The organism is Halomonas sp. GD1P12 (genome assembly GCF_025725645.1).
Classification (GTDB): Bacteria; Pseudomonadota; Gammaproteobacteria; order Pseudomonadales; family Halomonadaceae; genus Vreelandella.
Genome location: NZ_CP107007.1, coordinates 3,236,997 through 3,294,667 on the forward strand (window position 1 = coordinate 3,236,997; position 57,671 = coordinate 3,294,667).

Sequence of the window (57,671 nt, forward strand, 5' to 3'; positions counted from 1 at the left end):
TTAGAAGCTGCCCGTGTCGAGCAGCATTTGTCTGAGGGAACAATTTTTCAGCCTGTATTTAATGCGACTTATTAAAACCCTGCGCTAAACCACTCACTCATTTGCTCATAACCATATACAAAGGCCAGTTTTCGTGCGCGCGTAAGGCTGACATACACCAAAGCCCGCTCTTCGTTCTCTCGCTGGCGGCGGGTAACAGCATCTGCGGCAGCGCTCATTACAAAATCGAGCGGAAGTAGTCCACGATTAACCGAGGCGATGAATACAGCATCAAACTCAAGGCCTTTTACTCGGTGCATAGTGGCAAGGTTAAGCGCACCATCTGGCGTGCGCGTGCTACGACCGTCCAATAAATGACATCGCTGTTGACGACTTTCCAACGCATGCTTTAGTTCTGTGACCTCTTTACGCGTTCGCGCAATCACACAGCAGGTCTCTGGCGCTAACGTGTTGCCCTCCATAGACGCTAATATCGCCTCAGCTTGCTCGTCCATGCTATCGAAGCAGCGTATTTCTGGCGCAGGGCCGTGCATCAAAGAGTGATAAAACGCCTGAGTATCTTCACCGCCATCTAAGTCATCAACAGCCACGCCTTCCAACACGCTCACCGCCAGTTGACGCGTCTCATCGGTGGTGCGGTAATTCACTTTTAACCGCGCACTGCGGCCGCGAATATTAATACCGCACTGGCCCAGTACAACTTTGTTTTTACCGTAAATACGCTGATGCCCGTCACCTACCATAAACAGGTCGTTTTTTCCTTCAGGCACTAAAGCCCTCAGTAGCATAAACGCCTGAGTGCCCATATCCTGCGCCTCATCAACAATGACGGAGCTGATGGATGGCCGCAGGTCAGGGTTCGCTTCCAAGAGCTTGCGAGCATCACGATAAGCGTCATCTGCTTCTTTAAGATGATTACTGGCCAATAGATGACGATAGCGCTCAAAGACAGGCCAAATTTCCACGCGTTGCTGGCGGTTTAAGCGCGTACCACGCCCTAGGCGCGACGCTTTTTTATAGGCATCAAGCGTCGTGACAGACTGGGGCTGAACCACTCTAGACCACTCTTCTTTAAAAAATGCCAGCGTCAGATCAGAGCTGGCAGGCTTCTCGGAATAAGCGTCATTCCACAGTCTGTTTTCTTCTTTAGCGTCCATCAGCAAACCGTAGTCGTAGCCTAGCTTTTTGAGAAAGCTCACCACCCAGGCATCAAGATTGACGACTTCAACGCGCTTCAATACGTCCTGAGAGCATATTTTATTTAGGTTCTGCTGAATATCAGTCGCTAAATTGCGGGTAAACGTGGTGAATAGCACATGGCTTTCACTGGCTTCCGACTGCTCCACAAGCCGTTCTGCTAACCACTTAGCACGGTGCATCGCCACCACCGTTTTGCCAGTACCCGCCCCACCTAACACACGTACAGGGCCATTTTTATCGCCATTCGCTAAGCGACGCTGGGCGGGATGTAAAAAGACGCGCCATTTCTCCAGCGACTGGTTAAGCACTTCTTGCAGCGCCTGCTCATTCTCTGCCACTGCAAAGTGCGCCCGAGACTCAGGACGTGCTAGCGCAGCACTAAAGTCGTCCGTATCCACGCTGTCAGGTGCTGCAGGCACGGTTTCTTGATACGCCTCTTCAAAACTCGCTCCGGCCATTAACATAAACAGCCCCTCATAAGCATCGGGCGGAAGCTGATCGTTAACGCGGGCAGTCTCAAGGTCTGCTTCAATTTTCATGCTACGTATTAGCGGGATTGTTTCTTCCGGCACACCTAGCTGCATTAATTGCCGGTCACGGATAGCATCAAATAAGCCAGCCGCCACCGGCGCTGCAGGCTGATGAGCAGGCGGCTCTAATACCCCCTCCTCCACCGTAAACATCTGCAAGCTACCAGTATTGGGGTTCACTTCTACCTTGCGCTTTGACGCCCACGTATACGCCGGTTCGTGGTGGTCTACATACAGCATCAGATAAAGGTTTTCTTTTTCAGCAGCAGCCAAAATTATGCGTACATCTTGATTGGCACGTATGGAACGCAGCTTGTTATCTTTAAAAGCGGTCAGGCGTTCATAATGCAACCCACCATGCTGAGGGTCTTGCTGAAACAGCATCACTGCTTTGTTTGCCTGGCTCTGCTCGTTAGGTGTGAGCTTTAGCAAGCTTTCAAAATACTTTTCAGAGAAGGCTACGCTGACCATTTCAAGCTCCTGAGTCCAATTCAAGTAAGGTGGCTGCCAACGCATCGGCAGACGTGCAAATATGCCAACCCTCCGCTTCCAAGTAAGGCCTTGCAGCGGCTTGATCTTCTAGTTCTTCTAACAGCAGTGCGACCTTGTAAACGTCAAATTGCAACTCTACCTCCCCCACTACCTCATCGAACTCTCCGGCTGTTAGCTCCTCTGCGACTCTCGCCTGCGCTGGCCATACGATATTGTGGCTTTTGAGGGCGGTTGCGAGGGGCTCATCTAGCAGCGTGAACCATTCAGGGTACTGGCAGGAAGAAGCATCCGCTGAAGATAGCTGCTGTGGTGGCCAAAGTAGGCCCGCAGCGATACCACTGTTTTTTGATTCTGGCATCCATGCGTAGAACACTGGCAAGAACTGCAGAAAATTAAACGCTGTCCACAATCGCTGCCACTGATACCGGGCAGCCTCTTCACTGCTGTTGTGCATATCATAACCAAGCGTCACCAAGGCACTGGCTACATCTGCTGACGTTAACAGTGTTTTCGCTGCCACCACCTCCAGCGTTAGCGTGGCTGGGCCGGACTGATCTAACAGCGTTACACTGCCTGCTAGCGCGACTGGCTCAGGTGTTAAATCAGTAAACGAAGCAGGTAGCCCACTTAGGTTATCTTGTACCTGCTGTTTAATAGCAGGGTCAGCCAGGGATTTACCAGGCAAACACTGGAATAGAAACAGTAATGCCTGCTTCGCTAGGGCATCCATATTCTGTTCACAAAGGAAATGCAGCAGTAGCTCGAAAGTCGTTTGACTCAAATGTTCAGCAGCATTGCTAACCCCCGCCACCTTGGCCAGCCCCGCTATCGCTTGATGATTATGCTCAGGAGAGGTCATTCCTGCCGGTAGGGGTACATCCATCGCTTTATCGCCCAGAACGCTATTGATGTCGTACCAATTTAGCGACCACACCACAAAACCAGCATGAATCAGCGCTTGGCGTTTAAGCAGGTCATTGCTAACAGCGTGAACATGGTATTGGTAGCCATCCAGGAAAATAGCCACCGGCGCGAGCTCGCTACGCACGGGCCACATCACAAAATCTGGGCGGCTAGCAAACTGAACGCCTTCCGCAGCCCCCAGATCTACCTGCGGTTCCAGCTCATAGCCCACCTCGCCAATGGTTAACCGATAACCATGCTTACCACGCACCACATCCTGAGATACTCGCACCTTGCGCTCAGCTACGCAGGGCGCACCGGAAAAACGCGCCAGAGCTTCTGGGAAACGCGCTTCTAGTTCACTATCTATCCATGGGTTGCCACCCAAAGCACTCAAAGACTCTTCGTTTTTAACCCACTGATGGCCGCCTTTCACAATATCCTTTAGCATTTCCAGCGCCAGCGCTTTACTGGTACTTTCCATGCCATAGGCATTGCGATACTCCAGCAAACAGCGGTAACAGCCATCCATCGTGTTGTCGTAACAGTCACAGCGCTCCATGACTTCATAAGCCATCTGAAACACCGCCTGCATGTTGTCCGCTCGGCTTAGCAGCTCATGTAAATAGCCCGTACCGCCAGGCACTGAGTCATACAGCACAATAAAGTGCCGACGCTCATCAGTTTCCCCTATCGGCTCGCTTTGGTACGCCACCCGCAAGTGGTCAACTTTGCCTCCAAAACGACGTTTTAAACCCAGCTGTAGCGCCGCCACAAAGGAGTTCACCTGCTCCTCTGTTCCTCCTGTTGCCAACCTGGGAAGCAAAATACGCAAACCTTCCGAGGTAAAACGCCGGTAAAGATATAAGCAATTTTCGATACCGCTATCTTCTTTACCGCTCGCTAATTTTTTAGGGCCACGGGAATAACGGCACGATTTTAGATGCTCAGCCTCTTTTTTACCGGCCGCTGCCGCTTTGGTTTGTACCGAGCCGCACTCTCGGCAAATTGGAAAACCAGCCCGCTGGATATGCTCACCAGCCACATCAAAATACATCTCCTCGCCTTCTCGTCGGCCAAAATTCACCTCCAAGAAGTTAGCCGCCCGGATGAACTCAAAACCAAAGGGCTTATCTTTATCATCCAACACCCAAGTAATCGCAATATCTGACGGTGCAAAGTCAATTAACATCTGTTTATTGAAAAACACCGGCTCGCGATCATCAGAACGGTCATCCAACTGGGCATCTTTAGCATTGGTGAACGCATATACCTGAGTCATTTTCAGCATTTTGGTACGAGCGCTTTGGTCACCCCACTGAGTAGTGTGGCAACGGGGACAGGTTTTACTGTTAAACCCTGCACTAGGATCATCCGCCGGGGCGGAGTAGTGGCAGCGGGGGCAGAAACGCCAATCTTGAATATTACGCCCCTTAGCCGTTTCTACGCGGCTTACCGTAACTCGGCGGTTACCCGCATAAAATACCGACTCAGGCGCCAGCTCTGTGAGTGCCGCCTGGGCAGGTCGCTGGTACTCATATTCACGCTTGATGAACTCACGCTCGGCGCCGCTGGCGGCGACAGCTTTATCAGAGCGAAAAATCACCGAGTGAAGCGTTGCACCCTCCTCAGGAAACGCATAATTCGGCAACAAGCCTTCATCGGTAAAGAAATTCAGCGTTTCGCGCTTATTCATACGGATACGCATACCCCGGTAGCCGGCTGCTTCCCGCTCTAACTCCACTATTTCTGCTTGGGTATGCTCGTCTTGGGGCTGCTTACGCAGTTTTTCCAACTGCTTATCCAACTCTTTAATGGTATCGGCCATTCGCTGGCGCTCATCAGCGACGACTCTGAGCCGATTCAACACATAGAGCCGCAGGTGGTCTTCACTATGCTGCGGGCCACCAAACAAGTATTGGCGCAAGAGTTCTTGGTCTTCATCGCTTAATTCAGTTGCCACATGCCTGACAAAACCATCCCACACCTCCTGCATGTTGTGCTCAATAAAGTTCAACAGTGTGTACGGGAAACGATCTTGCTGTGTCTTCTCGACGGCATCCAAGACTGGCTGCATCCCCGAAGGCACGACATTTTCCCCTTTTGCCCCGCGCGTCCAGCAGTCCATCGCGTAAGCTAACAGCTGGCGGCGCAAAACATGGCGCGCTTTTAAGAAAACCGCAGGGGGTTCAACAGGAGTATCCAACATTCGGCTTGGGTCGGCATAAAACACCAAGTCGTGAGGGCGGCCATTCGCCACGGTCAATACAAATGAATTGCCATCCCGGCGTCCCCCACGGCCTACCCGCTGCAAATAATTGGCTTGCGCAGGCGGCACTGAACACAGCAAAACGCTGGAAAGATCGCCAATATCAATCCCCATTTCAAGCGTTGGCGTCGCGGAAAGCAGGTTATATTCCCAGGGCTTATCGCCTTTGATAAAGCTGTTTTCTACCCGAGTGCGGTCACTGCTGGCCAGCAGGCCGGTATGCTCATGGGCAATTACCCGATGAATTTCACCATGCCGGAAAAGCGTGCGATAGAGCGAATCACGCAGCGGCCGCGTATGCTCGTATACACGCCGCGGGTCAGACGCATTAAGCAGTGGCAACCCTAACCAAAGAGCCGCATGATCTGCGGGCACATGCAAAAGCCGGTACCCTGGGCATTCGACTGCTTGGATATTGCATGTAATTGCCAGCTGCTCGGGGTTTAATGCCCATAGCGTCACACCACGCTCATTGTGCTCTTGCTGCACAAGCCCCGTCGCGCAGAGCGAATCCAACGCAGCCACTATCACTTGCTCACGCTGTTTTTTGTCAACAAGTGCATCGGGGTTTAAGCATGCTAACCAACGCTCGTACCATGAAGGCACGTTTGTGCTATGGGAGAGCGGCTCGTACCCTTCACCGTTCGCAGTAGCTGGATATTGAGGCCTTGGCGAGCCAGGCCCCAAAGGAGGCACATAGTTCAAAAACTTGAGCAAATACGCCGTGCCCGACTTTTCACGGTAATAGCGTAAATCCTCCAAGCCGACAGCCCCCAGCGCCACCAGGTGCTGCATCAAGCCCATCATTAAACCCACCGCCGCCGCACGGTCGATTCGATAGCCCAAGGTATTATCAGCCACTTCAGCCCAGTGAGCAGCCGCTTGCTCAATCGGTGCTAACGGCCAATCTAGCGCCGCGATACCGAGCCGATTAAGCGACCGCCCCACCTGAGCGCGCCAAGCCAAATCTTCCAATAGCTGCCACAACATACGCTGACGAATTAGCGGTAGCAGACGCTCTGGCGACTTCACCTCACCGGTTTGCTCGAAGTGCTCAAAATCAGCGCTAAAGCGCTGATCGGGGGGCATAAACTCGCGTAGATAATAAGGCAGTGTTAGCCGCCCTTGTTGCTCAGCATGGTTCAGCCAGAACGCTTCAAACTGCTCTGGCAGCTGCAAAATAGGTAACGGCTCAGGTTGGCTTTCCAGCAATTGGGTAAGCGCCATTCGCACATTATTTTGCCAGGTACGCGCCGCGAAGAACCCTGCGCGATGGGTGGCATCCTGCACCGAATCGCTGAACGTTAGCAGCTTACGGTCATCATTATCACGGCTGCTGAACAACTGATGAATCGCCACCGCGCTAAGGCTAGCCGCCCGTGCCCCAAACACAACCAGCGACGACTTGGCCGCACAGTAGGGGCAGTCGTGCTCATGAACCACACGATTGACCGTGCCACGGGTGACCTCCTTCAGCTGATGAGGTTTGCTCACCCGCACTAACGCTTCATTACCTGCCTGGCACCCTTTACATGCACCGGCACAGCCCGCCGCTGCTGTTTTGCCGCATTGGCGGCACACCTTAAAATCATGCAGCACCTTGCCTGCAGGTGACTGCTTTTCACCTTGCTGCCACGGCAGCAGCAACGTGGTTTCTGCATGGTGGCTAAAGAAGCTGGAATAAATGGCCTGAAGCGCCGTTTCCACCACATCGTCTGTTACAGCGCCTCCCTCCATTCGGGTTAACCACGCAGTACCATGACACTCGCGGCACTGCACCAACGGCAAGCGCACCTGAGGTTGATCTTTAGGCGGCTGGTCGTCACCAAACGATAACAGTGGCGGGTATTCCGACACCTGTTCATATTTTTCAGGCGCCTCCCTTTCTGAAATGGAGGTAGCAGCCGCCACCTCAGGCTCACGCAGCGTACCCACAATCCGCCGTAGCTCCCGCGACCACAGCTGCATACGCAGTTGCACAAAGGGCCGCCCAACCTGATCTCTCGCATGGGCCACTAACGATAGCAGCGCCAACAATGCCTGTGCAGGCTGTCGGGCAAAACGCTGCGGTACTTGAGCTGCCAACTTGCTTACCAGCTCATGAAAGGCAGGGGTACCGGTGCCCAGCTTTATTTGACGCAGCAAGTTGGCAAGCTGACCATGCTGTTTTAATTCACTCCCTAATATTCTGCGCCCTAACTCGGCAGATAATGCCTCTTCAGGCGCTTTACTGAAAAACAGTTGATACGCAGTATGCAAATACGCATCCAGCCCCTCTTGCAGGGCCGCCTGCAGCTCTTCCGGGCCAATGTCGGGGTTCAGGTTCAAAAACGCGATGTTCTCCAAAAACTCGGTATCGCTCATACGCTGCTCCGCAATCACCGAGTCACGCCCAAACGGGCTGGAGAAGATATCCCCCGCGTAAGAGAGCAGGCCTTTCGCACTATCACCACCACCTAGCGTGGCGGATGTACCCACACAAATGAGCTGCTCGGGCTGCATACCGAAGCGAGCACGTAAACGGCGGATCAACAAAGAGAGGTCTGTCCCTTGGGCGCCATCAAAGGTATGTAACTCATCCACCACTAAATAGCGCAGCGTATCAGGCCCATTGTGTGCCCATAACGCCTGATCTTTGGGACGCATCAGCAGGTAGTCCAACATTTTATAGTTGGTAAGCAGGACATCAGGCGGGCTGTTGCGCAGGGTGTCTTTATCCGTAATCACCTGCTCTGGCCCCATTACCTTGCTGCCCTGCCCATCGCCGCCTACAAACAACCCTACCCGTAGGCCTTTCAGCGCTGCTTGTTGGTGAACTTCTTTGGCAAACCGCTTGGCTTGATCGGTGGCCAACGCATTCATCGGATAAATGACGATGGCCTTGACACCATCGCCCCGCCCCCGGTGGCAGTGATCCAGCACCGGGTACATAAAACATTCAGTTTTACCGGAGCCCGTACCAGTCGCAACCAGAGTGTTGGCCGCTTGCCTGTCGGAGGTCAACCGCTGCCACGCCTGCTCTTGGTGGGCATAAGGAGGAAACTCGGTTTCAAACCCCTTAAAAAAATTCCGGCCCGCTGAGCCAGTTAAGAACGGCAAACCCATCGAAATATACGGGCCTTTAATAAACGCCTCGCCGCCCTGCTGCTCTTCTACTAGACGCTGAAATTCACCTTTAAATGGGGCGGTTTCGGTCTCAAAGCCAGTAACAATAAATTCACATAGCGCGGCAGCGACTTCACTGGCTAATAGGCCGGGAATCATAGCAGTCTCTTTGTTTTATAAAGGATGCGACCGTTCGGCGCGTCATGTGCTCAGTCATGGAAGCGTAATCAACGGGTATCGCGGATGATCAACTTACAACTTCTGCTTTTCATTTTCCCTCCTGACCATAGTTAGAAGATCTAGATGTTTGAATAATTCGGCCCAGTCAGGCAACTTTCCGGTGTCGAGCAAGGTGACGTATGCAGACTTGAAGACTGCATTTAGGCCATAGCCAAAACCGGCAGTGATGGCACTTGCAACACCAGCATTAACTACCTGCCCCAGAACAGGTATGAGCTTGGTAAGGCTTGCTGCCAATTGACGGCCCAGCAGCGCCAATATTTGGGTTTTCAGCAATGCCATAGCACCAGCATCGAGAGCGTTAAAGCCATAAATATTGGCTAGACGGGCTGCAAGGGCTAGCTGGATGGGCAATAGGGCGACAGAGTCTGACATTGGTATCGGATTTAGTCCTGCAGCGCCTGCAGCCGAAGCTGCCGCCATTAGAATGGCGTGTCTGGCTTGTTTCTCTTTCAGTGGGATATTGCTTTTTTGCGCGCCTACAAAGGCATCTTTCAATTTATCTGCTGGCAGGCTTTCCGCACTCCAATCCAGAAGCGCCCCCAGGTCCAGATCATCTTCGATTGATGTGGATGTCTCAAAGACTGGACTATCAAAACCCGCATCTTTGAGCTCTTTCTTGAACGCTGCAGCAACCTTACCCTGATCATTTTCGTCAAGCTCGTCGCCATCACATTGCGTTAATACAATAGCAACCTTCGCATCCCTCTGGACGAGCTGCTTCAAATTCATTAGATCATATTCAGTGATTCGATGACTATTGATCGAAATGCAGTACCAGAAAAGGTGTATTTGATTCGACAGGCTAAGCTTGGCAAGACGATCAATCTCTGCCAAGACAACTGATTTAAAGTTATCGTTGTTGATAGCGCCATCAACAATTTCATAACCTTCGCTGTCATAAACGACAACAGGCAAGTTATCTTTCTCGAACCGTTGGCACCCCCTGGTAACTGGCCTTCCTGCCCCGACCGCGGCAAGCTCTTCGCCTAATACCCGGTTAATTAAGCTGCTTTTCCCAACGCCAGTACCGCCCACCAGCATCAGATTAACCTTGGCTATATCATTGAGTTGACTATCAAATTCGGCTTGCAAAGATTCTTCCTGGGTCATACAGACCTCCTAGAGTCCATAAATGATATTACTTGGTGTGCTGCAGCGCGCTGAGCATCAAGCTCTTTTTGCGCAACATCCAAGACAATAGCCATCTCACCTTTCATGAAAGATTGAAAACCTACCATACGTTTTCCAACTGCGGCCACGACAGTCCAGAAATCCTCGCTGTCGAGTGCATTAACTTCTTCATTAACTTTTTCTTTTAAAGCTAAATTTGCCTTAGCCATCGCCCGGTCAACACTACTCCGGATATGTGTTACAAGTTCGTTTGTGGTAATTTTGGCACGCGATTTGGTTCCTAAAGCACGTAGGAAACTATCGATGGATTCATTAAGCTGCTCAAACGGCTCAGACTCGTTACCCAACATCCCACTAACATCAAAGTCAGGAAATTCGGCTAAAGCGATATCATCTCTGCTCTGAAAAAAGCGCATTATGATGTCGAATAAGCTCTGATCCAGCGCTTGAATCGCACTTACATGCTTTCTTTCCATTTCTTTTATCTCTGCCTGCAAACGATCACATACGGCCTCTATCAACGTCCCAGCTAATTCGGTATCAAGTCCGCTAACAAGCTCATCAAGTGTCGCTTCTCGGCCGAATCTATCGCTCATTCCAGAGCGCTTCCTCACAGCAACAGAACAGACTTCGGTCACCCTCGTGCCAGGAAAATTGCGCTCCAGATAAGATTTCATGTCCTGAATTTCTTCAGGCTTCGCTTTGTCACACATAGTAAGCACTATTTGCACCGGAAGCTTCGCAGATCTGAGCTTTCTTATCAGCCTGAGCTCTACGCCTTCGATACGTGCCGCCGCCGCATTAAGCACATAAATAGCTGAATGCATCCAATTTTGAGGCATCGTCTTAGATGAGGGGGCTCTTTCAGCCAGAAACTCGTTGAGACGCTCTTCCCACTTGGCCAAGTTATTTGCCTCGATACCTACGGTGTCGAATAGATTCAGCACAAACTCTTCGTAAGGTGCGGAACTGGAGAGAAAGTGCTCGTCCCAGCCTGTAACCGGTCGGCCATTCCCGGTCGCAAACACGTGATCGCCAAAAATGTAATTACAGAAAGAGCTTTTTCCAGCGCCGGACTTACCTACTACCAGAATATTGATAATCGCGTCGCTCATGCATATCCCTTGTTCATTAATATCAACTTAGGTTTTATTTTAAGGCCTTGAACAGTGGCTCAATTGTGCATTTCATAACCTGCCTATCTGTTCGAAAATCTCCCACGCCACACGGTAATCTTCTTCCCTATCTGGCCGGAAGAATGGGGCTGTGTATTCCACCGTGCGCTCTGAAGGGCCCCCCGGCAGAGTATCGTCTAAGTAAGTTTTTCTTATCGTGCCTTCGGTCAGGTGTTGGATATCTTCCCATCCCAGTGCGACATTGTGTGTCGTAAGTTGCGAGCTGCTGGCGCTGTAAGTGGTACCTTCTTTTAGCTCTGCAGGTTTGGCTTTGCGGGGCAGTCCTACACCGACCAGGCCCTTGCTGGGGGTGAAGACGATGCGGCCGGTTTGGTCGTAGAAGGTTTCGGCTTCGTTCTGGCGCATCACGGGGAACTGGACGCGGTAGATGGTGAGCAGTTCTTCCAACGTGAGGCCGAGGGCCTGGGCGACGAGGACGTCGATTTCTACTAGGGCCTGGCGGCGGGCGTAGTCAGTGCGCAGGGCGTTATGGCGATGCCACTCAGGGGTGAGTTTGGCGAAGAAGCCATTCGGCAGCGCGGCGATGGGTTCGCGGGTGGCCCAGGGTTGTTGGCGGAAGCTGTCTTGCCAGTTGGATTGCCAGAAGTCGGCGTAGTGGTTGGTGATGCTCACCAATGCCAGCGCACGAACATGCAGCGCATTACGTACCCGGTCGTCCGTTAGCACCGGCAGCTGGTTAATCAGGGAGGTGTTCGCGTGCCCCATACCGGTACTTTTTACGCGGTAATCCAATACCACCGATAGCGTCATGCTGAAGTAATCCAGCATGGTTTGCTCGGATTTGAATGCGGAACACAGGCAGGTGTTAATGTGCGCCGCACCCTTGGGAATAATCGTGGTGATAAGTGTCCGCTCAGATGATGGGCCAATCATTTCCCGGTTAACCAACCGATAATACTCCGTCACCAACCGCGCCCGATGCTCGCCCTCTTCCATCCAGGGCACGCGCGGGGTGCGGTCGCGGTAGGTAGCGGGATCGCAGGCGGGGATGTAGTTGGTGCGCGGCAGGTAGTCGTCCGGCAGGGCTTGCAGGTCGAGGTTGTCGTAATCCTTGTTACTTTTGCATCCCGGCCGAGGATTTTTGAAAAATGGGTTGCCGACGAAGAAATGGGGGCCGGAGAGTATCCATTGCTCCGGCGTTTCCGGGAACTCAGTTTCTCTACTGATGGTGCCATCCTGCTGGGCGTTCACTTCGTTCCAATGCTGCGTGGAGTAGTACTGCCCTTTCAAGTCTCCCAGCCGTCGGGGCTGGGCAGCGAATTTATCCAGTACCGCCATTAACTGGCGGGCGTGTAACGCCGGCAGGCGGGCTTCCAGAGCGTCGGTGCCGGCTTCGTCGTAGAGCTGGGCGAACAGGGCCAGTTCATGCTGGCCGACTTCGATGATGCGGTCGCGGTGGCCGTCAAATCCCCATTTCACTTTAACTCGTCCATCCGGAAGCTCGACTTCTTCCTTGATGCCCGGAACCGGCCCCTGCCCGTCATGACTAAATGAATAGTCGATCGTCTGCGGCACGAACAGGTTGGATATGTTGTAAAACTTAGCCTCTCCGACCGGCCCATAAATGTTCTGGCTGTAGCGTGTGTGGTTATCCACCTCAGCGAACAGCTTCACTTCATTAGCGTACTGGAAATGTGCCCGCAAACGCCGATACACCTCCTGCCGGAACGCCCCACCCTTGGGATCGTCATAAATCCCTTCCGGATGCAAAAAGCCACTCACGCCCTGCCCGTTCACATTGGCCCAGGCACGGGGAAGGAAGCATTTGTACAGGTTGGCCTTTTGCCCGGCGAGCTGTGGGTAGTTCTGGGTGGCGTTCAAAAACGCTTGCGAACCTTCCGCTTCCGCCAGCTCCGCAAACCATGCCTGCTGCAGTTGTGGGCTGCGTTCGAATGCCGCTTCCCGCTCGTCGGTCAGTTGCTTGGCGCTGAGTTTGTGCAGCACAAAGGCGGGGTTGTGGTCGCCGAGGATGCCGCCTTCCTGCCATTCCACTTTGCGCCAGGGCGGGTTACCCAGGGTGATGTCGAAACCGCCGCGGTTGGCGAAGATGTCGGCGAAGGCCAGTTCCCAGTGGAAGAAGCGGTACTGTTCGCCCAGCTCGTTGGCCAGTTTGAGGGTGGCGAAGAAGGGGTTTTTGAACAGTTTTTCCAGGTTGAGTTCACCGCGCTGGTTGCTGACTTCCCGGGCGGCTTTTGTTTCAGGACGGCTTTCGGCACGCAGGCTTTGCTGGGGTTCGTCGGCGGCGAACAGGTCGTCTACCGGTTTGGCGAACAGGTCTTCAGGGGTAGCCGTGTTCTCCAGCAGGTTTTCCTGGGCCGGGGCGAAATCAAAGGTGCCGGCGCTGTTGAGGATGGTGTTCAGGTCGAACAGCCATTTCTGCCGGTCTGGCAGTTGGTCGACGTTATCCAGCGGCCAGAACCAGAGGGCGCACCAGTAGTCCATGGCCAGTTTCAGGCGGCGGTAAGGCGAGGCGATGCGGGCGTTGGTATTGAAAATGCCCCGGGTGCGAATGTCGTCTTTTTCCCTTGTGCTGGTGTGGTATTCGTCGCCACCCTGCTGGCCCCATAGGGAGTAGCTGTCGGTGGTGCGTTTGCGGTCTTTGGCCAGCATTTGGGTGTGTTCCCGCCATAGGCGGTCGACCGCGTCGCTAAGTAGCTGAAGGGTTTTAATTTCTTGCTCGTCTAGCGGGGCGCAAAACGCTTTTTGCCACGCTTTAATTTTCTTGAAAGCCTCTGGCCGCAGCTGTTTGGCAGTTTTATCGCTGTAACCCACCATGCCGGGGTCGGGCAACAGGAAGTGATAAATTTCATTTGTTTTGCGCCCGCTTACGGCGCCTTCGCCGGTGGTTGCTGTAGATGTAGATGCTGGTGCTAGCAGGCTTTTCGGCGCTAGGCGGCGCGGGGCGGTGTTGTACCACAGGCCATCTTTGTGCTGCTTTTTCAGCGCACTGGCGGGGTAAACCTCGCGGCGGGCACCAATCAGGCTGTTGCCGGTAAACAGCTGGTAGCCAAACCAGGGCACGTTGTGGCCGCCGCTCAGGGCGTTCAGCCACAGGGAGACTTCCGCTAGCTCCACCGCGATGGGGTTGAGGTCGACTCCGTAGACGTTGTGGTCGGCCATGTGCATTTTTACCCGCTGCAGTTCGCGCTGGTACTCTTCATGGGGAATGCGCTCTCCCAGCTCCTGCTGTTTGCGGGTTAAATAGGCTTCCGCTAGCTGGTTAACGGCTTCATTCAAGAACGCGGCGCTGCCCATGGCGGGTTCGCAAACCGTCAGTTTGAGAATCTGGTCGGCGGTAATGTGCCGGGTTAGGCGCTCTTTTAGGGTGTACTTCACCAAGCTTTTGGTGAGCACTTCCGGGGTGTAGTAACTAGCGGATTTTTCCCGGTCTCGCCCGGCCATGCGATAGATAAACTTGCCCTTGGGGTGGGTGCGCAGGCTGAGTTTGCCGTCTACCTTGTCGTACACGCGCTCTTTGTCATCGAACTCTTCTAGCTGCTCACGGGTGACGAAGTAGCCGGTATCAAGTTCGTCGGGGTTGATGTTTTGGCCTTTTGGGGCGACTTCGAACAGGTCTTGGGTGGCGAAGAAGCCGCGATAGCTGAGCAGTGCTTCGTACACCGCGCCTAGTTGGTTGATGCCGAGCTGGGTGTAGCTGACGCGGCCACGGCGTTTTCTTCCGCTGGTGGGCCGGGTCAGCGACATGCTCTGAATCACCTGCTGCAGGGTTTCATTGCTGAAAGTAACGCGGTTAAGCAGCGAGGTTTTGGCGGGGTCGAATAGGTGGCTATCCAGCCCTTGCAGCGTAAAGGCGTTGGCGGTGCTTTCGTGCAGGCTGCCTTGGCGGTTAATGGTGTAGCCTTCGTAAATGAGCCGGAACATGCGCTGCAGGCTTTCATGGAAGTAGCTGCCACGGCGGCTCTCTTCGGTGGTTAGGCGCACGCTTTCCAGCTCGCGCAGGCTTTCCAGGCTGTAACCCATGCGCCAGGTTTCATCATTACTGGGCAGGTAGCCGAGTTCTGGCCGCGCTTCGATGTAGAACAGAAACAGAATGCGGTACATGGTGCGCAGGCACTCTTTGGAGAGCTGGTCGGGGTCTAGGGCATTTTCGCCGCTGTAGATACCTTCCTTGCGCTCGCGGGCCTGCTCGATGAGCTGCGCGGCGGCTTCGTTGCCGAGCAATTCAATGGCATGACGCAGGGCGTATTTGAGGTCGTCGGAGACCGCAAAGGCGTGCTTGTGGCTGTTTTCGTCCAGGCTGTCTAGCCGGCACTGGCCTTGCTTTCCACCGTTTTCAGGGGGCGCTAGGCTTTCCCGGTGCAGCAGCACGGCGGTGGCTTTTAGGGTTTTGTCGTCTCGGCGGCCTAGGATCTCTTCCCAATCAAAGCGCAGCATGCGGTTTTGCGACCACTTGTAGCGGTCAATCAAAATGCCTTGGCGATCACTCAACAAGAGCACCCAGCGCGGCGGGTTTTCGTTACAAGGTGCCGACTGCCGGAACACCGCGTCGTTGAGGATGCTGTACCAACTGGTGTTCTTCAGCTTGTCGTGGTGCGGGCCGGGGCCGAAGAACTGGTTACTGTGCAGCTCCAGGGAGAGCGGGTCTTCGCCTTCGTTGTTGGCATCAAGCGCCCCTAGCACCCAGAGCTGGTCGCCCAGCACGCTGAGCACGGGTAGCTCGGCATTGGGGGCAATTTCGCGGTTTTCTGGCTGATAGGGTATGCCTAGCACGCTCATCAGCGCTTGAAAGAACTCCCGCTGCAGGCGGATACGTTCGGCGGCGCTGCGCTCGCTCTTGAGCCTGTGACGCAAGGCAAAGTAGCGCTGGTTTAGGTTACGCAAGCCACGGTGGGGGCTTGGGTCTTCCCTGCCTGCTTGTTTGGCGGTGTCTTCGCGGCTGTTCCACTCTTCAATGGTGTTGGCAAAGTCGCCCTGGAATACTTCTGCCAGGTAGTGCGCGCTGAAGAATTCGTTGTCGTTGGTTAAGCCTACGAACGTGGCGACGGTTTCTTGTACGGCCATCTGGTATTGCTCCCTTAGCCCACCCGGGCGGTTAGTCGTTTTCCCGGGTAAACACGGCAATGATCTGAATGAACGGCACCGGCTCGATGGTCAGGGTGTCTTGCACCCAGGTTTCATACTCGCTGAACACCCGCTCGATGCGGTTCATGCGCTCTTCCTTGCGGGCGGCTTTAAAGTGTTCGGCCTGGCCGGAGCGCTCTAACTGAAGGCTTAGCTGGTTAACCTGGCGGCTTTTTAGTGCGTTAAGCGCCGCTAGCTGTTCAGCAAGCTCTGCTTGTTTGGCAGTGGCGTAGGCCTGCTGGCGCTGCTGCATTTCGGCGTTGGCGGCCTGAATCACTGCCGGGCGAAGGGCTTCTAATGCGGCTAAAGTGATCGGCTGAGCACGGTTAGGCAGTTTGTTGTTCAGCTGCAACTGCTGCAGCCACTCTTCGGCGCTTTGTATCTCTATAACGCCTTGCGCTTGTGAGGTGCGGCAGCGGATAGCAAACCATTGCCAAATAACCGGGTGGGCTTTGCGGTTGGGGATCAGCCCGCTGACTAGAAAGACGCTTTCATCCGGCTGTAGCGCTTGAGTAACCGCTTGGACATCCGGCAGGGCAAGCACTGGCGCACTGTGGCGGGCTACCTGGGCTAGCAGCTTATCTTCTAACCACTGTATGGCGGGGTGCTGGGGCCATAAATAGTGCAGCTTGGGCCAGGCATTTTCGTCCTGCCGACTGCGGCGGATCTCGTCTTCAAAGCGGGCTTTATCGGCCGTGAGAATCAGGCTGCCATCTTGAGGGTGAATTTCCGGCGGTAAAAAGCGAAAGCGGTAGTCGAGGTCGTCCGGAGGCGTTAGGGTCAGTGTTTGCCGCTCTTGGTTAGCGCTAAATGCCACCTGCTTGCGCTCACGGTTAATGGCTTCTAACGCTTGGTGGGCAAAGGCGAAATCACTAGCAAACAGGCTGTAGCGCTGTTTGGTTTTTTGATGCGTGTGCTGTTCGGCTTCTTCTGCGTTGGGTGTGCTGGCTTCTGGGTTAAGAAACAGCGCCAGCAGGTCGTCGCCTTCGTTGGTGGCATCGGGTTGGTACTGGGCATCGAAGGCGCTGGCATCGGTGCCGGTGGCCATGGCCTCCATGGTCAGGCCTTCTTCGGCTTCGGCATCGTGCACTTTCATAAAGGTGGCGGGGTCACCGATATTCTTGTAGGCCTGCTCGTCTTTCTCTTTGAGGATTTCAAGAATGCGCTGGTCGCCGCGCACCTGGGGGTTATCGCTCTGGTTAATCAGGTAGGTAATGATCGGTGTTTCGGTTTGGCCGTAACGGTCTACCCGGCCGTTGCGCTGCTGGAACACCATCAGCGACCAGGGCAGGTCAAAATGCACTAGCCGGTGCGACAGGTAGTGCAGGTTGATGCCTTCGCTTGCGACATCGGAACATAGCAACACGCGCAGCTTGCTTTCCTGCTTACCAAAGGCTTCCACGATGTCTTGCTGTTCGATATCGCTCATGCCGCCGTGCAGTATTCGCAGGGCGTCTTCTTTAAGCTTGAGATCGTCCACCAGCTGGCTGTGCAGCCAGTTAAGCGTTTCAATGCGCTCGGAAAAGATGACTAGACGGTCTTCAGTGTTGGTTTTCTTCCAGCCGAAGGCGCTGCTTTTCAGCAGCTTGATCAGTTCGCGGTATTTATTGAAACTTTCTGGCGTGACGTTTCGCAGCGCTAACAGTAACGATTGCAGCGATTGAATTTCATGCTGTTCGTCTTCGCTTATCTGCTTATGCTCAGACCCACGGCCTGCTAGCTTTTTAATGCGCTGTTCAACCGACACTTTGGCCGCTGCTGGCGAGCTAAACAGGGATTTTTGCAAACCAATGCGCACTAGCTGGCCGTTTTTGGTGGCGCTGTGCTCACCCCTGTAGGTGAAAGGCACCTCTAATAACGCTTGATAGGCGGCTTCTTCTTGAGGCGAGGCATCCAGGTAAATATCGTTCACTACCCGCTCTTTGAACTCTTGCTGCACCTGGTCGCGAATATCTTTCTTAAAACGGCGAATGACCAAGCCTTTGTCGCGGAAATCTTCTTTTGCGTAGTCGTCGGGGTCGGAGATCGCCGTGGGATCGAGCATGTTCATCAAGCTGGCAAACGAGCGCGCTTTGCCGTCGTGGGGCGTGGCCGAGAGCATGATGAGGGTGTCTGAACGTCCTGCCAGCAGCTGAGCCAATTTGGCACGCTGAGAGCTTGAACCGCGCTCTGCCACATTGTGGGCTTCATCAATCACGATGATGTCCCAGTAGGCTTGTTCTAAGTGGCGGCGGTATTCGTTGTCTTGCTTGAGGGTGTCGATGGAGATAATCGACTTGTCGTAGTAGTAAAACGGGTTGTGGTTACCCGGAATATTGTTGCGCACCCGCTGTAGGCCAGCAGAATCCAGCCGCGTGAGCGGGATGGTAAAGCGGTTCCACATCTCTTTTTGGAACTGGGTCATCATGCTTTTCAGCGTGAGCACCAGGATGCGCTTGCCTTTGCCACGTCGCATTAGCTCGGTCATTAAAATGCCGGCTTCTAGGGTTTTGCCTAACCCCACCGCATCCGCAATCAGAATACGCTGGCGGTTCTGCTTGAGCGCCTGCAGCGCGGGGTCAAGTTGGTACGGCACGGGGTCCATCGCGGCCTTGTGGCCCAGGTGAATGTTGTCATCTGCTGGGGTGATCTGGCGCAGCTGGGTTTCAATAAACAGGCGGCTTTTTTCAAAGCCTGGTGTCAGGTCTTGCTCTAAGCGGGTTTCGGCGGGGTCGAGCACACGAATAGCGTTCTCAGCTTCTTCCAACTTGGTCAGAAAGCGGGCGCTTTTGCCACTGACCAGTTCTGACAAGCCATCCACGGTAAGGATATAGCCGCCGTCATCACTGGCATCTGCGCGTCGCACAATCCATTCACAGTCACGAATGACCACGCGTGCACCGGGGGCGTAGAGAGCTGACATGCCTGTTTCCTTGTTTCAACCAAAGGCGACCAGAGGGGTATCAGGAGTGTAGGCGAAAGCCCCGACATTCCGTGTCGCACTGTGTCTGTCATGCTAAATAGTGAGGAAGCATTAATAATAATGAGGTTATCACTATGCTAAGAAAGGATATAGGTGCTGTGCTGCAAATAATTTGAGCCGTGGCAGCGAGGCTCTAAAATGGCCTATTGACATAGGAATACACTAAATAGGTTCTCACAGACCAGTCCTAAGCAACGTTATCAATACAGCTATGGCTGGCCTCCCTAAGCGTGAAGCGTAGGAAGGGCGACCAGCCGACAGGCGTATCGTTACTTCTACTTTACAATGCCGTCCCAAACAGCGTCTGTAATATTACGAGCGCGCTGCCCCTGGCCCCGAAGCTGCAAAACAAAACTCATGGCATCTCGTAGCACGACTGGGTTTTGATCATAATCTTCACCAATCACTGCGCTTGGATCAAATAAGCTTAACGCATCGCTCATTGCATCGATCGCCTTGTCACTTTTCAAGAAGTCGCTATCTTCGAGTTCCGACAGCTCTGCTAATAGCTTGCAATCCAAAAGGGTACTGTCCAACCAGTTCGTGGCTGCGGTATACCCGACACACCAGCGCAAGCGAGACTCTTCGATACAAACCTCCATGGTGGTGGAGTGCTCACCCACAAAACAACTGCCAATGAGCACACCGTCAATCTTATGCCGTCTGGATTGATTCGCTACGCTGCATAGCAGATTCAACATAGGGGCGCCTGCAATCTCCTTTCCCAAACCATGGGCAGCTATGTAAACAATACGGCTATCAAGCTCGCCTTTACATAGACACTCCAGGGCTTTGCGAAAGCTACCCTCATCGTAAAAATTGGCATGATGTACATCTGTGTCACCGGTTAGCTTTGCCACTCCCTGCACAAATGGAAGCACACTGCTTCGGTTTGCGTCTTTGTCATCTAACGCCCATGGAGACTCAAGCACCAGGATGGCGCGATTGGCATGACGGCTACTCATTTCTAGACCTCATATTTAACGAACGACAGTGGTTGTTGCTGACATTGTTATATCGGCAGCGTGCTTATGCGTGTTTATACCAACAGCTACCTTGACACATTTTTCTAACGCGATAATGCCACCGTGAGAACGTTTTGCTGGGCTATGCGACGCATAATGTCGCAACCACGTCATAGCCTCATTCTCTCTTATCAGGGACGGTGGACGCTACGATGACCATGACCGAATGTGTAACGACTCAAGACACTACCCAACAGGAAATAGCTAAGTGGTTGGCTGACCGTGAGCAGTGGAAACATGAAATGCCCGTCATGGGCTTTTTAAGCCAGTTTCTTACCCTTACCCCCGTCACTGACTCACGTTTTCATAGTGCCAGCACGGATGGCAAACAACTTTATATCTGCCCAGATTACAGTGCCACACTATCTGATACCTCCCGTCAGTTTTTACAAGCGCACCTCATTTGGCACTGTGTGGCAGGTCATCTGACCGCACCGCTGGTTGCCGACTATCGTCGTTGGCATCTCGCTTGTGACCATGAGGTGAATGCATTGCTCCTGGCGCTTGACGTTCCTTTCCCCGCTGATGCCTTGCTCTTTCCAGTCTGCGTGGGACGCAGCGCGATGAGTGTGTATCGCTGGTTAGAAGGTCACCCCAATATTGCGGTAGAGGCGTCTTTAGACATACACCCCGCCGCTTTATGGCATGAGTTGCCCAATACCCGTATAGACCACAGTACCGTTGCTATGTGGCGGCAGCGTGCACACCTTATAGCCAAAGAACCCGGCGCTTTACCAGCACGGGTCGCTAAGTTTTGTGAGGCACGCTAAACTCGTCGCTTTCATTAGCACAGCCCAGGTTGGCATTACTATGTCCGAATCCCGCGATACGCTTTTCCGTTATCTCACGATGCTGCAGCTAATCCCGCGTTATCCAGGGCGTATCGCGACGCCTGTGCTGAAAGAGAAGCTTGCTGAACGAGGGTTTAATATTGATACGCGTTCACTGCAACGGGATTTAAGCCAGAAGCTCTCTACACAGTTTCCGATTGGCTGTGACGATAGTCAAAAACCTTACCGTTGGTATTTTGATCGTGAATTCCAGTGCCAGCTACCCGCGCTGGATGTACCCAGTGCGCTAACGCTAGTATTAGCGGAAGAGTATTTGAAGGGGTTGCTGCCTCCAGTAGTGATCGGCCAGCTCTCGCCCCACTTTACTGACGCCCGGAAACTGCTGGACGACATGAGCGCTAATGGGCTTAGCCAGTGGGCACGTAAGGTACGCGCCATTCCTAACGGCAAAGCACTGATACCTGCTGAGATTAACGAGGCAACCTGGCAGACCATCTCGCAGGCGCTCCTTGAGCAGAAAGCCGTTGACGTTATTTATCTATCACGCACGAGTCACTCTGAAAAGACGTTTACCCTCCACCCTCAAGGCATTGTGAGCCGCCACAGTGCCACCTATTTGTTAGCTCATGTAGATGGGTTTAAGGATCTGCGCCAGTTCGCTCTTCACCGCGTGAAGCAGGCAACACTCAGTCAACAGCCCTGGCAAGAGCAGCACGACTTTGACATTGATGATTACATCAAAGGTGGAGCGTTTGGATATCGGCAAGGGCCTAGCGATGTAGTGTTGGAAGCCGAGATTGCTAAGCCGGTGGCGTGGCTACTACAGGAAACACCGCTATCTGACACACAATCGATAGAAGCGTTGCCGGATACTGACGGCTGGTATCGGCTGACCGCCCACGTACCGGATGATCAGCAGACGCTGTGGTGGTTGATGGGCATGGGACCCAATATCAAGGTCACCGTGCCTCACTCGTGGCGAGAGACGATCAAAACGAACGCAGAACAGATGCTGGCGCACTACGCCACTGAATCCCCTGTGACTTCATAAACACCCGCAAGCCTCATGGTTCGATATACACTTTTTCCGCATGCGGAAAAGCGCGACGACGTTATCATTGCTACACCAAGAAGGGTACCCATGCTCTATTTTGCCTACGGTTCCAATATGGCAACCCAGCGCTTAGCGGCTCGCGTTCCAGCACGCTTTGTGACCACGGCCCTTCTGCCCGCTTACCGCCTAGCGTTTCACCAGCGCGGCAGTGACGGCTCAGGCTCAGGCAAATGCGATATTGTGCCTGCCTTAGCGCAGTCCGCTGTCTATGGAGTCATTTGGGAAATGGCGTTTCATCACAAGCCGACGCTCGATCGCTATGAGAGACTGGGCGCGGCGTATAACGACACTTGGCTTACCGTCACGGATCTCGCCATTGACCGGCAGTTTGAGGTGCAGGCGTATATCGGCAACCTCACCGCACTCGGTCTGCGCACATATACATAGGATAAGCACCATGTGCTTGCCGGGGCAAGCGAGCATGGCCTGCCCGCCTATTACCTTCGTGCGCTGGAAGGCATTGAGGCGCATCAGGATGACAATGCCGAGCGCCATGCCCGAGAGATGGCGTTATATGCCCCGATGGAACCCCTGATGAGTGCTACTTAATGGATAATGATCAGCGCTTGATTGAGTTTTACTGCGGTGAAGGCCGCGATCATAAAGGCCGGTGCCTTGAAGATATTTGGGCGCTATCGCCTTTTTGGCTGGAGCACACCCACGACTATATTCAGTGGCTGTTCCCTATCCCTGAGGCGGGTCGTTTTAACGCCTTTGCTCCCTTGCTGACGCCCACGGTACAGGCTGCGTTTGAGAGAAGTGACGTTATGCGCCAGCATCAGCAGCGCTCACTTGAGGTGATGCTCGACTTTTTTGGCCTCGCTCGGGATGGGAGCGATATCGTCGCTCAACCAACGCTGGCAATACAAACCCATATTTGGCTAAAAGCGGGTGGCCATAACCATTTACGCATCACACGGATGATTCGGTCGTTAGCCTTGTGCCACCAGCCCGACCTAGCCCACACCTTTCAGCAAGCCGTCATCAAGATCGGCACCCAGCAGGGAGTAGTCTCTGAAACGTCGATTCGGTATTGGCGAGAGGCGATTTAAACCAGCTTAAACGGTTCAATATCACGAAAGATGCCGGTTTTGGTCATGTCACGGCGGAGTGTAAACGCCTCTACCGCCGCAACAGGATCGACCTGCGCCAGCTGATCAAAGTGGATTCGGTTCCACTGCGCTCGGGTGACCTTGATGCTGTAAAGGTAATGATCGCGGGTACCACCCGTGGCGGGATCGACCACCTGACGATATCCGGATACCCGCGCTTCTTGAACAGAGGGCAAACGCACAAACACGGCGCCAAGCACACGAAAGGCAATGCCGTGGACATGGTCACGGTACAGTTTCCGCTTTCGGGTGGCACTCAGGGATTTTGGGGTGAGCTTGAGCGCTTTAGCGGGCATCGTCCATTCTGTAAACATCCCGGTTTTAGTGGCATCGCTGATTAGAGTTTTCCGCCTGTTGATGTTTCGCCAGGTATTCCCATGGTGTCAGGTCTTCCAGTGAATCGTGGGGACGCTCATCGTTGTATTCCGTCATCCAGGATTCTGTCAGTTCTCGGACTTCGGTGAGGTTCCGGAAGACATACATATTCAGGATCTCATCCCGATAAGTCCGATTGAAGCGCTCAACATACGAGTTCTGAGTTGGTGTGCCCCGCTTGATAAACGCCAGCTCAATACTGCGTTGCTGAGCCCAATCTGCCAGGGCAAGCGAAATGAATTCCGGGCCATTATCCATGCGTCGTTTGGTCGGGTAGCCTCGCCAGGCGATAATGCGTTCCAGAACCCGTATGACCCCTGGTGCTGGTAGATTCAGGTCAATCTCGATAGCCAGCACCTCCCGGTTAAAGCCGTCCACCACATTAAACGTCCGGAACCGGCGACCACAGAACAGACTGTCGCTCATGCAATCCATCGACCAGCATCGATTAACGGTAGCTGGTACGCTCAATGGCGCCGGGGTTCGTGTCGGGAGCCGTTTCTTGCCCCGTCGTCGTTTATTCAGGTTGAGTGCACAATACAGCCGGTGGACCCGCTTGTGATTCCATCCATGCCCCAAGCGTCGCAGCGCCTTGAACAGTTTACTGAATCCGTAGGCGGGATAGCGGTGAGTGGCGCTTTGAAGCACTGTAATCACCGGTTCATCACGGAAAGTATTGGGCCGATACCGGTACACAGAGTCACTGATGCCAGCGATTCGACAGGCTCTGCGGATGCTGACACCATGCGCCTGCTTGAGGTAATCAACCCATTCTCGTCGAACGGCTGGCTTTACAGCTTTTTTCGATCACATCCTTCAGCAACTTGTGATCCAGACTCAGCTCGGCATACCTCTGCTTCAGCCGGCGGTTTTCTTCTTCAAGCTCCTTGAGACGCTTCACATCAGAGGCTTCCATGCCGCAGTATTTAGACTTCCAGTTGTAGTAGCTCGCCTCGGAAATGCCGTACTCACGGCAGACTTCCTTGACCAGTCGACCGCTCTCAACCTCCTTCAGAATTTTGACGATTTGTGACTCGCTGTACCGTGATTTCTTCATGTCGCTCTCCATTTGCCTCATTGTAGGCCGGAGAACTCTAATGACGCATGTACCGATTTTAGGGGATGGTTACAAGGCAAACCCGCTTTGCCATTTACTTAATGCTCCAATTTTGAACTATTTGACGTATCGTCTAGGGCTCATGCCCCACAGATAATTTAAATATAAATTCGGGTAAGATGGCTGCGAAAGTATAAATGCTTCAGCGAGAAGGCTGAAAGCCGCTACTCAGAATAGCGGCTTGACCTTGTTTGGACAGAGTTATTTCGTGGGCACGGTCTTGCCCGTAAGCCCCTCCGGCTGCATGGTCTCGCCGGGCTGAAAGTGGATCACCGAGCGGATCGACTTGCCTGCGTGCAGCAGATCGAAGGCGGTGTTGATCTGGTCGTGGGTCATGTTGTGGGTGATGTAGGGGTCGAAGTCGCCGCGCAGCCACTCGTCGACCATGCCGGGGAGCTGGCTGCGGCCCAGCACGCCGCCAAACGCAGAGCCGCGCCAGACGCGCCCGGTCACCAGCTGGAAAGGCCGTGTGGCGATCTCCTCGCCGGCGCCGGCCACGCCGATCACCGTGCACTCGCCCCAGCCCTTGTGGCAGCACTCGAGCGCGGCGCGCATGACGTTGCCGATGCACTCGAACGAGAAGTCGACGCCGCCGTTGGTCATTTCGACGAGCACCTCCTGGATCGGCTGGCTGAAGTCCTTCGGATTGACGCACTCGGTCACGCCCATGTCGCGGGCCAGGGCGAACTTGTTGGGGTTGGTATCGATACCGATGATACGCCCGGCGCCGACCATCTTCGCGCCCTGGATCACCGCCATGTCGACCGCGCCGAGGTCGAATACCGCCACGCTCGCCCCGGGCGTCACTTTCGCGGTGTTGCGCACCGCGCCCATGCCGGTCGGCACGGCGCAGCCCATGACGCTCGCCTTGGCCAGCGGCGCCTCCTTGGCGATTTTGGCAACCGCGATCTCCGGCAGCACCGTGTACTCGCTGAAGGTGCTGGTGCCCATGTAGTGGTGAATCATCTTGCCCTTGTAGGAGAAGCGCGAGGTGCCGTCGGGCATGCCCCCGCGCCCCTTGGCCTCGCGAATGGTCTGGCAGAGATTGGTCTTACCGGACTGAATGTAGGGGCAGTTGGGATCTTCCGGGGTGTAGAGCGGGATCACGTGATCGCCGGTCTTCACCGACACAACGCCGGGGCCTACCTCCTCGACCATGCCCACGCCTTCGTGGCCGAGCACGGCGGGAAAGAGCCCCTCCGGGTCGCGGCCAGAGAGCGTGAACATGTCGGTGTGGCAGAGGCTGGTGGTGACGATACGGACCAGCACCTCGCCCGCTTTCGGCCCCTCCAGGTCGATCTCTTCGATCTCCAGCGGGCGGTTGGGCTCCTAGGCAATGGCGGCGCGCGTTTTCATGATATCTCTCCTGCTCGATGCAAAATGATATGTTATAACATTTATATAATGCGCCATAGCCGGACGACCGGTCGAATCCGGACAGCGTACACCGCCATCGAGACGTGCAGAGCGCCAAACGAAAAACGCGGAAAAACCACCAGGAGGAGACGCCATGCAGCGCGGTGAAGCAAACAGCGCAGCAGCGACCAGCGACGCGCCGGACGAGCAGCACGTGCATCTGGTTATCTACCCCGGCTTCAAGCTGATGGAGGCGGCGGGGCCGCTTAGCGTGTTCAGCTACGCCAACCAGCGCCTCGCGGCGCACGGCGAGGCGTTTCGCTACCGGGTGTCGCTGGTGGCTCCGGTACCGGGGGCCGTCGTGTCGGATACCGGGGTCAGCCTGGACGCCGGCGGCCCGTTGCCGGATAACGCGCCACTCGAGACGGTGATGATCGCCGGGGCCGTGGAGATCGAGCAGGCGCTTGCGCGCGAAGCGGCGCTGGTGCAGTGGTGCCAGCGGCGCGGCCAGCACGCCCGGCGCTTTGCCGCGCTGTGCACGGGGTCGTTCTTTCTGGCCCAGGCGGGGCTGCTCGACGGGCGGCGCGCCGCAACCCACTGGCACTACGCGCCGCTTTTACAGCGGCGCTTCGCCGCGCTCGAGGTGGATGCGGATGCGATCTTCGTGCAGGACGGCCACTTCTGGAGCTGCGCCGGCGTCACCGCAGCGATCGACCTGGCGCTGGCCTTCGTCGAACAGGACGCCGGGCGCGACCTGGCACTGGACGTGGCGCGGGACCTGGTGGTGTATCTCAAGCGCCCGGGCGGGCAGTCGCAGTTCAGCACCGCGCTGACCAGCCAGATGAGCGGATCCCCCGGCATGCGCGAACTCAAGCGCTGGATCGCCGAGCGCCTCGACACCCCGCTGACGCTTGCGGACATGGCCTCGAAAGCCGGCATGAGCCCGCGCCACTTGAGCCGCACCTTCGTGGCCGAGTTCAACATGACGCCCTTGAACCGGCTGGAAGAGGCGCGCTGCGAGCGCGCCAAAACGCTGCTGCTGGATACCGACCTGCCCATGAAGAGCATCGCCTGGCGCACCGGGTTCAGCTCGGACGAGCGGATGCGCAAGGTGTTCGCCAGGCGCTACGCGCTCACGCCCACCGCCTACCGGGCGCGATTCAAGACCACCCGCGCCGAGGTCATGCACTGAGCGCGGCGCTCTAGGCGCTCTCTTTCGATGCGCTAAAGAAGTGATACATCTCGGCCACCGTCTCCGGCGCGATGTGCTGGGTGATGAACACGAACCGCGAGACGCGATCCGAAACGCACTCGAGAGGAAGCTCCGCAGGCGGGTGGAAGATCTGCTGTACGCCGTGAATCGCCAGCGGCGCGTCGCGGTCACTCAGGTGCACCACCGCCTTGATGCGCAGCATCTTGTCGCCCATCAGCGACATCAGCATGTCCAGCCAGTTCTCCAGCGTATCCGGGGCAATGCGCTCCTCGACGGTGAAGCAGAAGGCGCGGATCGAGTCGCTTTGGTGGGCGTGGTGATCGACTAAATGGTGCGCCGTGACAGGGCCGGGGCTTAAGGAAATCGCGGTGCCCGCGTGGGGTGCGGCGGCGCTGACCGTGTAGCGCCCGGCCTTGAGCCACTGGTCGACCTGATAGCCGCCGTCGGCGTAAAGCCCGGCGCCCACCAGCAGGCTCGCGGAGAGCTTGCCGTCGATCACTTGCCACTGCTCGGCGGTCGGGTTGAGCCGAGCGAGCCGGTTGGCAAGCCCGGATACCCTCGCCTGCTCGGCGAGATCGGTCTTGGTGATCAGGAGCTTGTCCGCCACGCCGACCTGCTGGCGCGACTCCTCATGAGCGTCCAATGTGGCCTCGCCGTTGACCGCATCCACGCAGCACACGACGCTGTCGAGCTTGAAGCGGTGCGCAAGCCAGGCATCGGTCATCAACAGCTGCAAAAGGGAAGTCGGCAGCGCCAGCCCCGTGGTTTCGATCACCACGCGCGCTGGGGCGGGCTTGCCCCGCACCTCGAGATCCTCGAGCGCCTCGCGCAGGGTGCGGCTCAAGTCGCCGCGCAGCGTACAGCACAGACAGCCGCTGCTCATCTCGATCACGGCCTGCTCGTCGCTTTGGGTGATCAGCTGATGATCGAGGCCAATGTCGCCGAACTCGTTGATCACCACCAGGGTGTTGTCCATGGAGATCTGGCGCACCCAACGGTTGAGCAGCGTGGTCTTGCCGCTGCCCAGAAAGCCGGTGAGCACGTTGACGGGAATCAAGGGCGGTGTCGTCATGACGTTCACTCCTTCAGGCCGGGTCGATGGTCACCAAAAGCCGCTTCTCGCCGGGTGTGAGCGCCGGGCTTCGATGGGCGAGCCCGCGCTCTTCGCAGCCTATCCAGCCGCTGCCCTTGATCAGCGCGATATCGCCGCACTCCAGACACTGAACGGCGTGCGGGTCGGCCGCGACCTCCGGGCGATCAGCGCGGGGCGCGCCCAGCCCCAGACGGTTGACGGCGTGCTCCGGCAGCCACTCGCTGCCCGGGCCCACGTAGGTCGTGACCAGGCGCACCGCCAGGTTGTCGCAGTGAAAGCGCGGACACATGGCGCTGTTCAAAAGCCTTAGCCGCACGCCGACCGTGTCGGTCTCGAACAGAAAAGCCACGGCGGAGGCGACGGTCGCGATATCCTCGATCAGCGCCTCGCCGGCTTCCGGGGCCGGCAGGTGGCGGCGCAGATCCTCGGTGAAGGCCTCGTTGATTTCTCCCAGCCAGCTAAATTGCCAGGTGCGTTCGGTCTGACACTGGGCCCGGGCGCTCAGCGCTATATCCGCCGGCAGCGCCCGCTCGAGCACGGCGATGTTGATCGCCTCGTCGAAGATGCGCGGCAGCACGCTGATATCGGTGTCCGCCGCAGCGTGATCGGGCAGGCGTGATTGTGTGGCTTTGCGTTGTAACGTCATGGCGATCTCCGGTGTTTGAGTGTTGGGGCGCGCATCAGGCACTCACCATCAGGCGTTGGGCGAGGCGCAGGCCCTGGCTTGTAAGCGTTGCCGCCAGAAACAGCGCGGCGGCCAGCGTCACCATGGTCGGGCCGGTGGGGGTGTCGAGCGCATAGGCGGTTTTCAGCCCGCCGACCACCGCGGCAAGCGCCACGCCGACAGCGCCGATGGCCATGACCTCCGGCGTGCGGCAGAAGGGCCGCGCCGCCGCCGCAGGGATGATCAAAAGCGCGGTGATCAGAAGCACCCCCACCACCTTCAGCGCCACGGCCACGACCACGGCAAGCGAAAGGGTCAGAATGAGCTGCTCTCGGCGCGGGGAGACGCCGCTGACGTAGGCGAGCTCGTCGTTCAGGGTCGCCATTAAAAGCGCCGACCAGCGCCAGCGCAGAAGCGCCATCACCGACAGGGCCCCGCCACCGATGACCCACAGATCACGCTTGCCCACCGCCAGAATGTCGCCAAAGAGATAAGCGTTTAAATCGATGCGCACCCCGGAGAGAAACGACACCGCCACCAGCCCAACCGCCAAGGCCGAGTGGGCGGCCACACCGAGCAGCGTATCCATGGCAACGCCTCGCCCGCTGAGCATCGATACCCCGAAGGCCATGACCAGCGCCACCGCCAGCACCCCGGTAAAGATCGACATATCCATGAGCAGCGAAAGCGCTACGCCCAGAATCGCGGCGTGGGCGGTGGCGTCGCCAAAGTAAGCCATGCGCCGCCAGACGACGAAGCAGCCAAGCGGCGCCGCCGCCAGCGCCACCAGCACGCCGGCAAGGGTAGCGCGCACCATGAAATCATCCAGCATCGGCGACCTCTCCCGGGTGATGACGGTAAAGCGCTAGCGCCTCATTACCCTCGCTGTTGAGGAGCGTTTCGCCGAACAGCGCCTGGTAATCCGGCGACGCCGCCACCCGCTCGGGCTTGCCCTGACAGCACAGGGTGCGGTTCAGGCAGACGACGTGGTCGGCGGTGCGCATCACCACGTTCAGGTCGTGGCTGACCATCAGCACGGCGCAGCCGTAACGCTGGCGCACCGCCTCGATACGGCGATAGAACTCTGCCGTGCCGCGCTGGTCGAGCCCTTGGGTGGCCTCATCCAGAATCAGAATGTCCGGCCGGGTCAGAAGCGCCCGCGCCAAGAGCACGCGCTGGAACTGGCCGCCGGACAGATGGCTCATCGTCGCCTGCAGAAGATGCCCGGCGCCGGCCTCGTCGAGGGCGCGCTCGACCGCCGCCGGGGCCTGGCGGTGCGGCAGGTTGATAAAGCGCTTGACCGTCATCGGCAGCGTCGGGTCGAGATGCAGGCGCTGGGGCACGTAGCCGATGCGCAGCCCTGCGCCGACTCGCACACTGCCAGTGGCGGGCTTGACCGCGCCGATCAGCGTCTTGACCAGCGTCGACTTGCCCGACCCGTTGGGGCCGATCAGCGTGAGTATCTGATGGCGATAGAGCGTCAGGTCGATGTTCTCGAGCACGAACTCGCTTCCGAAACGCACGCTCAGGTGCGAAATGCTTACCAGCACGTCGTCCGGGGTATTGGGAGCTAATTCCATCGGTAGCATCGTCTTGTAAAATATTGTTATGTTATAACATGGCTATCGAGTCTTGACGACCCTTCCCTGCCGCTGTCGGTAAAAGGCCGTCACCTGACCCACCCTCGATGACTCTCTGGAGCACACCATGCTGTCTACGCGTTTATCCTGGCCCCTGCTGCTGGCCTTCCCTCTGGCCGCTGCCGCCGACGCTCCCCGCGTTGCGGTAGACATTCCCCCGGTGCAGTCGCTGGTCGCCACCGTGCTGGGCGAACACGGCGAGCCTGCGCTTTTCATCCGGCCCGGCGCCTCGCCCCACGGCTACTCGCTGCGCCCTTCCGAAGCCCAGGCCCTGAATGATGCCGACCTGGTCGTCTGGGTAAGCCACGACCTGACGCCCTGGCTCACCGCGCCGATCGAGAACCTGGCAAGTGATGCGCGCCATCTGGAGCTTCTCAAGGCCCCAAACACCACCGTGCTCACGTACCGCGACAGCGCCACCTTCGCCCTGGACGATAGCGTCGGCCACGCCCACGATCATTCTCACGATCACGATCATGGGCATGACCGCGAGCAGGACCAGGGTCACGAACACAGCCACGAGCATAGCCACGAAGGCACCAACCCCCACGCCTGGCTCTCGCCGGACAACGCCCGCCAGTGGCTGGGCGCCATCGCCGAGCAGCTAAGCGAGCTCGACCCGGGCAACGCTAACGACTACCGCGCCAACGCCGAGCAAGGCCGGCAAGCGCTCGACGCCCTCGAGGCGCGGCTTGCAGAGCAGCTCATCGATCAGCACGACACCCGCTACGTCGTCTTTCACGACGCCTACCAGTATTTCGAAGAGGCTTTCGACGTACCGGCTGCCGGGGCGATCTCGCTGGGTGACGCCTCTTCTCCAAGCCCGGCGCGTATCGAGGCGCTCCAGAACCTGGTGCGTGACGAGAACATTCAGTGCGTGTTCAGCGAGCCGCAGTTCAACGCCCGTCTCGTCGAGAGCGTCTTTGGCGACACCGCGGTCTATACCGGCGTGCTCGACCCGCTGGGCGTAGGCTTGGCGCTGGATGCGTCGCTCTACCCGGCACTGCTCGAGCAGATCGCCGACGAGATCGAGCGCTGCGGCCAGACAAGCTAGCGCGGCACCCGCTCGCTCTGAAAAGCCGCAAGCGGGCACCTGCCTACGCCTCGGTGGGAAAGTATGATAATTTTCGCAATTCTTCATACTGACTCTGCACACTGTTCGAGCGAATGCTCGAGCGAACCGAGGTGATCATGCGCGCAGCTCTAGGCGCCCTTCTGGCACTCTCTCTGACGCTGGGCCCTGGCGGCCCGGCCGCGGCCGAATCGCGGCTCGACGCTTCCTGGCCGAGCAACGTGGGGGCGCTGAACCCGCACCTTTATACGCCCAACCAGATGTTCGCCCAGGCGATGGTGTATGAACCGCTGGTGCGCTACCAGGCCGACGGCATCGTGGCGCCCTGGCTTGCCAGGCGCTGGGAAATCACCAACGACGGGCGCACCTATACCTTTACGCTGCGCGACGACGTCACCTTCTCCAACGGCGAGCCCTTCAACGCCGCGGCGGTGGTGGCCAACTTCGACGCGATTCTGGCCCACCGCGAGCGCCACGCCTGGCTTGGGCTGACCGAGCAGATCGAAAGCGTTCGCGCGCTGGACGAGTTTCGCGTCGAGCTGAACCTGCACGCGCCCTACTACCCGGTACTGCAGGATTTGGCGCTGCCCCGCCCGTTTCGCTTTATCGCCCCGTCGCAGCTGGTCGACGGCACGTTTACCGCCGGCGTGAGCGCGCCGATTGGCACCGGGGCTTGGCAGCTCATTGAGACGCGTCTGGGCGAGTTCGATCGTTTCGTGCGAAACGACGCCTACTGGGGCGAAGCGCCGGCCTTTGATGAGGTAAACGTCAGCGTGATCGTCGATCCCAACACCCGGGCGCTGGCGCTTCAAACCGGTCAGATCGACCTGATTTACGGGCCCAACGGCCTGATCTCGCCGGACACCTTTACCCGTTTCTCCCAGGACGAGCGCTATACGACGGCGCTTTCCGAGCCGACGGAAACCCTGATGCTGGCGCTGAACAGCCAGCGCGGCGCCACGGCGGAGCTGGCCGTACGCCAGGCGATCAATCACGCGGTGGACAAGGCCAGCATCGCCCAAAGCGTTTTCTACGGCACGCAGCAGGTCGCCGACACGCTATTCGCCCCCGGCGTGCCCTACGCCGATGTGGGACTCACCCCCTACGCGTTCGATCCAGACCGCGCCGCCGAGCTGCTCGATGAGGCGGGCTGGCGCATGGACCGCGGCGTGCGCATGAAGGAGGGCGAGCCGCTGCAGATCGATTTGGTGTTCGTGGGCAACGACGCGGTGTCGAAATCTACCGCGGAAATCATCCAGGCAGAGCTTTCCGCGCTGGGCATGATGGTTCGCCTGATCGGCGAGGAGGAGAGCAGTGTCTACGCCCGCCAGCGCGACGGGCGCTTCGGCATGATCTTCAACCGGACCTGGGGCGCGCCGTTTGATCCCCACGCGTTTATTAGCGCCATGCGCGCGCCCGCCCACGCCGACTACCAGGCGCAGTTGGGGCTTTCTGACAAACCCGAGATCGACGCGCTGATTGGCGAGATTCTGACCTCGACCGACGAGACGCAGCGCCAGGCGCTTTACGAGACGCTTTTGACCCGCCTGCACGAAGCCGCCGTCTATCTGCCGCTGACCTACGCCAGCGTGCTCGCCGTGGCCTCCCCTGAGGTCGGCGAGATCCACTTTGGCGCCATGGCCAGCGAAATTCCGTTTGATCGGTTCACCCCCGAGGCCGGGCGTTGATGGCCGGTTTCATCCTCAAGCGGCTTTTATTGCTGCCGCTACTACTGCTGGCGGCGTCCATCATCATCTTTTTGCTGCTGCGTCTCGGGCCGTCGGATCCGGCGATGGACTACCTGCGCCTCTCCCAGGTGCCGCCCACGCCCCAGGCGCTCGAGCACGCGCGGGCGGCGCTCGGCCTCGACCAGCCGCTGATCACTCAGTACGCTCAGTGGCTTTCAAGCGCGGTGCGCCTCGATTTCGGCGTCTCCTACGCCACCCAGCGCCCGGTATTCGAGGACATGCTGCACTTTCTGCCGGCGACCCTCGAGCTTGCCGGCGTCGCGCTGGTGCTGACGCTGCTGGTATCGATTCCGCTCGGCCGCTGGGCGGCGCGCCACCATCACCGCGCCCCGGATCTCGTCGTGCGCCTGATCGCCTTTTTTGGTGTATCGATGCCCAACTTCTGGCTCGGCTTTCTGCTGGTGCTGCTGTTTTCGGTGACCCTGGGGTGGCTTCCGCCGATGGGCCGCGGCGGCGTCGCGCACTTGGTGCTGCCGGCCGTGGCGATTTCGCTGATGTCGCTTTCGATCAACGCGCGGATGCTGCGCGCCAGCATGCTGGAGGTGGGAAGCCAGCGCCACGTGCAGTACGCCCGTCTGCGCGGGCTTGGCGAGCGCGAGGTGGAGCGCCGCCACGTGCTGAGAAACGCCCTGCTTCCGATCATCACCGCCACCGGCATGCACGTCGGCGAGCTGATCGGCGGCACGCTGATCATCGAGAGCATCTTCGGCTGGCCGGGCGTGGGGCGCTACGCCGTATCGGCGATCTTCAACCGCGACTACCCGGTCATCCAGTGCTTCACGCTGCTGATGGTGACCATCTTCGTGGTCTGCAATCTGATCGTCGATATCGTTTACGCCGCCGCCGACCCGCGCATTCGTATTTCCAGGGAGGGCGTGCAGTGAGGTCTTCGAGCGCATCGTTCTCGCCGTCGTCTCATTCTCCATCTCGGGGGCGCTTGCCCAAGGCGCGCCTGACCACCTGCATCGCTCTGGCGCTGGTGGCGGGGCTGGTGTTCGTGGCGCTGTTCGGCGCCGGGCTCTCGCCGTTTGACCCCAACGCCGTGACGCTCTCCGAGCGCCTCGCCCCGCCGAGCGCCACGCACTGGCTCGGCACCGACCACTTGGGGCGCGACATTCTCGCACGGCTTCTGGAGGGCACGCGGGTCTCGCTCGGCGTGGTCGCCGTGACGCTTTCACTGCTGCTGGCGCTGGGCATCGTGGTGGGCGGCAGCGCCGGGGTCATCGGCGGGCGCTTCGATCAGATCACCATGCGCATGACGGATATCTTTCTGACCTTCCCCACCTTCGTGCTGTCGCTGTTCATGATCGGCATGCTGGGCACGGGGCTTACCAACGTGATACTCGCCATCGCCCTCTCCCACTGGGCCTGGTACGCGCGGATCACTCGCTCGGTGGTGCTGTCGCTCAAGCACCGCGACTACATCAGCGCCGCGCGCATGGCCGGCGCCGGGCGGCTGCGCATCTTTACCCGCCACCTGCTGCCATCCACGCTTTCGCAGCTGGCGGTGCTCGCCTCGCTCGATATCGGTCACATCATGCTACACGTCTCGGGCCTGTCGTTTCTCGGGCTCGGGGTCGCCGCCCCCACGCCGGAGTGGGGCGTGATGCTCTCGGATGCGCGCCAGTTCGTCTGGACCGAGCCACGTTTGATGCTCTGGCCGGGGCTGGCGCTGTTTTTGAGCGTGATGGCCTTCAACCTGCTGGGCGACGCGCTGCGCGACCGCCTCGACCCTCAACTTCAACGGGAGCACACGCATTGAACGCGCCGCCCACGCACCGCACCCTGACCCTTGAAGGCATGACCGTCGACACCCACGACGAGCGTCTGGTCGACGACGTCTCGATCACTCTCGAGCGCGGCGAAGTGGTGGCGCTGGTCGGCGCCAGCGGCTCGGGCAAGTCGCTGAGCTGCGCCGCGGCCCTCGACACCCTGCCCAGCGGTACGATCAAACGCGCGGGCCAGGTCCACCTCGACGGTATGCCGATCGCCGCGTCGCTTTTGCGCGGACGAGTGGTCGCCTCGATCATGCAAAACCCGCGCAGCGCCTTCAATCCGGTGCGCACGCTCAAAAGCCACTTCGATGAAACGCTCAAGGCGCTAGGCGTGGCGAGAAAGGCGCGCGGGCCGCGTAGCCGCCAGGCGATGCTCGACGCGGGGCTCGATGAGCCCGAGCGGCTGTTGAAGCTTTATCCGTTTGAAATGAGCGGCGGGATGCTGCAGCGCACGATGATCGCGCTGGCGCTGGCAAGCGAAGCGCCGTTTCTGTTCGCCGACGAGCCGACCACGGATCTCGATGTGATCCACCAGCGCGACATCCTCGATCTGCTCGCCGATCTGCGTACGCGCTTCGGGCTGGGGCTTTTGCTGATCACCCACGACATGGGCGTGGTGGCGCGCCTGGCCGACCGGGTGCTGGTGATGGACCAGGGCCGGCTGGTGGAGAGCGCACCGGTCGAAACGCTTTTTGAGCGCCCGCAGCACGGCGTCACCCGGGCGCTGGTCGAGGCGCACCTGGCGCTCTACCCGCATCGGCAGGCACCGTCATGAGGCTGGTCATATGAGTTTTTTAAGCGCCGAAGGCGTCTCTCACGGCTACTCCTCGAGGCGGTCGCTGTTGCGCCGCCGCCCGGCCCAGCCCGTGCTGTCAGAGGTGTCGCTTGAGATCGCACCGGGCGAAACCCTGGGGCTTCTCGGGCGCAGCGGCTGCGGCAAGAGCACTCTGGCGCGCCTGCTCACCGGGCTCGAAACGCCAAGCCTGGGCACGGTGCGTTTTCAAGGCAACGCGTTATCCAACCTCGACAAACCCGGCTGGCAGGCGTTTCGCCGCCAGGTGCAAATGGTGTTTCAGGATCCGCAGAACGCGGTGAACCCGCGCCTCACCGTGAGTGATATCATCAGCGAGCCGCTGATTCACCTCACCGACCTGGACCGTGCCCAGCACCCGGCCCGGGTGGCGGAGCTTCTCGACGCCGTCGGCCTGGCCCGCCGGCTTGCCCACCGCTACCCGTTCGAACTCAGCGGCGGTCAGCTTCAGCGCGTGTGTATCGCCCGGGCACTTGCGCCTCGGCCGTCGCTGATCGTGCTGGATGAAGCGGTCTCGAATCTGGATCTGCACCTGCAGCTCCAGATGCTCGAACTCTTCACCGCTTTGCAGCGCGACGTTGGCGTGGCGTTCTTGTTCGTCACTCACGATCTTCGTCTGGTCGAGCGCTTCTGCTCACGGGTACTGGTCATGGGCGCCGGGCGGCTGGTCGAGGACCGCCCCGTCACCTCGCCATTGACGCTGACCTCACCAGAGGGGCAGGCGCTTTTCCAGGCGGTGCTGCCGGCGTTTCCCGTTCAAATGACGTCATTACGGGAACGACTCCCACTTGAGAGTGTCTCTTGAGCGCAACGCTCTACCTATAAAGGATGTGTCTTCATGAAAAAATTCGCCCTATTTCTGAGCCTGGCCGCGGCCCTAACCACCCAGGGCGCCTTCGCTCAAAGCCAGGCGTGCTCGTCCGAGGCGCTGATGGCCGCCAACCAGAACGTGTACGACCAGCTGGAAGCCTACGCGGCCAACCAGATGCAGCAGGGCAAAACTGCCGAGGAGCTCACCGCTGACATGGAAGCGATCACCAGCGCCGGCGGCGTTCAGGACGTACTTTCTCGCCATCAGGACGAGCTCGAACTGATGGAGCCAGGATCAGGTCACGAGCCCTCCCAGGCGCTATGTGACGACATGTACGCCATGATCGACGACATGCAGGCCGAGCTCGACGCCCGCCAATAACCGGTCACACCTTTGCGGTGTCGTTGCCTGCGCGGCACCGCTTGAATAACGCCCTCCCCGCCTTAATATCATGTGCCATGCTTGTTTTATTCTTTCCCTAGCAGAGCGCAGAACGTGACATGTCGATTATTGATCCCCGCACCGGAAATACGCTGACGGCCGAACCCGCCGCCGACACTGCCGCCAGCGGCAGCCGGCCCGCCGTCGCCCGCGACGATGTGATCATCGAGCTGAGCGCGGCCAACATTCAGAAAGTGCTGGAAGCCTCGAGCCAGGTACCGGTGCTGCTCGACAGCTACTCGCCGGCCAACGAGCCCTGCCAGCAGCTGATCAGCGTGCTCGAAAAGCTGGCGCTGGAGTACGGCGGCGCCTTCCTGCTGGCCAAACTCGACGCTCAGGCCAACCCGGAGATCGCCGCACAGCTCGGCGTGCGCTCGGTGCCGGACGTCAAGCTCGTAAGCCAGGGCGGCCTGGTCGATGGCTTCCAGGGGGCGCTGCCGGAAAAAGAGGTGCGTGAGTGGCTCGGGCGCTACATTCAGGCCCCGGAGGATGCACCGGCCACGCCCGAAGAGCAGGCCGAAGCGGCGCTGGCCGAGGGTGACACCGCCACCGCCAGGGAGATCTACCAGACGCTGATCACCCAGTACCCGGAGTACCACGCCTACCAGGTAGCCATGGCGAAGGTGCTGGTGGCCGAGGGCCAGCGCGACGAGGCGCGCAGCGTGCTCGACAACTTGCCGCCGGAAGAGCGCGAAGGAGCAGCCGCCCGCGGCGTACGCGCCAGCATCGAATTCAGCGAGCAGGCCCTCTCCGCCGAGGAAATCGCCGCCCTGGGGGTTCGCGACGACAGCGAAGCGCGCTACCAGCGCGCCCTGCGTCAGGTCGCCGACGGCGACTACGATACGGGCCTTGAAGGGCTTCTGACGCTGATGAAGTCCGATCGCGCCTATAACGATGACGCCGCGCGCAAGACGCTTTTGCAGGTGTTCGACGCCCTCGGCGCCGACCACCCGTTGACCGTGGCCTACCGTCGCAAGCTCTTTGCGCTGCTCTACTGAGCCGCGGGCCCCAGCACCGCGTCGAGCCGCAAAAGCGCCGCTTCGAGCTCGGCGCCCGTGGTGCCGAAATTCAGGCGCAGAAAGCCGGGGCGGCCAAACGCCGCTCCGTCGGAAAGCGCCACTCCCGCTTGCTCCTTGAGCGCTTGATAGGGCGAATCGCCCAGATTCGCCCGGCGCACGTCGAGCCACGCCAGATAGGTCGCCTCCGGGACGCTTAGACTCACCCCGGGCCAGCGGGCCACATACTGCTTTAGCCTGTCGCGGTGGCCGCGCAGCACCTCTAGCAGCGCCTGGCGCCAGGGCTCGCCCTGGCCATAGGCGGCGTCGGCGGCCACCAGACCCAGCACATTCACCTCCGGTAGTAGCCCCTTGCAGGCCGTGGCAAATCGCTGGCGGAGCGTGGCGTCCGGAATCACCGCGCAGGCGCTCGAGAGCCCTGCCAGGTTGAAGGTCTTGGACGGCGCCCAGAGCGTGATCGTGCGCCGGGCGAGCTCCGGAAACAGTGCGGCCAACGGGCGGTGTTGCGCACCCTCCTCGAGCAGAAGATCGCAGTGCAGCTCGTCGGACACCACGAAAAGATCGAAGCGCGCGACCAGCTCGGCCAATCCTTCAAGCTCTTCATGGCGCCAGACGCGGCCGGTCGGGTTGTGCGGGTGGCACCAGAGCAGCAGACGCGTCTCTGGCGTGATGGCAGCTTCCAACGCTTCGAGATCGAGCCGCCAGGACTCGCCGGGGCTGGTGGGTTCGGCGAGTCTTGCCTGCTGACTCACGCGCCCGGTACGCTCGGCCACGGCCAGAAACGGCGGGTAGATGGGTGTGGCGGTGAGCACGGCGTCGCCGGGCTTTGTCAGCGCCAGCGTGGCGAAGTGCAGTGCGGGCACCACGCCGGGCAGCCAGTGCTGCCACTCGGCCTCGATCGGCCAGTCGTAGTGTGCCGCGCTCCAATCACAAAGCGTCTTCTTGAGCGTTTCGGGCACCTCGCCGTAGCCATACACGCCGTGGGCGACGCGGCGCTCGAGCGCCTCGATCACCGCCGGCGGCGAACGAAAGTCCATGTCCGCCACCCACAGCGGCAGGATGTCGGCGCCGTAGCGGTGCCATTTTTGTGACGAGTAGCCCCCTTCGGGGTGGCGCCGCTCGACAGGCGTGGCAAAATCGAAGCCCATGAGAGTTCTCACTGATTGCGAAAGGATTGACGACGAGCATGGCGCAAAACGACTTTTACACCAGGATGCGCGCGGGACTGGCGGCGCTTTTACGCCAGTGGCGCTCGCTGGGTCAGGCGGATGCCGACCAGCTGGCACTCATTCTGGCGGAAACCGCGCGGGTCGCCAAGCTGGGCACGCCGGACGCCACGCCCAGCGGGCGGGATCTCGAGCGCTGGAGCGATGACACCGAGGGCACCATGCCGCTTTGGGCACCGCGCACCGCGGTTTTTTTGCTCAATCAGATGCCTGCCCGCCCGACGCCGCAAAGCGATGAAGAGGCGTGCGCTTGGGCCTACTGCTGGCTCAAGAACCGCGCGTTCGATTCACAAGAGGCCGCTCGCGCCGCCCTGCCCGCCCACCTTCAGGCCCCGCTCGAGCAGGCGCTCGACGCGGCCTGGCGCGACCAGCAGGGCCTGCGCCTGATCTAACCCGCCGCGCCGGTGGACCCGGCGTGTCTCTTCGTTTTCATTACCCCGTCTTCATGCTCCTCGTTTTTACTGCCGGCTGTTCGTTTCCGGCTTTTCGCCCGCCTGTATACAAAGTGCTTATATGACGCGCCGCGAATATAAACGACCATGGAGTGCAGAGTGGCAGCGCCGACCCGCTGGCGACGCGCATCGATACCTGCGCTTAGCGCTTGCGCACCGGCGATTTCGGCTTAAATCCGGCGGGCTTGGTGGACAGCCACTCGACGAAGGCACGAATGTCCGGGTCCTGGGCCAGCGACTCGACGCTTGGAAAGCGGTCGGCCAGCTCGCGCTCGCTGTAAAGCCGGTGAAGGTGCTTGTGGCAGGGGTGGCAAAGCCAGGCAATGGCGGTCAGGCGCTCCTCGCGGCTGTAGCGTTTTCGATAGCGCGGTTTGTTGTGCAGCGTACGGGGAATCAGGTGGTGCTTGGTGAGCGCTGCGGCTCGATGGCATAGCTCGCACTGCGCCGGCTTGGCGGGCGGCGACAGCGAATGGCCGGATGAGAACGCGGTATCCACGAAGCCTGGATCTCCTGAGCGGCAAAACTTGAACATCATTAATACGTATAAGGATAATCGAGAATGCTGGAAGTTCCTCTCGGCTGGCAGTTGGCCAAGATTGCCGCCTCGGTGAGCATGGTGCTGGGCCTGGGCGTCATCGCGGTGCGCGTGAGCCCTCGGGTCGCGGGGCTTTTGGCGGGCTATCCACTGGGCACGGCGCTGGCGCTTTTTTTCATTGGCCTTGAAATCTCACCGCTCTACGCTGCGCAAAGCGCGGTCCATACCCTGGCAGGCTTTACCGCTACCATGGCCCTGGGCGCGGGCTACTGGCTTTGCGGGCGAACGCCCGGTATGAGAGGCATCTTGCTGGGAACCTGCGGGGGCCTGGCGGCCTGGTTCGCCGTGAGCCTGGTGCTTGCTCGGTTCGATTTCACGCGACTCTCCGGCACGCTTGTAACGCTGTGCGCCATCGTGGTGTTCAGTCTTCTGTTTCGGCGTATTCCCGACAGCGTGGCCAGCGCCCGAGCGCCGTTCTCCTGGCGGGCGCTCTTCGCGCGCGCGCTGCTGGCAACGGCGATCATTTTCGTCATTACCACGCTGGCCCACTGGGTACCGACCGCCTGGGCGGGGACGCTGGCCGCCTTTCCGATTACCATGCTGCCCTTTTTGCTGATTCTTCATCTGAGCCAGGGGCCCGCCCCAGCCGCCACGGTCATCAAGCACTACCCCATGGGGCTTGGCTCGCTCTGGAGCTATGCGCTGTGCGTTTCCTATACCTACGACGCCTGGGGGCTGGTCCCGGGAACGCTGGCAGGCTTTCTGGTCGCAACGCTCTGGCTTCTTGGTTGGATGAAGCTTCAACGCTGGTGGAGCGCACGCCGGCTCAAAGCAAGGCCCGGCGTTTGACCAAACGCGACCAGGCATCTATGCCAGGTATTCCACTCTTTAAAAGGGACGCCCATGTTCACACGCACCATCGACCCCGCTTTTTACGACACCGATGCGCTCGGCCACATCAACAACACGCGCCTGCCCGCCTGGTTCGAGCTTGCGCGCAACGATCTGTTCACGCTGTTCACGCCGGATCTCGACCCCAAAAAGTGGCGCCTGATGATGGCGCGCATGGAAGTCGACTACCGTGCTGAACTGTTTTACGGTCACCCCGTCGAACTACGTACCTACCTGACGCGCTTGGGCAACAGCTCGTTCACGGTGACTCAGGAAGCGCATCAGCTGGGTAAACTGACCAACGTGGGCCACACCGTCATGCTGCAATACGATCATCAGGCCAAGCGCGCGCTGCCCATCGAAGGCGAGCTGCGAGCCGCTTTGGAGGCGCACCTGCAGGACGCGCCCGCCTGATCCACCGCCCGTGCCGAGCGCAGGAGAGACCATGGCCATACGCTACAACCTTTGGCTCGAGCCGGACAACACGGCCAGACACAAGACCGTGGAGGCGGACCTGGAGCGCTATTTCGTGGAGCGTTTCGCCGACTATCCGCATATCCGCTTGTTCGGCGCCGACCCCTACGATTATGATGCCCCGTTCAATCGTCTGTATGACGTGCTGATCGCGCGCGCCGCCGAGTACTGCGAGCGCACCTGGTCCTACGTCGCCTCCCCGGAGCAGCTCAACCGCTGCTTTTTCCGCGCCGTGGGCCGCTCCAATAAATTTGTTCGAGACGAGCAACGCTAAGAGATTTTTTGATGGTAATCCGTACCGACCACGCCCCCACCGAGCATCAGCTTGAGATCATCACCCGACAGCTGGGCCGGGCGCCCCGCGGTATCGAAGCCGTCGCCGCCGAAGACGAACACGGCACGCCCCTGGCGCTGCGCATGGCGCCGATCGTCGACGGCAAGCCCTTCCCCACGCTGTACTGGCTCTGCTCGGACGTGCTCAAGATCGAAATCTCGCGGGTCGAGGCGGTCGGGGTGATCAAGTCGCTGGAGCAGCGCCTGCAGGAAGAGCCCGAGTTTCTGGAGCGCTACCGCCAAAGCCACCGTGACTACGTCGCCGCGCGCTGGTCGTTCATGAGCGAGTCGCAGCGCAGTGAGGTCGAGCGTCTTGGTTATCGTGAGGTGCTCACCGAGCGCGGCATCGGCGGCATCAGCAACTGGCAGCAGATACGCTGCCTGCACACCCAGTACGCCCATCACCTGGGCAGCCACAACGTGATCGGCGCCTGGATGGACGAGCACTACCAGATCGATCGCCACGTCTAGCGCTCTCTTCCCTTCACATAGACCACTGCATTACAGGAATCACGCCATGTCGCGCATCTGCGTTTATCTCGGCTCGCGCGAGGGCCAACGCCCCGCCTTCATGCAAGCGGCCCGATCGCTTGGCGAAACCCTGGCGACGCGCGGCCACACCCTGGTCTACGGCGGCGCGCGCGTCGGGCTCATGGGGGCGCTGGCCAATGCCGCTCTCGAGGCCGGCGGCGAGGTGATCGGCGTAATGCCGACCCATCTGGTCGAACGCGAGCAGGCCCACTTCGGGCTGACCGAGCTGATTCGGGTCGCCAACATGCACGAGCGCAAGGCCACTATGGCGGCCCACGCCGACGCTTTCGTGGCGCTGCCAGGCGGTATCGGCACGTTCGAAGAGCTGTTCGAAATCTGGACCTGGGGTTATCTCGGACTGCACGAAAAGCCCCTGGCGCTGCTGGATACCGAAGGCTTCTACGCGCCGCTGTTGGCCTTTCTGGACAACACCGTCGAGAACGGTTTTCTAGCGCCGGCCACCCGCGCCATGCTGATGGACGCGGCTACCCCGACAGCGCTCATCGAGGCGCTGGAGAGCGAGCTTAGATAGGCGTTGAGAGAAACGCTCAAGAGGGCCTGGTGCTCACGCCCTGAATATCGGCGCGGGTGCGCTCGAAGGTAAGCTGAAGCAGGCGCGCATCGTCGCCGGCCCGGTGGCGCTGAATGGGCTGGTCGCCGATGATCGCTTCCTTGGTCTCACTCCAAAGCGCCTGCTGGGGTTCGGTCATCAGAATCCGCAGGGCCTCGAGGCGAAAGCGCGGCAGCATGCCGGCGTGATGGAACAGCAGTGAAAGCCAAGTGTTGTCGTAGCCCCAGCTGTCACTGTAGGCCTTGCCAAGCCCGGAAAGCTCGTCATTGAGCCAGCAGGCGACCTGGCGCACCGGGTACCCTTCCTGAAAAAGCCGCTCGCGCGAAATGCCGTGCAGAAGCTCCGCCTTCGGGTCCCAGTGCGTCCACTCGTCAAGCGGCTGTACCAGAAACGCACAGCAGCTCCCATCGGCGCGGGCCAGGCCGATCTCGATGGGATAGCTTCCGCGACCAAAGCCCGAGGCTTCGATATCCAGTACGGTCGGCAGCGGCTCACCTGCAGAGTGTGTCATCGCTTTACCGTCATGCCGCTACCACCTGGGTGGGGTTGGCAATGCTTTCCCAGTAAGCGGAGCGCTCGCGGTCGATGCCAAGCCCCAGCTCGCCGCGCTCATAGGCGCGCGACAGGCGCTCAGCGGCAAGCCGGTGGCCCTTTTGGGCAGCGCGGGCGTACCAGGTCACCGCGTAATCCTCGCGACACGGGTACTGAACGCAGCCGTGCTCGTGAATGCGCGCCGCCTGGTACTGCGACTGAACGTCGCCGGCCTGAGCAGCTTCCAGCACGTAGCGCGCACCCCGCGCCTTGTCCTGGGGCGAACGGCTTTTGTGAAACAGCATCTGGCCGTAGGTGGAGAGCGCATCCGGATGCCCGGCCTCGGCGCAGCGCTTGTAAAGGCGCATGGTCAAACGCTGAGTGCGGGGCGAATGGGGAAGCAACCACCGGGAACGAAACAGCTGTTCGGCCAAACGAAACTCGAGCCGAATAAACAAAGATGATGCCTGCGGCATGGCAAACCACCCTGCCTATCTGTTGAAAGCTTTAGCTAGCCAACCACCTGAATGGCTAACCCTACGGAAAACCGACCCTGGGCCGGCAAATGGGCTGGCAAGCATACGCCTGCCTTCGCTTTGACTCAACCCCCTTCATTTGCCGGTTGAAGCGGGGGTCGCTAACATGCTCTGACGCCATCGCCGCACGGGCGTTGAAGTCCGCCCGTTAGGCCCCTTTACGCCGTCCAGGAGATAAGAATGCAGACCCGTCCACTTGGCAGAACCGGACTCGATGTCAGCCGCCTGTGTTTGGGCACCATGACGTATGGTGAGCAAAACAGCGAAGCCGAGGCCCATGAACAGCTCGACCGCGCCGTGGCGTTCGGCATTAATTTTATCGACACCGCTGAAATGTATCCGGTTCCGCCCAAGGCCGAGACCCAGGGCCTGACCGAAAAGTACGTGGGCAGCTGGCTCAAGGCGCGCGGCGCCCGCGACGACATCAAACTGGCGACCAAGATCGTTGGCCCCGGCGTCGAGCATATTCGCGGCGGCTCGCGCATGAACCGCGCCCACATTCATGAGGCGATCGATGCAAGCCTTGCGCGCCTTCAAACCGACTACGTGGATCTTTACCAGCTTCACTGGCCCGAGCGCAAAACCAACTTCTTCGGTCAGCTTGGCTACACCGCCGCCGATGATCAAGATGCCACACCGTTGAAAGAGACGCTTGGCGCGCTCAAGGAGCTGGTCGATGCGGGCAAGGTGCGCGCCATCGGCGTCTCCAACGACACGCCCTGGGGCGTGATGCGCATGCTCCAACTGGCCGAGGAGTTCGACCTGCCCCGCGTGGCCTCAATACAAAACCCCTATAACCTGCTGAACCGATCTTTCGAGGTCGGCCTTGCCGAAATCGCTCACCGCGAGGACGTCGGCCTTCTGGCCTACTCGCCGCTGGCCTTCGGCGTTTTGTCGGGCAAGTACCTGAACGGCGCGCGCCCTGCCAAAGGCCGGCTGACGCTTTACGAGCGCTTCAAGCGCTACACCTCGCCTCAGGCAGAGCAGGCAACTCAGGAGTACGTCGCGCTGGCCCAGAAGCACGGGCTGGACCCGGCGCAAATGGCGCTCGCCTTCATCAACTCGCGGCCGTTCTTGACCAGCAACATCATCGGCGCGACGACCATGGAGCAGCTTGAAGCCAACCTCGAAAGCGAAGCGCTCAAGCTCGATGACGAGGTGCTCGAAGGCATCGACGCGATCCATCAGCGCATCTCCAACCCAAGCCCCTGAGCCCTACCCCGCCAAGCGAACGCTTTGACTATCAACGCCATAGCCCCGGCACTCGCCGGGGCCTGGTATCATGGGCCGCTATTATCTCTTTTATACGCCGCGCTCAAGGAGCTCGCGATGCTAAGCGTCATTTCACCAGCCAAGACGCTGGATTTTGAAACGCCACCTACGACGGACAACGTTACACAGCCGGATTTTATCGAGCAGAGCCAGCCGCTGATCGATATTCTGCGCGACTACTCCCCCCAGCAGATCAGCGAGCTAATGGGCATCAGCGATAAGCTTGCCGGGCTCAACGCTGCACGCTTCAAGGAGTGGCAGCCGCCGTTTTCGCTGGACAACGCCAAGCCGGCGGCCCAGGCGTTTCAGGGCGACGTGTATACCGGGCTCGAGGCCGAGTCGTTCAGCGAGACGGATAACCGCTTCGCCCAGAAACATCTGCGTATTCTCTCCGGACTTTATGGGCTTTTGCGCCCGCTGGATTTGATTCAGGCCTACCGACTGGAGATGGGCACCAAACTGCCCAACGCCGCGGGCAAGGATCTTTACGCCTACTGGAAACCGATTCTGACGCCGGCACTTGCCGAGGCGATTGATGAGAGCGGATCAAACGTACTGGTCAACCTGGCCTCCAACGAGTACTTCAAGGCGGTCGACGCTAAAAAGCTCGACGCCGAGATCGTAACGCCGGTATTCAAGGATGAGAAAAACGGGAGCTACAAGATCATCAGCTTCTACGCCAAGAAGGCGCGCGGGCTGATGAGTGCCTGGATCATTCGCGAGCAGGTCAACTCGCCAGAGGCGCTCAAGGCGTTCGATGTGGCGGGGTACGGCTTCGACAAGGCCGCCTCAAACGAGCGCGAGCTGGTCTTTACGCGCCGCGAAAAGGATCGCCCGTAAACGAAAGCGCGCGCCCGGCGCGCGGCTTCAAAAACTGACGGTGGATGCGTTTGAAAAGCGCGGTGTCGCAGCGGTGGAGCCACTCGTAAGCCGCCATGTCGGCGCTTATACTCACCGCGCCGTGCTGGCCGGCACGCGCTCTTGCAAGCTCGGCCTCTGCCGGGCGCCGGCTTAATGTGGTCTCCACCAGCCAGTACACCTCGAATCCCGCCTCCAAAAACCCCAGCGCGCTTTGCAGCACGCAGATATGCGCCTCCGTACCGCACAGCACGATTTGTCGCCGCCCTGTTTTTTCCAGCGCACGCATGAACGCGGGCTCCTCGGTAATGCTGAAGTGCTGCTTTTCCCACACTTCATACTCACCCAGCGCCTGCGTTAGCGACGCCTCGGTGTGGCCGAGCTGAGCCGGATTTTGCTCGGTCAGCCATACCGGCATGCCGAGCTCACAGGCGACGCCAGCCAGCCACCCGGCTTCACGAATGCCCTGCTCCGCACCGGGAATGACAGGCAACAGCCGCGACTGAAAATCGATGAGTAGAAGCAAGCTTTGATCGGCGTGCAAGCGCATGAGCGTGACATTCGTTGGGGAGTGTCGCTCTCTTTTAGCGCGTTCGCCAATAGAGCACAAATCCTAGCGCCAGTGCCGGCCGCTGAAACGCGCTGTGGCGCATGGCCGACTTCGGTATGGCGATCCAAGGCACCTGCAGGCGCAATCGCCCGATGAATCGGGCTCCTACAGTAGATCAGGGCGCGATTGCCCTGCAGGAGCAGGCGCTAGCCAGCGATGCGGCGCAACGCGTCGCTTGGGTGGACAGCAGGCACGGTGGCAGCAAATCCCACCCGGGCGGCGGGTGCCGCCATCACCCAATGAATCGGGCACCTGCAGTCGATCGGGGCGCGATTGTCCTGTAGGAGCAGGCGTCAGCCAGCGATGCGGCGCACCGCGCCGCCGGGGCCGGGCGGCAGGCACCCTGCCTTCCGGGCCTTTTCCCTTCTTTTTTCCACGCATAAAAAAAAGCCCCGAACACAGAGTGCTCGGGGCTTTTTCGAATAGGTGCCTGACGATAACCTACTCTCGCATGGGGAGACCCCACACTACCATCGGCGCGTTGCGGTTTCACTTCCGAGTTCGGCAAGGGATCGGGTGGTTCACGCAAGCCATGGTCGTCAGGCGTAACTTTCAATGTATATCGGCTGACGGTTTCGTGATCGTCCCGTTCGACATGAAGCCTTTCGCTTCATGCTCATGCGTATCCGGTTCTTGCTTCGTTGTCACTGCGGGCCGAACCCCTTGGGTGTTATAGGGTCAAGCCTCACGGGCCATTAGTACACGTTAGCTCAACACCTTGCGGTGCGTCCACACCGTGCCTATCAACCAGCTGGTCTCGCTGGGCCCTTCAGGAGGCTCAAGGCCTCGGGGATGTCTCATCTTGAAGGGGGCTTCCCGCTTAGATGCTTTCAGCGGTTATCCCGTCCGCACATAGCTACCCGGCAATGCCACTGGCGTGACAACCGGAACACCAGAGGTGCGTCCACTCCGGTCCTCTCGTACTAGGAGCAGCCCTTCTCAAACATCCAACGCCCACGGCAGATAGGGACCGAACTGTCTCACGACGTTCTAAACCCAGCTCGCGTACCACTTTAAATGGCGAACAGCCATACCCTTGGGACCGACTTCAGCCCCAGGATGTGATGAGCCGACATCGAGGTGCCAAACACCGCCGTCGATGTGAACTCTTGGGCGGTATCAGCCTGTTATCCCCGGAGTACCTTTTATCCGTTGAGCGATGGCCCTTCCATACAGAACCACCGGATCACTAGAACCTGCTTTCGCACCTGCTCGACGTGTCTGTCTCGCAGTCAAGCACCCTTATGCTCTTGCACTCATTGCACGATGTCCGACCGTGCTGAGGGTACCTTCGTGCTCCTCCGTTACTCTTTGGGAGGAGACCGCCCCAGTCAAACTACCCACCACACACTGTCCTCGACCCGGATGACGGGTCGGAGTGAGAACACCAATGATGCCAGGCCGGTATTTCAAGGGTGGCTCCCTCCGAACTGGCGTCCGGAGTTCCTAGCCTCCCGGCTATCCTACACAGGCAACATCAGTATCCAGTGTGAAGCTATAGTAAAGGTTCACGGGGTCTTTCCGTCTAGCCGCGGGTACACCGCATCTTCACGGCGATTTCAATTTCACTGAGTCTCGGGTGGAGACAGCGTGGCCATCATTACGCCATTCGTGCAGGTCGGAACTTACCCGACAAGGAATTTCGCTACCTTAGGACCGTTATAGTTACGGCCGCCGTTTACCGGGGCTTCGATCAGGAGCTTCGCCCGAGGGCTAACACCATCACTTAACCTTCCGGCACCGGGCAGGCGTCACACCCTATACGTCCGCTTGCGCGTTGGCAGAGTGCTGTGTTTTTACTAAACAGTTGCAGCCACCTGGTATCTTCGGCCGGTTCGGGCTCGGGGAGCAAGTCCCTCTACCCTACGCCGGCGTGCCTTCTCCCGAAGTTACGGCACCATTTTGCCTAGTTCCTTCACCCGAGTTCTCTCAAGCGCCTTGGGATTCTCACCCTGACCACCTGTGTCGGTTTGGGGTACGGTCGCACATGATCTGAAGCTTAGAGGCTTTTCCTGGAAGCGTGGCATCAGTGACTTCCTGACCGTGGTCAGTTCGTCTCGCATCTCGGCCTTGAACGCCCGGATTTGCCTGAGCATTCAGCCTACCTGCTTTCACCGGGACAACCAGCGCCCGGCTCACCTAGCCTTCTCCGTCCCCCCATCGCAATCATGTCCGGTACGGGAATATTGACCCGTTTCCCATCGACTACGCCTTTCGGCCTCGCCTTAGGGGCCGACTCACTCTGCTCTGATTAGCATCGAACAGAAACCCTTGGTCTTCCGGCGGGGGAGTTTTTCACTCCCCTTATCGTTACTCATGTCAGCATTCGCACTCGTGATACCTCCAGCAGACCTCTCGATCCACCTTCGTCGGCGTACACGACGCTCCTCTACCGCTCATCCAGAGGATGAACCCGTAGCTTCGGTACCTGGTTTAGCCCCGTTACATCTTCCGCGCAGGCCGACTCGACCAGTGAGCTATTACGCTTTCTTTAAAGGATGGCTGCTTCTAAGCCAACCTCCTGGCTGTCTGAGCCTTCCCACATCGTTTCCCACTTAACCAGGATTTGGGGACCTTAGCTGACGGTCCGGGTTGTTTCCCTTTTCACGACGGACGTTAGCACCCGCCGTGTGTCTCCCACGCTGCACTCACCGGTATTCGGAGTTTGCCTCGGGTTGGTAAGTCGGGATGACCCCCTAGCCGAAACAGTGCTCTACCCCGGTGGTGATACGTGAGGCGCTACCTAAATAGCTTTCGAGGAGAACCAGCTATCTCCGGGCTTGATTAGCCTTTCACTCCGATCCACAAGTCATCCAAATCTTTTTCAACAGATCCTGGTTCGGGCCTCCAGTTGATGTTACTCAACCTTCACCCTGCTCATGGATAGATCGCCCGGTTTCGGGTCTATATCCAGCGACTGGTCGCCCAGTTAAGACTCGATTTCTCTACGCCTCCCCTATTCGGTTAAGCTCGCCACTGAATATAAGTCGCTGACCCATTATACAAAAGGTACGCAGTCACAGAACGAGTCTGCTCCCACTGCTTGTACGCACACGGTTTCAGGATCTATTTCACTCCCCTCGCCGGGGTTCTTTTCGCCTTTCCCTCACGGTACTGGTTCACTATCGGTCAGCCAGGAGTATTTAGCCTTGGAGGATGGTCCCCCCGTCTTCAATCAGGGTTTCTCGTGCCCCGACCTACTCGATTTCACTGTGCTCGGATTTCGGCTACGGGACTATCACCCGCTATGGTCAGACTTCCCAGACTGTTCGCCTATCGATTGCACAACTTAAGGGCTGGTCCCCGTTCGCTCGCCGCTACTGGGGGAATCTCGGTTGATTTCTTTTCCTCGGGGTACTTAGATGTTTCAGTTCCCCCGGTTCGCCTCGTATCCCTATGTATTCAGGATACGATACCGACCTTGTGGTCGGTGGGTTTCCCCATTCAGAGATGTTCGGGTCACAGGTCGTTTGCCACCTCACCGAACCTTATCGCAGGCTTCCACGTCTTTCATCGCCTCTGGCTGCCTAGGCATCCACCGTGTGCGCTTCATTGCTTGACCCTATAACCCGAAGGAGTCCGGGCCCGCAATGACAACGATTGCCGGATACGCTTGAGACGTATCACAAAACAATTGCGTATCGAGATCACGTCACGATCACAGGAGCCGAAGCTCATGTCACCGTATCGTCATTCGATACTGTCAGCATGATATACATTGTTAAAGAGCGACTGTTCGATGAACAGTGACAAGACGGCTTTTAAAACCCTGCCTTGTCAATGATCACAAAACAACAAACGGTACAACAACACGGCAACGAGATAATGGTGGAGCCAAGCGGGATCGAACCGCTGACCTCCTGCGTGCAAGGCAGGCGCTCTCCCAGCTGAGCTATGGCCCCATCGTTTTGCAATTTCACCTCTTGCCATCAATTTCCGTGAGACACAACAAAACGCAACAACGTACAGACCACCATACGAAGAGCTTTTTAATGCGGGCATTACGGGAATCTGGTGGGTCTGGGCAGACTTGAACTGCCGACCTCACCCTTATCAGGGGTGCGCTCTAACCAACTGAGCTACAGACCCAAGAGGGGATCGTGCCAAACCGTTTGCTCTATCACTTGATCAGGCAATTCATTGTGGACGTTTACCGCGAGGATGACGCATCGTTTAAGGAGGTGATCCAGCCGCAGGTTCCCCTACGGCTACCTTGTTACGACTTCACCCCAGTCATGAACCACACCGTGGTGATCGCTTTCCCGAGGGTTAAGCTAACCACTTCTGGTGCAGTCCACTCCCATGGTGTGACGGGCGGTGTGTACAAGGCCCGGGAACGTATTCACCGTGGCATTCTGATCCACGATTACTAGCGATTCCGACTTCACGGAGTCGAGTTGCAGACTCCGATCCGGACTGAGACCGGCTTTTCGGGATTCGCTTGCTCTCGCGAGTTCGCTGCCCTTTGTACCGGCCATTGTAGCACGTGTGTAGCCCTGCTCGTAAGGGCCATGATGACTTGACGTCGTCCCCACCTTCCTCCGGTTTGTCACCGGCAGTCTCCCTAGAGTTCCCGCCATTACGCGCTGGCAAATAGGGACAAGGGTTGCGCTCGTTACGGGACTTAACCCAACATTTCACAACACGAGCTGACGACAGCCATGCAGCACCTGTCTCTGCGTTCCCGAAGGCACCCCGGAATCTCTTCCGGGTTCGCAGGATGTCAAGAGCAGGTAAGGTTCTTCGCGTTGCATCGAATTAAACCACATGCTCCACCGCTTGTGCGGGCCCCCGTCAATTCATTTGAGTTTTAACCTTGCGGCCGTACTCCCCAGGCGGTCGACTTATCGCGTTAACTTCGCCACAAGGTGCACAAGGCACCCAACGGCTGGTCGACATCGTTTACGGCGTGGACTACCAGGGTATCTAATCCTGTTTGCTACCCACGCTTTCGCACCTCAGTGTCAGTGTCAGTCCAGAAGGCCGCCTTCGCCACTGGTATTCCTCCCGATCTCTACGCATTTCACCGCTACACCGGGAATTCCACCTTCCTCTCCTGCACTCTAGCCTGACAGTTCCGGATGCCGTTCCCAGGTTGAGCCCGGGGCTTTCACAACCGGCTTGTCAAGCCACCTACGCGCGCTTTACGCCCAGTAATTCCGATTAACGCTTGCACCCTCCGTATTACCGCGGCTGCTGGCACGGAGTTAGCCGGTGCTTCTTCTGTGGGTGATGTCCTTCCTGACGGGTATTAACCGGCAGGCCTTCTTCCCCACTGAAAGTGCTTTACAACCCGAGGGCCTTCTTCACACACGCGGCATGGCTGGATCAGGCTTGCGCCCATTGTCCAATATTCCCCACTGCTGCCTCCCGTAGGAGTTCGGGCCGTGTCTCAGTCCCGATGTGGCTGATCATCCTCTCAGACCAGCTACGGATCGTCGCCCTGGTGAGCCGTTACCTCACCAGCTAGCTAATCCGACATGGGCTCGTCCGATAGCGGGAGCCGAAGCCCCCTTTCTCCCGTAGGACGTATGCGGTATTAGCCTGGGTTTCCCCAGGTTATCCCCCACTATCGGGTGGATTCCCATGCATTACTCACCCGTCCGCCGCTCGCCACCAGGAAGCAAGCTTCCCGTGCTGCCGCTCGACTTGCATGTGTTAAGCCTGCCGCCAGCGTTCAATCTGAGCCATGATCAAACTCTTCAGTTTAAAATCAGTGTGATTCTTGCCTGCCCCACATACGAAGACATGACGCAGAGGCGAATCAATCCTGGCTCAAGGTTCAAACGAATTTACCGTGATACCTCGAAAGGTATCGCTGTGTTCGTCTGCCTTGATATAAGGTGACTTGTCACCCTCATCGGCAAACGCCCACATGAATTGCCTGATCAAATTGTTAAAGAGCTGTTCGACGAACCGTTCGATGACCTGAACCGCTTGCCCGTCGAGGAAGGCGTATTCTACGCATTCCGGTGAATTTGTCAACCGCTGATTTCAGCGAGTGAAGCGAGCCATTCAAACCTGCCGAACAGTGCTCTAACTTCCTGACAAATCGAAGGTTTTCACCTTCATCCACCGCTGGAAACGTTGTCCGTCCCCGGCAGCGGATGCGTACTTTACGGATTTGATGCGGCGAGCGCAAGGGCTTTTTTCAAAAAGCGTTATTTGAGCGTGACACGAGCGTAGCGCTTCTTACCGGCCTGAATGACGTAGGCCTTATTCGTGGCCAGCATGGTGCTGGGCGCGACCGCTTCACCGTCGACCTTCACGCTGCCATTCTTGAGCATGTCCTTGGCCTGAGCGCTGTTTTTGGTCAGCCCCGCCCGGGTCAAAACGCTTGCGATCGGCGCCTCCCCTCCTTCGAAGTCGACCTCGACCTCCGGCAGGTCTTCCGGCAGTTCGCCATCGGCCAGCTGGTTGCCGGCGGATTTGTGCGCGTTGGCCGCGGCCTCGTCGCCGTGGTAGCGGGCGATCAGCTCGCGGGCGAGCTCCATCTTGATGTCGCGCGGGTTGGCACCCTGCTCGACGCGTTGCTTGAGCGCTTCGAGCTCCTCGTTGGACTTCAGCGACAGAAGCTCGAAGTAGCGCCACATGAGGCTGTCCGGCATGGAGACCAGCTTGTTGAACATCGACCCCGGTGACTCATCGACGCCGACGTAATTGCCCAGCGACTTCGACATTTTCTGCACGCCGTCCAGCCCTTCGAGCAGCGGCATGGTGATGACGACCTGAGGCTCCTGGCCGAAGTGCTTCTGGATTTCGCGCCCCATTAGGAGATTGAACTTCTGATCGGTGCCGCCCAGCTCCACATCCGCTTCGAGCGCCACGGAGTCGTAGCCCTGTACCAGCGGATAGAGAAACTCGTGAATGGCGATCGACTGATTGGCCTTGTAGCGCTTCTCGAAGTCGTCGCGCTCGAGCATGCGCGCCACGGTACTTTGCGCGGCCAGCTCGATCATTTTGGCCGCCCCCATTTCGCCAAACCACTCGGCGTTGAAGCGCACCTCGGTCTTTTCCCGATCAAGGATCTTGAACACCTGCTCTTTATAGGTCTCGGCGTTGGCCTTGACGTCGGCCTCGGTGAGCGGCTTGCGCGTCACGTTCTTGCCGGTCGGGTCACCGATACGTCCGGTGAAGTCGCCAATCAAAAAGATGACGGTGTGGCCCAGGTCCTGAAACTGGCGCATCTTGGTGAGCAAAACGCTGTGGCCCAGATGCAGATCCGGTGCGGTGGGATCGAAGCCTGCCTTGATGCGCAGCTTGCGGCCGGACTCGAGTTTCTTGCGCAGCTCGTCCTCGACCAGAATTTCGTGTGTGCCGCGCGACAGCAGCGCTAGCGCCTGATCCACCTCACTCATTGCCTCTCTCCACTGGTAAGCTTTGCCCGTTCGGGGCGGAAACGATCGATAGCCGCCAATGTTATCACGCCAATCGACACCGGTTGAGCCTTCACTACTCTGGATACGCCCATGGATTCACCCATGAAGACGCCCCCGGCGCCGGACACGCTGCTCTATATTGGGCTGATGTCCGGCACCAGCCTCGACGGCATCGACGCCGCTTTGGTGGCCATCGCCCCCACGGCCGCACCCAGACTGCTCGAGACCCACGCCGAGCCGATGCCCGAGCCGATGCGCCAGGCACTACTAACGCTGTGCCACTCGGATCAGGCGCGCTTTGCCGAGCTTGCAAGCGTCGAGACGCAGTTTTGCGCGCTGCAGGCGAAAGCGGTTCAGGCGCTGCTCGGCAAGGCCGGCGTCTCAAATGAGGAAATTCGCGCCATCGGCAGCCACGGCCAAACCATCGAACACGCTCCGCAAGGCCACACCGAAGGCCCGGCCTATACGCTACAGCTCGACAACCCGAGCCTTCTGGCAGAGCTTACCGGCATCACCGTGGTAGGGGATTTTCGCCGGCGTGATCTCGCCGCCGGCGGGCAGGCCGCGCCGCTTGCCCCGGCCTTTCATCAGGCGCTTTTTTCGGCGGCCGGGGCCGAGCAGCTGGTGCTGAATCTCGGCGGCATCGCCAACGTCACCTGGCTTCCCGGCGCCCCCAATGAGCCGGTCATCGGCTTCGACACTGGCCCGGCCAACGTGCTGATGGACGCCTGGTTTGCGCACCACTGCTCAAAGGGAGCGACCGAGCGCTTCGATAAAAACGGCGCCTGGGCGAAAAGCGGGCGCATCGATACCGCCCTGCTCGACCGGCTGCTCGACGAGCCTTTTTTCCGCCAGCCGCCGCCGAGGAGCACCGGGCGCGAACTGTTTCATTTCGAGTGGCTGCTCAAAAGGCTTAATGGCGATGAGAACCCGGCCGACGTGCAGGCCACGCTTGCCGAGTTGACCGCGGTAAGCGTCGCCCGCGCCATCGGCGAGCTTTTACCCAGCACCACACGGGTCAATTTGATCACCGGTGGCGGCGGTGCCCACAACGCCCACCTGATGGAGAGACTGGGCCATCACCTGCCGCGTGCGACGTTGAGTTCGCCAGAAGCGTACGGCTGGCCGGCGGACTGGATCGAAGCCGGCGCGTTTGGCTGGCTGGCCCACCGGCGGCTGGAAAACCTGCCCGGCAACCTGCCCTCGGTGACCGGCGCGCGTGGCCCTCGCGTGCTCGGCGGGATCTACGCGCGCTGAGCCTGAGTTAGTCGCGGGGCGGAGTAAGCGCGCCCTGGGCGCGGGTCTGAGCCTCCTCGAAGCTGACCGCGCCCTCCTTGACCAGCTTTAATAGCGAAGCGTTGAGGGTCTGCATGCCGAGATTGACGCCGGTCTGCATCGCCGAGTAGATCTGCGCCACCTTGTCCTCGCGGATGAGGTTGCGCACCGCCGAGGTGGCGATCAGGATTTCGTGGGCCGCCACGCGCCCGCCGCCTTCGCGCTTTAACAGCGTCTGGGCGACGACCGCCTGCAGCGACTCCGATAGCATCGAGCGCACCATGGCTTTCTCCTCGCCGGGGAAAACGTCGATGATGCGATCAATGGTCTTCGCCGCCGAGGTGGTGTGCAGCGTGGCGAAGACCAGGTGCCCGGTTTCCGCCGCGGTCAGCGCCAGCCGAATGGTTTCGAGATCGCGAAGCTCCCCCACCATGATCACGTCCGGATCCTCACGCAGCGCGCTTTTCAAGGCGTTGGCGAAGCTGTGGGTATCGCGGTGCACTTCGCGTTGATTGACCAGACAGCTCTTGCTTTCGTGCACGAATTCCACCGGGTCTTCGATGGTGAGAATGTGCTCATAGCGGTATTCGTTGATGTAGTCGATCAGCGCGGCCAGGGTCGTACTCTTGCCCGACCCGGTCGGGCCGGTGACCAGCACCAGCCCACGCGGCAGCATTGCCAGGCGCTCGAATACCTCTCCCAGGCCCAGCGCTTTCATCGACAGCACCTGGCTTGGGATGGTGCGAAACACCGCCCCGGCGCCACGCCCCTGGGTGAAGGCGTTGACGCGAAAGCGTGCGACCTCCGCCAAGGCGTAGGAGAAGTCGATCTCCAGATGCTCGTCATACTCCTGGCGTTGACGGTCGTTCATGATGGCGTGAACCAGCGACAGCACCTGTTCGTGGCTCATGGCGGGGACGTTGAGCCGATGAATATCGCCATCGACGCGAATCATGGGCGGCAAACCGGCGCTCAGATGCAGGTCGGAGGCATTCTGTTTTGCCGAGAATGCCAGCAGTTCGGTAATATCCATCTCACTTCCCTGGCGGTTAAAGGTACTTCAGTATGGCAGAGATCGCGCTTTGCACGTCGCTTGACGCCGCCCACCGGCGTTTGGAGCGGGCGCTCGACGCCGCCGATCGCCCGGCGGGCAGCGCCAGACTTCTGGCGGTGAGCAAGACCAAACCCGCCGCGATGCTGCGCGAGGCCTGGCAGCACGGCCAGCGCGCCTTCGGTGAAAACTACCTGCAGGAGGCGCTCGACAAGCAGCGCGAGCTTGCGGATCTCGACGATATCGAGTGGCATTTCATCGGCCCGCTGCAGTCCAACAAGACCCGGGCGGTGGCCGAGCACTTCGACTGGATGCACACCGTCGAGCGCGAAAAGATCGCCAGGCGACTCGATGAGCAGCGCCCCGCACATCTCCCCCCGCTCAACGTCTGTTTGCAGGTGAACATTAGCGGCGAGGCGAGCAAGGCTGGCGTCGCACCGGAAGACGCGCTGGCACTCGCCAGGGAGATCGCCACTCTCGAACGTCTTTCGCTGCGCGGGCTCATGGCGATTCCCGCACCCTGTGATGACCCCAAGCGCCAGCGCGAACCCTTCGCCGCGCTCAAGGCGCTTCTTTTTGAGCTGCAGACCGCCTTGCCCGACGCGCCGCTGGATACGCTCTCCATGGGCATGAGCGACGATCTGGAAGCCGCCGTTTTCGAAGGCGCGACGCTGGTACGCCTGGGCAGCGCGATTTTTGGCGCCCGCGTTCAGGCGTGAATCCAGGTACTCGATCACGGTAACCGCTGCGAGCGGCCACTTTTATTCAATCAGGAGCATCATTAATGGCGAACAACATTACCTTCATCGGCGCGGGCAACATGGCCAAGGCGATCATCGGCGGCCTGCTCGACAGCGGC

The 57,671-nt window shown here is 58.9% G+C and carries 46 protein-coding genes, 2 tRNA genes and 3 rRNA genes (2 of these 51 cut by a window edge); 25 read left to right on the forward strand and 26 right to left on the reverse strand.

Annotated elements, in window-relative coordinates:
• Positions 1-75: the final stretch of a BPSL0761 family protein gene (locus tag OCT39_RS17450; protein WP_172515350.1), read on the forward strand. The gene continues 144 nt to the left of window position 1, outside the view; the window shows 75 of its 219 coding nt (coding positions 145-219); its start codon lies beyond the left edge, outside the window; the stop codon is at positions 73-75.
• Here OCT39_RS17450 and OCT39_RS14935 read toward each other — a convergent pair.
• The 7 genes from OCT39_RS14935 to OCT39_RS14965 form a co-directional block, all read right to left on the reverse strand.
• Positions 72-2,201, reverse strand: coding sequence for a UvrD-helicase domain-containing protein (locus tag OCT39_RS14935; RefSeq protein WP_263585241.1), 2,130 nt, complete (start codon positions 2,199-2,201; stop codon positions 72-74). The two genes, OCT39_RS17450 and OCT39_RS14935, sit on opposite strands and share 4 nt — an antisense overlap.
• A 1-nt stretch (position 2,202) precedes the next feature.
• On the reverse strand, positions 2,203-8,658 hold the full coding sequence (locus OCT39_RS14940) for a DEAD/DEAH box helicase (protein ID WP_263585242.1): 6,456 nt from the start codon (positions 8,656-8,658) through the stop codon (positions 2,203-2,205).
• Positions 8,659-8,751: 93 nt separating this feature from the next.
• Positions 8,752-9,852 (reverse strand): GTP-binding DUF697 domain-containing protein, encoded by a 1,101-nt coding sequence (locus OCT39_RS14945; RefSeq protein ID WP_263585243.1) that lies wholly within the window; start codon positions 9,850-9,852, stop codon positions 8,752-8,754.
• On the reverse strand, positions 9,849-10,988 hold the full coding sequence (locus OCT39_RS14950) for a GTPase (RefSeq protein ID WP_263585244.1): 1,140 nt from the start codon (positions 10,986-10,988) through the stop codon (positions 9,849-9,851). Before OCT39_RS14950 ends, OCT39_RS14945 begins: the two co-directional genes overlap by 4 nt.
• Before the next feature lie 72 nt (positions 10,989-11,060).
• On the reverse strand, positions 11,061-16,091 hold the full coding sequence (locus tag OCT39_RS14955) for an Eco57I restriction-modification methylase domain-containing protein (RefSeq protein ID WP_263585245.1): 5,031 nt from the start codon (positions 16,089-16,091) through the stop codon (positions 11,061-11,063).
• A gap of 31 nt (positions 16,092-16,122) precedes the next feature.
• Entirely contained in the window at positions 16,123-19,053 is a 2,931-nt protein-coding gene (locus OCT39_RS14960) for a DEAD/DEAH box helicase (RefSeq protein WP_263585246.1), read from the reverse strand.
• 335 nt (positions 19,054-19,388) lie between these two features.
• On the reverse strand, positions 19,389-20,078 hold the full coding sequence (locus tag OCT39_RS14965; protein WP_263585247.1) for a hypothetical protein: 690 nt from the start codon (positions 20,076-20,078) through the stop codon (positions 19,389-19,391).
• Between the two features lie 212 nt (positions 20,079-20,290).
• Here OCT39_RS14965 and OCT39_RS14970 point away from each other — a divergent pair, with 212 nt between their 5' ends.
• The 4 genes from OCT39_RS14970 to OCT39_RS14985 all read left to right on the forward strand — a co-directional run bounded on the left by OCT39_RS14970 (position 20,291) and on the right by OCT39_RS14985 (position 23,095).
• Complete coding sequence (locus tag OCT39_RS14970) at positions 20,291-20,908, forward strand: DUF2201 family putative metallopeptidase (RefSeq protein WP_263585248.1); 618 nt, start codon at positions 20,291-20,293, stop codon at positions 20,906-20,908.
• 40 nt (positions 20,909-20,948) lie between these two features.
• Positions 20,949-21,980, forward strand: coding sequence for a helix-turn-helix transcriptional regulator (locus OCT39_RS14975; RefSeq protein ID WP_263585249.1), 1,032 nt, complete (start codon positions 20,949-20,951; stop codon positions 21,978-21,980).
• A gap of 90 nt (positions 21,981-22,070) precedes the next feature.
• Entirely contained in the window at positions 22,071-22,430 is a 360-nt protein-coding gene (locus OCT39_RS14980; RefSeq protein ID WP_263585250.1) for a gamma-glutamylcyclotransferase family protein, read from the forward strand.
• A 161-nt stretch (positions 22,431-22,591) separates the two neighbouring features.
• On the forward strand, positions 22,592-23,095 hold the full coding sequence (locus OCT39_RS14985; protein ID WP_263585251.1) for an opioid growth factor receptor-related protein: 504 nt from the start codon (positions 22,592-22,594) through the stop codon (positions 23,093-23,095).
• Here OCT39_RS14985 and OCT39_RS14990 read toward each other — a convergent pair.
• From OCT39_RS14990 to OCT39_RS15000, 3 genes are all read right to left on the reverse strand, one after another.
• Positions 23,092-23,451 (reverse strand): hypothetical protein, encoded by a 360-nt coding sequence (locus OCT39_RS14990; RefSeq protein ID WP_263585252.1) that lies wholly within the window; start codon positions 23,449-23,451, stop codon positions 23,092-23,094. The two genes, OCT39_RS14985 and OCT39_RS14990, sit on opposite strands and share 4 nt — an antisense overlap.
• Positions 23,452-23,476: 25 nt before the next feature.
• A protein-coding gene (locus OCT39_RS14995; protein ID WP_263585253.1) for an IS3 family transposase occupies positions 23,477-24,587 on the reverse strand; the annotation gives its coding sequence in 2 pieces (ribosomal slippage) (positions 23,477-24,335 and positions 24,334-24,587; 1,113 coding nt in all).
• Positions 24,588-24,848: 261 nt separating this feature from the next.
• Positions 24,849-25,961, reverse strand: coding sequence for an S-(hydroxymethyl)glutathione dehydrogenase/class III alcohol dehydrogenase (locus OCT39_RS15000; protein WP_263587352.1), 1,113 nt, complete (start codon positions 25,959-25,961; stop codon positions 24,849-24,851).
• A 196-nt stretch (positions 25,962-26,157) separates the two neighbouring features.
• Here OCT39_RS15000 and OCT39_RS15005 point away from each other — a divergent pair, with 196 nt between their 5' ends.
• Complete coding sequence (locus tag OCT39_RS15005) at positions 26,158-27,195, forward strand: GlxA family transcriptional regulator (RefSeq protein ID WP_263585254.1); 1,038 nt, start codon at positions 26,158-26,160, stop codon at positions 27,193-27,195.
• A 10-nt stretch (positions 27,196-27,205) separates the two neighbouring features.
• On the opposite strand, the gene OCT39_RS15010 is transcribed toward OCT39_RS15005, so the two are convergent.
• Genes OCT39_RS15010 through OCT39_RS15025 form a run of 4 tightly spaced genes read right to left on the reverse strand, consistent with a single transcriptional unit; the run spans position 27,206 to position 30,553 of the window.
• On the reverse strand, positions 27,206-28,288 hold the full coding sequence (locus tag OCT39_RS15010) for a CobW family GTP-binding protein (RefSeq protein WP_263585255.1): 1,083 nt from the start codon (positions 28,286-28,288) through the stop codon (positions 27,206-27,208).
• Between the two features lie 13 nt (positions 28,289-28,301).
• Complete coding sequence (locus tag OCT39_RS15015) at positions 28,302-28,955, reverse strand: DUF1826 domain-containing protein (protein ID WP_263585256.1); 654 nt, start codon at positions 28,953-28,955, stop codon at positions 28,302-28,304.
• A gap of 34 nt (positions 28,956-28,989) precedes the next feature.
• Positions 28,990-29,805 carry a metal ABC transporter permease gene (locus tag OCT39_RS15020; RefSeq protein ID WP_263585257.1) on the reverse strand — a complete coding sequence of 272 codons (816 nt, stop codon included), beginning with the start codon at positions 29,803-29,805 and terminating at the stop codon, positions 28,990-28,992.
• Positions 29,795-30,553, reverse strand: a complete 759-nt coding sequence (locus OCT39_RS15025) for a metal ABC transporter ATP-binding protein (protein WP_263585258.1) — start codon at positions 30,551-30,553, stop codon at positions 29,795-29,797. Before OCT39_RS15025 ends, OCT39_RS15020 begins: the two co-directional genes overlap by 11 nt.
• A 127-nt stretch (positions 30,554-30,680) precedes the next feature.
• Between OCT39_RS15025 and OCT39_RS15030 the strand changes: the two genes are divergently transcribed.
• From OCT39_RS15030 to OCT39_RS15065, 8 genes are all read left to right on the forward strand, one after another.
• Complete coding sequence (locus OCT39_RS15030; RefSeq protein ID WP_263585259.1) at positions 30,681-31,667, forward strand: zinc ABC transporter substrate-binding protein; 987 nt, start codon at positions 30,681-30,683, stop codon at positions 31,665-31,667.
• Positions 31,668-31,804: 137 nt separating this feature from the next.
• Entirely contained in the window at positions 31,805-33,373 is a 1,569-nt protein-coding gene (gene nikA, locus OCT39_RS15035; protein ID WP_263585260.1) for a nickel ABC transporter substrate-binding protein, read from the forward strand.
• A complete protein-coding gene (gene nikB / locus OCT39_RS15040; protein WP_263585261.1) occupies positions 33,373-34,317 on the forward strand; it encodes a nickel ABC transporter permease subunit NikB in 945 nt (314 codons plus the stop codon). The genes nikA and nikB overlap by 1 nt, the downstream gene beginning before the upstream one ends.
• A gap of 53 nt (positions 34,318-34,370) precedes the next feature.
• Entirely contained in the window at positions 34,371-35,195 is an 825-nt protein-coding gene (gene nikC / locus OCT39_RS15045; RefSeq protein WP_263585262.1) for a nickel ABC transporter permease subunit NikC, read from the forward strand.
• On the forward strand, positions 35,192-35,983 hold the full coding sequence (locus tag OCT39_RS15050) for an ATP-binding cassette domain-containing protein (RefSeq protein ID WP_318152970.1): 792 nt from the start codon (positions 35,192-35,194) through the stop codon (positions 35,981-35,983). Before nikC ends, OCT39_RS15050 begins: the two co-directional genes overlap by 4 nt.
• Positions 35,984-35,993: 10 nt before the next feature.
• Positions 35,994-36,824, forward strand: a complete 831-nt coding sequence (gene nikE / locus OCT39_RS15055) for a nickel import ATP-binding protein NikE (protein ID WP_263585263.1) — start codon at positions 35,994-35,996, stop codon at positions 36,822-36,824.
• A gap of 33 nt (positions 36,825-36,857) precedes the next feature.
• Entirely contained in the window at positions 36,858-37,211 is a 354-nt protein-coding gene (locus OCT39_RS15060) for a hypothetical protein (protein WP_263585264.1), read from the forward strand.
• A gap of 119 nt (positions 37,212-37,330) precedes the next feature.
• On the forward strand, positions 37,331-38,269 hold the full coding sequence (locus OCT39_RS15065; protein ID WP_263585265.1) for a co-chaperone YbbN: 939 nt from the start codon (positions 37,331-37,333) through the stop codon (positions 38,267-38,269).
• Here OCT39_RS15065 and OCT39_RS15070 read toward each other — a convergent pair.
• Positions 38,263-39,435 carry a MalY/PatB family protein gene (locus OCT39_RS15070; RefSeq protein WP_263585266.1) on the reverse strand — a complete coding sequence of 391 codons (1,173 nt, stop codon included), beginning with the start codon at positions 39,433-39,435 and terminating at the stop codon, positions 38,263-38,265. The two genes, OCT39_RS15065 and OCT39_RS15070, sit on opposite strands and share 7 nt — an antisense overlap.
• A gap of 38 nt (positions 39,436-39,473) precedes the next feature.
• Here OCT39_RS15070 and OCT39_RS15075 point away from each other — a divergent pair, with 38 nt between their 5' ends.
• Positions 39,474-39,905 (forward strand): hypothetical protein, encoded by a 432-nt coding sequence (locus OCT39_RS15075; protein ID WP_263585267.1) that lies wholly within the window; start codon positions 39,474-39,476, stop codon positions 39,903-39,905.
• A gap of 202 nt (positions 39,906-40,107) precedes the next feature.
• Here OCT39_RS15075 and OCT39_RS15080 read toward each other — a convergent pair whose 3' ends face one another.
• The gene (locus OCT39_RS15080; RefSeq protein WP_263585268.1) at positions 40,108-40,461 is read right to left on the reverse strand and encodes a hypothetical protein; all 354 of its coding nucleotides are present in this window, start codon (positions 40,459-40,461) and stop codon (positions 40,108-40,110) included.
• A 63-nt stretch (positions 40,462-40,524) separates the two neighbouring features.
• Here OCT39_RS15080 and OCT39_RS15085 point away from each other — a divergent pair, with 63 nt between their 5' ends.
• From OCT39_RS15085 to OCT39_RS15105, 5 genes are read left to right on the forward strand one after another with little or no spacing between them, the layout of a single operon-like run.
• Positions 40,525-41,349 (forward strand): hypothetical protein, encoded by an 825-nt coding sequence (locus OCT39_RS15085; protein WP_263585269.1) that lies wholly within the window; start codon positions 40,525-40,527, stop codon positions 41,347-41,349.
• A 54-nt stretch (positions 41,350-41,403) separates the two neighbouring features.
• On the forward strand, positions 41,404-41,805 hold the full coding sequence (locus tag OCT39_RS15090) for an acyl-CoA thioesterase (RefSeq protein ID WP_263585270.1): 402 nt from the start codon (positions 41,404-41,406) through the stop codon (positions 41,803-41,805).
• 31 nt (positions 41,806-41,836) lie between these two features.
• Positions 41,837-42,139 (forward strand): hypothetical protein, encoded by a 303-nt coding sequence (locus OCT39_RS15095; protein ID WP_252109432.1) that lies wholly within the window; start codon positions 41,837-41,839, stop codon positions 42,137-42,139.
• 11 nt (positions 42,140-42,150) lie between these two features.
• Positions 42,151-42,669, forward strand: a complete 519-nt coding sequence (locus tag OCT39_RS15100) for a DUF501 domain-containing protein (RefSeq protein ID WP_263585271.1) — start codon at positions 42,151-42,153, stop codon at positions 42,667-42,669.
• Positions 42,670-42,715: 46 nt separating this feature from the next.
• Entirely contained in the window at positions 42,716-43,261 is a 546-nt protein-coding gene (locus OCT39_RS15105) for a TIGR00730 family Rossman fold protein (protein WP_263585272.1), read from the forward strand.
• A gap of 16 nt (positions 43,262-43,277) precedes the next feature.
• On the opposite strand, the gene OCT39_RS15110 is transcribed toward OCT39_RS15105, so the two are convergent.
• Positions 43,278-43,811, reverse strand: a complete 534-nt coding sequence (locus OCT39_RS15110; protein WP_263585273.1) for a hypothetical protein — start codon at positions 43,809-43,811, stop codon at positions 43,278-43,280.
• Positions 43,812-43,821: 10 nt separating this feature from the next.
• The gene (locus tag OCT39_RS15115; RefSeq protein WP_263585274.1) at positions 43,822-44,307 is read right to left on the reverse strand and encodes a tetratricopeptide repeat protein; all 486 of its coding nucleotides are present in this window, start codon (positions 44,305-44,307) and stop codon (positions 43,822-43,824) included.
• Between the two features lie 240 nt (positions 44,308-44,547).
• On the opposite strand from OCT39_RS15115, the gene OCT39_RS15120 reads away from it, so the two are divergent.
• On the forward strand, positions 44,548-45,579 hold the full coding sequence (locus OCT39_RS15120; RefSeq protein WP_263585275.1) for an NADP(H)-dependent aldo-keto reductase: 1,032 nt from the start codon (positions 44,548-44,550) through the stop codon (positions 45,577-45,579).
• A gap of 117 nt (positions 45,580-45,696) precedes the next feature.
• The gene (gene yaaA, locus OCT39_RS15125; protein ID WP_263585276.1) at positions 45,697-46,479 is read left to right on the forward strand and encodes a peroxide stress protein YaaA; all 783 of its coding nucleotides are present in this window, start codon (positions 45,697-45,699) and stop codon (positions 46,477-46,479) included.
• Here the strand turns inward: yaaA and OCT39_RS15130 are convergent.
• The 7 genes from OCT39_RS15130 to tyrS form a co-directional block, all read right to left on the reverse strand.
• Complete coding sequence (locus tag OCT39_RS15130; RefSeq protein WP_263585277.1) at positions 46,451-47,047, reverse strand: isochorismatase family protein; 597 nt, start codon at positions 47,045-47,047, stop codon at positions 46,451-46,453. The genes yaaA and OCT39_RS15130 overlap by 29 nt on opposite strands.
• A gap of 488 nt (positions 47,048-47,535) precedes the next feature.
• Positions 47,536-47,651 (reverse strand): 5S ribosomal RNA (gene rrf, locus OCT39_RS15135).
• Between the two features lie 130 nt (positions 47,652-47,781).
• Positions 47,782-50,669 (reverse strand): 23S ribosomal RNA (locus tag OCT39_RS15140).
• A 264-nt stretch (positions 50,670-50,933) separates the two neighbouring features.
• Positions 50,934-51,009, reverse strand: a tRNA-Ala gene (locus OCT39_RS15145).
• Positions 51,010-51,119: 110 nt separating this feature from the next.
• Positions 51,120-51,196: transfer RNA gene (locus OCT39_RS15150), tRNA-Ile, on the reverse strand.
• An 85-nt stretch (positions 51,197-51,281) separates the two neighbouring features.
• Positions 51,282-52,816 (reverse strand): 16S ribosomal RNA (locus OCT39_RS15155).
• The 16S, 23S and 5S rRNA genes sit together here with 2 tRNA genes alongside, the layout of an rRNA operon.
• A gap of 452 nt (positions 52,817-53,268) precedes the next feature.
• Positions 53,269-54,465 (reverse strand): tyrosine--tRNA ligase, encoded by a 1,197-nt coding sequence (tyrS, locus tag OCT39_RS15160; RefSeq protein WP_263585278.1) that lies wholly within the window; start codon positions 54,463-54,465, stop codon positions 53,269-53,271.
• Between the two features lie 123 nt (positions 54,466-54,588).
• Between tyrS and OCT39_RS15165 the strand changes: the two genes are divergently transcribed.
• Positions 54,589-55,743, forward strand: a complete 1,155-nt coding sequence (locus tag OCT39_RS15165) for an anhydro-N-acetylmuramic acid kinase (RefSeq protein WP_263585279.1) — start codon at positions 54,589-54,591, stop codon at positions 55,741-55,743.
• Between the two features lie 7 nt (positions 55,744-55,750).
• On the opposite strand, the gene OCT39_RS15170 is transcribed toward OCT39_RS15165, so the two are convergent.
• Positions 55,751-56,794, reverse strand: coding sequence for a type IV pilus twitching motility protein PilT (locus OCT39_RS15170; RefSeq protein WP_263585280.1), 1,044 nt, complete (start codon positions 56,792-56,794; stop codon positions 55,751-55,753).
• A 32-nt stretch (positions 56,795-56,826) separates the two neighbouring features.
• Here OCT39_RS15170 and OCT39_RS15175 point away from each other — a divergent pair, with 32 nt between their 5' ends.
• Positions 56,827-57,531 carry a YggS family pyridoxal phosphate-dependent enzyme gene (locus OCT39_RS15175; RefSeq protein ID WP_263585281.1) on the forward strand — a complete coding sequence of 235 codons (705 nt, stop codon included), beginning with the start codon at positions 56,827-56,829 and terminating at the stop codon, positions 57,529-57,531.
• 65 nt (positions 57,532-57,596) lie between these two features.
• Positions 57,597-57,671, forward strand: partial view of a pyrroline-5-carboxylate reductase gene (gene proC / locus OCT39_RS15180; RefSeq protein WP_263585282.1) — the 5' end (the start) only. Its footprint extends 750 nt past the window's final position; the window shows 75 of its 825 coding nt (coding positions 1-75); the start codon lies at positions 57,597-57,599; its stop codon lies beyond the right edge, outside the window.

What these genes read in the sequence shown, in the direction of transcription:
- OCT39_RS15175 (WP_263585281.1), top strand. Translation starts at nt 56,827, where the DNA reads ATGGCAGAGATCGCGCTTTGCACGTCGCTTGACGCCGCCCACCGGCGT.
- OCT39_RS14955 (WP_263585245.1), bottom strand. Translation starts at nt 16,091, where the DNA reads ATGGCCGTACAAGAAACCGTCGCCACGTTCGTAGGCTTAACCAACGAC.
- OCT39_RS15085 (WP_263585269.1), top strand. Translation starts at nt 40,525, where the DNA reads ATGCTGGAAGTTCCTCTCGGCTGGCAGTTGGCCAAGATTGCCGCCTCG.
- OCT39_RS15095 (WP_252109432.1), top strand. Translation starts at nt 41,837, where the DNA reads ATGGCCATACGCTACAACCTTTGGCTCGAGCCGGACAACACGGCCAGA.
- OCT39_RS14935 (WP_263585241.1), bottom strand. Translation starts at nt 2,201, where the DNA reads ATGGTCAGCGTAGCCTTCTCTGAAAAGTATTTTGAAAGCTTGCTAAAG.
- OCT39_RS14960 (WP_263585246.1), bottom strand. Translation starts at nt 19,053, where the DNA reads ATGTCAGCTCTCTACGCCCCCGGTGCACGCGTGGTCATTCGTGACTGT.
- OCT39_RS15110 (WP_263585273.1), bottom strand. Translation starts at nt 43,811, where the DNA reads ATGACACACTCTGCAGGTGAGCCGCTGCCGACCGTACTGGATATCGAA.
- OCT39_RS15060 (WP_263585264.1), top strand. Translation starts at nt 36,858, where the DNA reads ATGAAAAAATTCGCCCTATTTCTGAGCCTGGCCGCGGCCCTAACCACC.
- OCT39_RS14970 (WP_263585248.1), top strand. Translation starts at nt 20,291, where the DNA reads ATGACCATGACCGAATGTGTAACGACTCAAGACACTACCCAACAGGAA.
- OCT39_RS14940 (WP_263585242.1), bottom strand. Translation starts at nt 8,658, where the DNA reads ATGATTCCCGGCCTATTAGCCAGTGAAGTCGCTGCCGCGCTATGTGAA.
- OCT39_RS15165 (WP_263585279.1), top strand. Translation starts at nt 54,589, where the DNA reads ATGAAGACGCCCCCGGCGCCGGACACGCTGCTCTATATTGGGCTGATG.
- OCT39_RS15130 (WP_263585277.1), bottom strand. Translation starts at nt 47,047, where the DNA reads ATGCGCTTGCACGCCGATCAAAGCTTGCTTCTACTCATCGATTTTCAG.
- OCT39_RS14965 (WP_263585247.1), bottom strand. Translation starts at nt 20,078, where the DNA reads ATGAGTAGCCGTCATGCCAATCGCGCCATCCTGGTGCTTGAGTCTCCA.
- OCT39_RS15170 (WP_263585280.1), bottom strand. Translation starts at nt 56,794, where the DNA reads ATGGATATTACCGAACTGCTGGCATTCTCGGCAAAACAGAATGCCTCC.
- OCT39_RS15105 (WP_263585272.1), top strand. Translation starts at nt 42,716, where the DNA reads ATGTCGCGCATCTGCGTTTATCTCGGCTCGCGCGAGGGCCAACGCCCC.
- nikE (WP_263585263.1), top strand. Translation starts at nt 35,994, where the DNA reads ATGAGTTTTTTAAGCGCCGAAGGCGTCTCTCACGGCTACTCCTCGAGG.
- OCT39_RS14990 (WP_263585252.1), bottom strand. Translation starts at nt 23,451, where the DNA reads ATGCCCGCTAAAGCGCTCAAGCTCACCCCAAAATCCCTGAGTGCCACC.
- yaaA (WP_263585276.1), top strand. Translation starts at nt 45,697, where the DNA reads ATGCTAAGCGTCATTTCACCAGCCAAGACGCTGGATTTTGAAACGCCA.
- OCT39_RS15015 (WP_263585256.1), bottom strand. Translation starts at nt 28,955, where the DNA reads ATGACGTTACAACGCAAAGCCACACAATCACGCCTGCCCGATCACGCT.
- OCT39_RS14945 (WP_263585243.1), bottom strand. Translation starts at nt 9,852, where the DNA reads ATGACCCAGGAAGAATCTTTGCAAGCCGAATTTGATAGTCAACTCAAT.
- OCT39_RS15065 (WP_263585265.1), top strand. Translation starts at nt 37,331, where the DNA reads ATGTCGATTATTGATCCCCGCACCGGAAATACGCTGACGGCCGAACCC.
- nikA (WP_263585260.1), top strand. Translation starts at nt 31,805, where the DNA reads ATGCGCGCAGCTCTAGGCGCCCTTCTGGCACTCTCTCTGACGCTGGGC.
- OCT39_RS15115 (WP_263585274.1), bottom strand. Translation starts at nt 44,307, where the DNA reads ATGCCGCAGGCATCATCTTTGTTTATTCGGCTCGAGTTTCGTTTGGCC.
- nikB (WP_263585261.1), top strand. Translation starts at nt 33,373, where the DNA reads ATGGCCGGTTTCATCCTCAAGCGGCTTTTATTGCTGCCGCTACTACTG.
- OCT39_RS14985 (WP_263585251.1), top strand. Translation starts at nt 22,592, where the DNA reads ATGGATAATGATCAGCGCTTGATTGAGTTTTACTGCGGTGAAGGCCGC.
- OCT39_RS15075 (WP_263585267.1), top strand. Translation starts at nt 39,474, where the DNA reads ATGGCGCAAAACGACTTTTACACCAGGATGCGCGCGGGACTGGCGGCG.
- OCT39_RS14975 (WP_263585249.1), top strand. Translation starts at nt 20,949, where the DNA reads ATGTCCGAATCCCGCGATACGCTTTTCCGTTATCTCACGATGCTGCAG.
- OCT39_RS15090 (WP_263585270.1), top strand. Translation starts at nt 41,404, where the DNA reads ATGTTCACACGCACCATCGACCCCGCTTTTTACGACACCGATGCGCTC.
- OCT39_RS15025 (WP_263585258.1), bottom strand. Translation starts at nt 30,553, where the DNA reads ATGGAATTAGCTCCCAATACCCCGGACGACGTGCTGGTAAGCATTTCG.
- OCT39_RS15020 (WP_263585257.1), bottom strand. Translation starts at nt 29,805, where the DNA reads ATGCTGGATGATTTCATGGTGCGCGCTACCCTTGCCGGCGTGCTGGTG.
- OCT39_RS14980 (WP_263585250.1), top strand. Translation starts at nt 22,071, where the DNA reads ATGCTCTATTTTGCCTACGGTTCCAATATGGCAACCCAGCGCTTAGCG.
- OCT39_RS15120 (WP_263585275.1), top strand. Translation starts at nt 44,548, where the DNA reads ATGCAGACCCGTCCACTTGGCAGAACCGGACTCGATGTCAGCCGCCTG.
- OCT39_RS15005 (WP_263585254.1), top strand. Translation starts at nt 26,158, where the DNA reads ATGCAGCGCGGTGAAGCAAACAGCGCAGCAGCGACCAGCGACGCGCCG.
- OCT39_RS14950 (WP_263585244.1), bottom strand. Translation starts at nt 10,988, where the DNA reads ATGAGCGACGCGATTATCAATATTCTGGTAGTAGGTAAGTCCGGCGCT.
- tyrS (WP_263585278.1), bottom strand. Translation starts at nt 54,465, where the DNA reads ATGAGTGAGGTGGATCAGGCGCTAGCGCTGCTGTCGCGCGGCACACAC.
- OCT39_RS15100 (WP_263585271.1), top strand. Translation starts at nt 42,151, where the DNA reads ATGGTAATCCGTACCGACCACGCCCCCACCGAGCATCAGCTTGAGATC.
- OCT39_RS15010 (WP_263585255.1), bottom strand. Translation starts at nt 28,288, where the DNA reads ATGACGACACCGCCCTTGATTCCCGTCAACGTGCTCACCGGCTTTCTG.
- OCT39_RS15070 (WP_263585266.1), bottom strand. Translation starts at nt 39,435, where the DNA reads ATGGGCTTCGATTTTGCCACGCCTGTCGAGCGGCGCCACCCCGAAGGG.
- OCT39_RS15030 (WP_263585259.1), top strand. Translation starts at nt 30,681, where the DNA reads ATGCTGTCTACGCGTTTATCCTGGCCCCTGCTGCTGGCCTTCCCTCTG.